Below are 57671 nucleotides of genomic sequence, written 5' to 3'. Positions count from 1 at the left end.
CCCGAATTCTTCCTCGTAAATCCGGCGCAGCAGCTCGCCCGGTGTCTCTATCTCTGTCACAGCGTATACCTCGGAGGATCTCTCCGGACCTGGACCTTGGCGATCACGCTGGTGTCCACGTTGCGGATCTCCAGTTCCGACAACTGCTTCGGATGATGGCGAGTGCGGTTTAGCTCATCGACAAATCGCGTAACCTTACGAGCCACGCTGCGCGACCACGTAGACCTGCCGAGCCCGACCGCCGCCTCCTGGAGTGTCAGAAACATCTCGCGGTCGACTAGCAGACGTGTCGGATGATCTTGATCGGGGTGGACTGTTAACGCAAACTGGTTAACCTGCCGCATTTCCTCCGGAAGCCATGCGGTTACCCATTCAGCGAAAGCTGGCCCTTCCACCATCATGACATCGCTCGTCTCGTGTGCCACGGCGACGAAGGCAGCCGGTGCCTGTACGTCATACCTATGACTCTGCCACAGAGTGAGCCTGGACGCCTCATCATCACTGCTGTCTGGCTGGTAGAAGCGGTTGACGGCCGTAATCATCTGGCGGACCAGTTGCGGATCGCCCTGGAGCCCCCCGTGAAGGACTTTATCGAATTCCTCTTCATCATGAGGGAGTGCGCGCAGTAGTGCTTCCCCGGCTGCATGCTCAAAGAAGAACCGCCGCTTAGCCGCCTTGAAGTACCGTCTGCGCTTCTCCTCGTCCTGGAATGAAGCCGCGGCGTGCGGGCGATCACCCGGGTTCAGCCAGTCTTCCGCTCTCGTTGTGCCGCGCCACAGATCTTCGTCGTACCTTGGATGAGTGACATTGGCAGGGTCGAAAGACTGCCTTAGTAGGTCGAAGATCGGCCCAACGCCCATTTCGAATGCAAGATTCGCGTAGAGGTATCGGCCAGTGTCGCGTTCCGCGATCCTTGCCACGGAGTCCGTACCGCCGGTAATGACGTAGGCAAAGAATCCCATCAATTGGCGCATCGTGACATGCTCGCCCCGCCGTGACGCTTGGGCGAGCAGAGAGGCCATCCGCTCGCTGACTCGGGCGGTGCGGAGCAGCGCGACATTGCCGGCTGCTGGGTCAGCATCGTCGATGCCATCTACGAAGCGGTCAGCGGTAAGCCTGCTGATTGCTGCCCGCGTTACACCGGAAGTGAGGATGTTTCTAAGGTTCAGATCGACCACGCGGACCCGGCCTCTGGCAGGGTCGGGCGGCAGCCGGTAGTAGACCGCCTCCTGAACTTGGCGGATCGCCTCCTCGACCGGCGTGAATCCTTGAACCCGGGCTGACCTTCGGAGTTCGAACAGAGGCCACTCGTTGATGGCGAGGATAAATGACCGACCGTTCTCTTCGCACGAGCGCCAGGCGGAGAGGACTTCCTCATCGGTGCATGCATTGGCATCTGCGATCACCACCGCCCCGAACTCATCCTGAAGACGCTCCCTCAACCGCTGAATGAGGAATGTCTTACCGTCTCCAGGGTTGCCAGTAATGATCAGTTGTCTGCCATCTCGGGCGCACTGGATGATGTAGTCGTCCAAGCCGAGATCGACGTGAACCCACTCCAGTTGTTCACTCGTAAGGCGGTCAGCGTAGCTGTTAGCGTTCCGGTACAGACGCTCTACGAACGAGATCGGCCCTGCGCTGTTGCGTACCTCCAGCGGAAGAGCCGCTACAGTTTCACTCCCATGGTGGCCATCGTGGAGGAAAGTGCTGAGATCGCTGCTTACCTTGCTGAGTAGCATGTCGTCTCTCCGGGCCTGACGTAGGTTGTCGCTGAGCCCTGACTGCTGCAAGCGGTTCTTCAACCATCGCTGTGCCCAGTGCCTGGCGATAGCCCTCGTCGTTTCCTCGCCCGTTCCGGCGAGAGGGAGGACGTAATCCGGCTCGCGGGTAAGGCCGATCAGCAAGTCTTCCGCGTTCCGCACCAAAGGCACTGCGTAGAGCAGCCGCGGCGCATGGTGGCGAAGGTACTCGTCTGGCCGGAGCCCGAGTGCCTCCAGGCCGAGGCGAAGGGACCGCAGCTTGGGGCTTATCCCTTCCCCGAAGAGGTGGTTTACCATGCGGCGATTGCTGTTGGCGACCCTGGCGGCAGCAGTAAGGTTCTCCGTGGTGTCCGATGCAAACTGGACAGTACCGAAGCTGTCAGTGGACCCCACTCGCTGGTACCGTATTTCGCCTTGCCTTCCGAGCATCTCGCCCGGTATCCGCACGCGGTTATATTGCGCGCTTCCGATCGCGTACAAGCTCGAGGTGGTAAGCACGGACAGCGCTGCCGCGCGGGTTACAGGAGCGCCTGCCATACCCGACGCGATGAGGCTGACCCGTCCCTCGTAGCGGTTCTTGACGTCAACAACCACTTGCGGGCTCGTCATGAGCATCGCCACCAGCTTGCCGCCGAGCAACTGGTTGTACGGGGCCACCGCACCGCACGTGATGAGTTCCATGACGTTCTCAGTGAGCGCCTGCTGCTTGATCCGGCGCAAGGCAGTTTCGACTGCCCGACGGCCCTGCTCGGTCTCAAGTAGTGCGACCATGCGCTGCGGATCTTGCTCCACGCCAGCATCCGCAAACGTCGCCAGGGTCCGATAGGCATCTGCGAGGCTCGCTGCGCGCTTGCGCCGGTACAGATGTGTGCGAGCGACGGCAATCCAGTCGACTTCTTCAGCGCGCCCAGCCTCGGTCAGGTCGTGCGCCCTGCGAGTCAGCCAATACTCTTCCGTGCGCTCATCGCCAGCTGCCTCCAGGTCGGCCCGCCGTGCGGCCATCGCATCAGCCTTAACCCGGTCAAGATAACGAACCGCATCGTGCATGGACATGCCGGAGAGTTCGAAGTCCTGGGCGTAGATGCGGGACACCTCATCTCGCATGAAACCAATGAGGTGGTGGACGAGGGTCCGCCTTTCCCCATCAGATGATGCGTTTAGCCGCCTGGCGAACGCCTGGACAGACCAGCCCAGCGCGTCATCACGCTTCGACAGGCCCAGGATGGCATTGCCCAGAGCGGCGATGCCGATCACCGGCCGGTTGGGGCCGGCGGCGTCTCGAATAAGGTAGTGAACGTTGCGTCCTGGCGTCTGCTGGTATGGGATGGACCACTGGAGTCGGGAGTACCGCCAGATGTCTTGCAGCTTGATCTTGGTGAAGGGGTCCTTGGCTTCGGGCGCCACGAGTTCGAGCACGGGGCGGATTGCATCTTCTTCAGCGCCTCCCGCCATGTCGGCGACTCGGGTAGCTAGTTCGGGCCCATCCGCGAATACCTGGCCAATGCCATTACGTTCCATGCGTGAGATGAATGACGCGACCGACGGCGACAGGAGTTGATCTGCAATTGCGAAGCGGAATGAGTTGCGTACTTCTGACTTGATCTCCGACGTGTCGCCACCGTCTGCCGACAGGTCCGGGGGAAGGATGTAAATGCCGTTATCGTCGCATCCGGGGGTCCAGCCTTGTGAGATCAGATCACGGAGGACCCGCAGAGTGGCCAGATATACGACGGTCGGTTGGACGCCTTCGTCGTTCACGGCCATGCCCTTGAGCTGCATCTTGTGCGCTTCTCCGACGTCAATGGATGCACGCACTCGTTTGATGCTGACCTCGCGGTGGCAACCTTCCAGATCTTGGACCAAGGCCTGCAAAGCCTGGTAGTAACCGAGCGTCAACTGCGGCCGGAAGCGCCGCGGCTCAAGGCCGGACTTACGCGTCTTGGCAGGGTTCGCGTGTGCCGCTTCGATACCGGTCATGCCCGTGGCACCGACATCCGACTGACATGATCGACGACACGCGTCACTCCATCAGTCGCCGAACATTGAGCATACCCGCCCGATGCCTGCAAGCTCTCCTCCTTGCCCTTCCTGCCGCTACCACACAAAATAGCCACTATTATAGTCAGTCTAGAACCAAACCGGCAGATTAATCTAGCACTTTTCCCGGTAAAATGCAGTCGTGACGCGCCAAATTTATAGGGCTGTTACGGGCAAAGGCCGACAGTTGGCTGACGCACAAATAGCTGCGTGATGTGGCCCGTAACCGCCCGAAGGCCTGCCCGCTCAAGCCCGCAAGCCTCGCTAGCCCCGCCCGACCGGATCGATCCGGAACCCAGCCGCCAGCAGGTGCCCCCGATCTGCGCCCAAAGACCGATCACCATGGCCCCGAACACGACGTCCGGCACGCCCAAAACCCACCCCTTCCGCGTGCCCGACTGAGCAGCCGCCTACTTCAGGCTCCGTAGCCCCAGCGAGGGCACCCGCGCCTTCGTCACGGACCCCGCCACTGAAACGATCGAACAACCCGGCATCCGGCAACCCCGGCAGTTCCGGGTCAGTCTGGCCGCCGCGACATTGTAGGAGAGTCCGTCGGGGAAGGTTGTACCCAGTGACCCCGCTCTGTTCAGATTCCTCGTGGAGACCCTGAAGGAGCGGGCCAGGCATTCGGGCCGGTCGCGCTCCACCTGCCCGCGGCCGAACTCGCCGCTTGCGCGCGCGTCACCATCGCACCAGCTCAACCCGTCACTTCCACTTGGCTTGCGATGGTCCAGGATGCTGCTTCGGCGTCTCGCGCCGAAGCAGGAACGCGGCCATGTCTTGGCCGGGCGGGCTCGATGGAGAAGTTTGCGTTCAGGTGTCCGGAATCGTCTGTCGGTTCTCATAGAGCACACCCTTGCAGACGGGGGCGACAAAAACAGGTATAAGTATCTGTGGTTGAGCGGTCGGCTTCTCTCAGTAGAGAGCCCTCTTTAGCTCGTTCGTCGAGACACCAGAGCTGGAGCGAAACGCTTTGCGGGTGTCCCCGAGTGGGCGCGGTGTGATCAACTGAGGGCCGATCTGCTCCGACAGCCGCTGAGCGTGGCCACGGTCTCGCTGCCAGGCCGGCGAGTAGCGCCCGCTGGGTCCCAGAGTGCAGCCGCCTCCCGGTCGGGGACCCGCTGAAGCCTAACCGCGCTTGGATTACTTTACGCAGCGCGGTTGCCCTCGCGACCGAGGCCAGGGATATGCGTGGGATGATCTTGCGCAATCCACACGCCGCGTCGCCTATTTGCCCAGCTCAAGTCGCCTAAGCAGGCAGATCAACCTCCGCTCTCCTAAAGCGGGTGCCGCAGGTTCGAATCCTGCCGGGGGCACTCACCTAGATCGGCATTTCAGGCCCCTGACCTGCGGTTTCACAGCCGCAGGTCTTTTGTTTTGTGGACCATGCTAGGCAGCCGACGGTGCCCGCATGCAGCCGAGAGACCATGATCAGGGGACATACACGGGATGATCTTGGAAGCGTTTCCCCAGCTCAGGGGCTAATTCCCTGCCATCCGGCCACCGGTATCCGCCACGATCATCTAGACATTGGACGAACGCCACAGGTGATCATGCCAGATGCGTGTGTCTACCAAGTACGCGTCCCAGCGCCAAGGACAGCCGTGGCTACCAAGCAGGCTGCGACCAGACCGCAGGAGCCCCGCTGAGCGACTCCCTCAAATCGAACACCAGCGCTCCTTTCTCTCCCGATGCTGACGCCGCCCCGGCATCCGGCTCTCCCTTCAGTTCCGAGTCAGCCGAAGGGCACGTCAACCGGGATCACCCATCTGGATGCCAATAACCGGGTGGGGCGGGCCATACGGCCTGTCGGAAAATTTCGTTGGCTGGTTCCGCGATGAACCTGGACGATCGCCTATCGTGATGGGGATCTCCGGATTTGAGCCGATCTTTTCGTCGGCCTTGAAGCCGCATGAGAGGAACATGGACCGGCCCTGGCCGCGCTTGCTGGCCGGCGGCTGACGGGTTCGCGATCCTAGGTTTCGTCGAGGACGGGTACCGGTTCGCCGACCGCCCCATCGTCTTGGACTTCGACGGCATTCAGATGAAGATCTGCCACTGGAAGTTCGATGAGCTGTCGATCGGCTGGCACACCATCGACACGACGGCCGCGATGAGCGGCTGGGAGTACGTCGAGCAGACGCCGGCGTGGTCCGACGCCGACGAGCGCCGTGAGCCGTTCATCGATCAGGAACTCCGCGAGGTCGCTCTGCTTGAGTGGGCCATCATCACGTCATGACCTGGCGGACGGCACCCTCGCTGAGGAGGTCGTCTTCGATACCGGTAGGTGGCCAGGCCGCAACCCGCATAAGCGACTGGAAATGTCCCGTGCTCTCGGCCGCCCGGCTCATGCCGCGGGTATAGGACCGACGGTCACCCCCAGGTGAGTACGCCCGGGCCACGCCGAATCGAAGCGCACCGAGGTGATCTTCTCGGCCAGCGTCAGCGTTGCTGCAAACCAGTCCTGAGCCCAGGCGTCGAGGCCCACACCATGATCGACGACCCAGCCCACCTCTGCCTCATCAGGGTTCACGGAATCGAGGGCCACCGGGTCAAAGGAATAAAGGACATGGCCGCGCTCGGCCCACTTGACGTAGGCATCCCCGTTGACGGTCCAGTAGACACTCAAGGCGGCTCCGTCCGAGGAGAGCCGCCGCAGCAACGCGGACGAGATTCCGCGATGGCTCGTCGGCTCCACCACCACGACCCAGTCGCCCTGCTGATCGAGCAGGATGGCGCCGTCGCGCGGGTCGTTAGGGTCGAGGTCATACCCTTCCTCGTATATGTCCTCGAAATCGGCCTCACGTGTCTGGAGCGGATCTCCGCCGAAACGGCGGACGCATTCTGATAAGGATAGGCCACCGATCCACGTGATGCAGGTTGGTTCTTCGAAGAGCAGCTGCGCCGTCGCTTCATAGACATCGAATATTTCGCTCATCATGACTCCACAAGGAGGGTGCGGCACGATCAGGCATACGCGATCGTGCCGCAACCGGATCCAAATCAGCCAGATGATCCTAACCGTCTACGGTACAGCCGTCCAGGTGGAAGAGCTCCTCCGGAGTCGGGTTGGTCGCCACATATCCGGGGGCGCCGCTCCTCGGACTGGACGTGTTTCTAGCGATCGTGTCAACCCAGAACTCGTCGGTCTCCAGCAGTCGAACCCGGTTATACCAGTGACCCAGCCTGCTGCCCGCCAGACAGTTGTCTTCTCCTTCGATCACCGCTACCGAGAAATGGTAATCTGTTTGGCTCGCGCCCTGCAGAGTCGATGCGAATGGATATTCATCGCAGCTGTCCGGATCCCAGTACTGGCGAATGAACAGCTTGCAGGTGGAGATTGCCTTCTTCCGGTTGTTGTAGGGGATCGTCCCCTTCACCTTCGCACTAGCTCTGGTCACCTTCAGACAGCCACCGTAGGTGCACCCCGGTGCCCACCATTGAAACGCACCGGGTATCTTCTTCGGTACTCCGTTCCCGGCCTTGGGAATGGTGGTCTGCGGATTGTAGAGTGCCGCCGCGATGTGCGAAGCCGATTTGGTGACGAGATCGTCATTCTCGTCGAGCATGAAGATCGGCCGGATGTGCCAGACGATGCAGCCACCTTTGTATGACTTGATCACCCGCGACGTGTCGCAGCGGAAGAGCGCGGGATTCTTCGTGGGGTGCAGGTGATAGTGACGGGACTCGAGATCGGCCTGCTGGTAATTGACCCACGGGCTGATCTTGCAGTACCTGATCTGATCTCCTGTGCCTGAGCCTGGAGCGTCGATCGTCATCTCGAAGCCATTCTCCGGGCTCGACTTCGATTCATTGATCCACTGCTCGAGAGTGGCGGTCCGGCCGTTCGGGAAGTTGGTCGTGCACCCGCTTCCACCGACTCCCAGCCCGACCGCCACCGAGCGTTCCAGGTAGTCGTCGTCCAGGGCGTCCCAGTTGTCGATCCGGACCCAGGCCTTGATCTGCCTGCTGTTGACGCCGGCCGCAGCGTCCCTGGCCGGCATTCCGCTTCCGGCAGCCTTCCAGCCGATTCCCACATAGGAGTGCATGACGACGGTGAGCTTGGCCGTGTACATGAAGACATCGCCGAGTTCGTTGTCGTCACTGTTGTCCTTCACCTCACCGATGCGCATCACCCAGCACATGTTGAAGGCGTTCTTGTAGATGGCGGCGGGGCGATTGGGGCGCTTGGCGATCTCGTCCTGACATTCCTTGTGAGACAGCCGCTGGTAGGGGAACGCCGAGCTGGCTGCCGCTGCGGTACGTGGGGCGGCGGTCGCGGACTCCCCAGCACGTGGCGCGGCGGTCGCCGTCTCTTCGGCGGGCGCGGCGAGCGTGGGGAGCGTGGACACCTCTGCAGCGGTCAGCGCCTGCTGAAAGACTACGACCTCGTCGAGGTTACCGTCCATCCGAGTACCCAGCGACAGCGCGGTTGCGGCGTTCCATGCCGCTTGCGTGACCGGCTCGGACAGGAGTGGAGCGCCGTTGAGGTAGAGCGTGGCCAAGCCGGCGGTGGCGTCGTAGACGCCGGCCAGATGGAACCACTCGTTCACTGGAGGTTCGGTCCCGGAGACGACCCCTTCAGAAGCCGCATCAGTGCTGTCGGCGCCTCTAAGGGTGAACACGAGACCGTGCTCGGGGTCGTTGCCGAAACGGAACGGCGCGACATTGTCCCCCTTCTGCTCCAGTACGGTGAAGTCGCCGTCCTTGTCACTCCATCGAAGCCAGGCAGCGATGGTGAAGCTGTCGTTCGTACGCAGCACCGGACCGGAGGTCATCGCCATGGGCCCCGAATCGCTCGATTCGGTCTCGATGCTGAAGGACTGCCATTCGGACCAGTCCGATGTGGCGGAGGTGGCGCCGTTCACCGCTCGTACGCGCCAGCGTGCCTTCCATCCGTCCACCAGCTTGCCTGCCGGGACGACAACAGTCGCCCGACCTCCGGAGGCGGTGGCAACCGAGGTCCCGGCCCAGATCTGGCCCGTTCCCTGGCTGGTCGCCGAAGGATCGTGCTCGACCTCGAACTCAGCCGTCAGGCTGGCTTCCCCGATGTCGGAGACGGTCGCCGCCAGTTGCGGAGTCACGGAACTGGTGACGATGGCACCGTTGACGTTCTGCGCGGGTGACATGGCAAGCTCTGTGGCGGTCGGCGGCTGTGCCGACCCGCTGGTGATGATGGTAAGCGTCGGCGGCGCGTTGAAGTCGGTGTCCTCCGAAGAGGTGAACGCCCGGTAGTTGTTGACGTCCGCCTCGCCGGGCGACTTGAGCACCAGCCCATGGTTGGCGGCGCCGGCGGCCCAGTCCTGGGCGATGCCGGTGACATCCCAATCCATCCTGTCCGGATAGACGGCGCAGTCGGAGTTGACGCCCTTGAAGTTGGTGGAGGCGTCCTCCGCGGTGAAGGCGGGCATGCCGTCCCAGTACAGGTTCTCCGGATCCCAGCCACCGGTAAGCCGGGCGACCTGGATGCCGCGGGCCAGCGCCGTGCCGCAGTTATGGCTGTCGACGGTGTTCATCGACAGCGTGGCGTTGGTCACCGTGCTGCCTTGCAGGCTGGGAGTGTCAAACTTCAGATGCGTCCGGGACTTGATCCAGCCGACCATGGTGCCGGCCATGATGATCGAGGTGTCCGGCAAGGCGGGTGAGTCGACCGTGTCGTGCGTGGTGACCTCCATGTCGGCGCTGACAGGCAGGGTGACCGCCGCGGCCACCCGCACCGGGTACGTGGTGCTGGCGTCGGCCAGGAACGCCTGGTCCGGCTTGACCACCAGCTCCGTACGACCGTCTTCGCTGAACACCTCTGTGCCGACCTTGCCAAGCTTGGGCAGCGGGAGCCGTCCTTCGCCGCTGCCGTCCGACACGACCGGCCGTGTCCCCGTGGCGATCAGCTTGTCGTCCTTGCCCTTGAGTAGCAGGCGGCCGTCCTTGCCCTCCGATAGGGCCAGGCCCTCGTCTTCGACTTCGATCCGCAACTCTACCGGCTTAGCGGGCCGCTGACGCAGCACCACTTCATGCCGGAACCCGGTTGACAACGCCGTCACGACCAGGTCGGCACCGGTTCCCCCAGCGTCGGCATAGGTTGCGGTATTGCGATGGATCCTCGGCTTGGGCAGCGGCGTCGGCCAACGGAGGGCGTAGCTGTGCCCGCCAGCACTCATCCTCGCGAACGGGGCATCTCCACCGGCAGAAATCTTCACCTCTACGCCTTGGGCGATTGCGCGGGGCCGCCAGGTCCCGCCGTCGTCGACCAAAGTGGTGTCGATGGGAACCCACGAGCCCTTCTTCTTCGTCCGTACTGGGCCTGTGGCGTATTCGGTTGTGAACGTCTTTCCGTCAGGAGCTGCGTAGGTGATGGACGAGTCTGTTGTTTCCTCAAGCACCGTCACGCGTTGTCCGGAACTCGCCGCCTCTCGCGCGGCTGCCGCGCGACCATCCAGGGGAGCCGGTTGATGAAGTGCAGCTACGCCCTGCTCGGCAGTCGAGTTCGACAGAGCGGTCCCGGTTTTGCCGGGCACCCACCTCGTCGTGGCACCGAGTGTGGCATCGTGTCCGCTTCCCGCGGAATCAGCGGCGGTCTGCCCGGTCCCCTCTTCGAACGACCACCGGCCCGCTGGCGTAGGCAGCGGAGTGGGAGTTGGGACGGGGGAAGGGCTCGGGTTGGGAGTGACCGGCTCCACATCGAGTGATTCCAGCCACTCTTCACGGGTCATGTCCGTTGGAACGTTGAACCCGACGGAAGAATCCTCCAGCGCGTACTCCACGGAGTTTTCGCGCACAGCGCGCGCATCCTCCTCCGTGACCTCCGGGAATGCCGGAACAGTGTCGGTGTAGTACGTTTCGGCCTTGATCTCGCTGAGCGTCGGATTGTCGTAGTACGGCAGGACGTAGCCACGAGATTTCACAACGGCAGGCTCGTACTTGATGATGAGGACGGGCCCGCGAGGCGTGAAGGGGTAGGTGTCGTAGCCGCCGTATTCGTCGGATCGGTACCAACGCCAGTTGGTGGGCACACTTTCGCTGGCAGAGGACAGTTGGACGCCGTAGTCATCGGCGCCGTCCATCCATTCCTGTGTGATGTCCTCCAGGGTGTGCCAAATCTCGCCCTCGCCTTCGGGGCAGTCCACCCCGTAGGCGCCCTTCTCACCACTCTGGCCGTTGGGAGTGACGTTGGGCTGTCCGCTGCCCCAGGTCATCGTGTTGATGTCCCAGTCGCTGGTGATGCGGCGCGCGACGATGCCGGCAGTGGCGGTATCGCTGCAGTCGTTGGTGTCGTAGTTCCACAGCCGCAGGTCGGCGTTGTCGACCGTGCCGCCCTCCAGCGGGGTGCCCTTGATGTTAAAGCGTATGTAGCCGCGCCAGGTCACCGTGCCGCTGTTTGACCGGCCCACGATGATCCGGTTGAGACCCTTGTTGCTGGCACTGCTGGGATAGCTGTGACTGACGAACGTGTCGCCGGCAATACCCGTTCCGACCCAGTCCTCCAGCGGCGCGGCCAGCGTGACCGGATAGGTGACGGCCGGATCGGCCAGGAACTCAGCGTCTGGCTTGAGCACCAGAGTGCTGTCGCCTTCTAGGCTGGTCTCGGCCTGGCTCATGTGACCGGTGGCGGGTTCGCGCATCTCGGTGGCATCCAGCACGAGCGCGGAGGCCAGGTCGGCGATCTCCTTGCCCTTACTGTCCAGCACTCCCGGCGTCTTGTCGCTGCCCTTGCCCAGTTTGAGCCCCTTGGGCAGGGTGAGCGGGACGCGGAGGTTCAGCTCCTTGGCAGGGCGTTGCCGGAGTACGATCTCGTGCCGAAATCCTGTCGAGTGAGTGCGGATGACGAGGTCAGCGCCAGCTCCATAGGCGTCGGGGTAGGTGGCAGTGTTGCCCTTGACCACCGGCTTCGGCAACATAGCCGGGACGGAGACGCTCCCCTCACCCTTGTCGCCCTTGTAGGCAACGGCGGTCTTGTCGCCGCCGAGCGATAGCGTGATGTCGCCCTTAGCGACTTTAGGCCGCAGAACGCCGTTCTCTTCGATCAGGGTCGGGTCAAGCGGCTGCCAGTCGCCATTCTTCTTCACCCGAACGGGGGCGCTGGACACCTCAGCAGTAAGCGTTTTGCCGTCGGGGTTGGCATAGTATGTACCCGTCTCAGAGCGCAGTGCCTCGATCTCGACACGCTTGTTGTCTTTCTTCGCCTGGGCGAGCTTCGCACTCGTGGGCGTGTTGGCGGCAGCCTGCTGGGGAGCGGGAGTGGGAGTAGGAGACGACATGGGCCCCTGGGCTGTCGCCGGTGCTGTCATAAGCGAGATGGGCAGTGTCAGTGCGGTGATCAGGGCAGCACGGCGGCGCGTCCGGGCAGATAAGCCGGACGCCGGTTGGCGTGGGTTCACTCACAGCCTTTCGAACAGATGTGGCAAATCTGAGCGATCATCACATGAGGTCAGACTAAAGTAAAGATCGTTTTTGTAACCGGAAAGAGCCAATCCGCGATGAATCGGCAAGGCGACCTATAGTCACTGCCATGCCGCCACTGCCAGCGAGGGGGATGCCTTGCCGCCCAGGCCTTGCACCGCGATGCCTCTGGCAGCGATCGAGGCCGGGGCGTCAGCGAGTCGAATGACCAGCGACGAGCATAATCGGCCACGCCCGCGCGCCACCCCGAAGAAGCACCAGATGGGGCACGTGCGCCCGTCATCGTAGGCAACCGAATGGTCGCCTCCAGGTAAGCGCAGCCGAGAGCACAGCACGAGTGCCCCTGAGCGGACTGCTTGGAATACCACTTCCGCGAAGACGCCCGCACGTGAAGAGCGGGACCGCCCTACAAGGTTCCGGCGGGAGTATCGCTTCCACCAGGGCAAACACCCGCCCAGCGATGGACAGTGGGGAGGTCCTTACTGAGGAGCCAATGCACGCCGAGCAACAACCACATATGGCCCATTAGTAGATAAATCGAACTCCGTTCGACTCGAGCTCTCCTAAAGCGGGTGCCGCAGGTTCGAATCCTGCCGGGGGCACTCACCTAGATCGGCTTTCCAGACCCCTGACCTGCGGTTTCTCAGCCGCAGGTCTTTTATTTTGCACCCTTGATAGGCAGCGGACGGTGCCCGCATGCAGCCGTAAGACCATGATCAGGGGACATGCGCGGGATGATCTTGATGACGTTTCCCCAGGTCAGGCCGCATTTTAGGCCGCCACGTTCCGCCGGCGCCCGCTTCCGGTCGCACGGCATGGGCATGGAGCGAACACAGCCAGCCTTGGCATCGGCATGTGACCACGGTCACACTCGCGCCGGCCTTCCTCACCATCACCCGCTCCCGCCTGCCCGACGGCGATCATCCCGGCTAGCACGACGCACCACACCGCGGCCCCGACTCCCAAATCATCCCAATCCGCCCGCCCATCAGCAAAAGTCACCCGCCTGGCGAGGCTGTTCATCCCCGCCGCCAACGCTGCCGACCACGACCTCGTATGGTCCCAGTTCCGACACCTCCACCAAACTCGAGCCCCGCTCGGCAACTACCGAAGTCGCGGCCACACCATCCCAACGAATCTACGAATGCAGCACCTGGTACAACTGAGACGCTCTACAAATTCGCCCTCTCATATCGAGAATCGTAATTTCCACATCGCGAAGCGTGATGCGCGCCTCGCTAGGCACATAGCGATACACCACATCGACCCAGAGTTGCATGATCTTCGCCGGAATGCATTAAGAGCGCTCCAATAGCACGTGCCACGATCGCATCGGGCAGGGAGAGCCTGCACGCGTGAGCTGCTGCGATACGCAGCGCAATGGACAAGGAACTCACTCAAGACATTTTCCTACCTTGACTCGGTTTGAAAACTGGCCCATGATCCTCCTGGCCGATTTCATTGACCATGTGAGGTGTGAGTGAACTACTTATCCAGCCGGGCGCGTCACGCCGGCCGTTCCATTCGCCCCCTCGCCGCCATTCTGGCAATCACATCGGCGGCTTCGATCCTCGCGACGAGCAATCCTGGACCGGCACGGGCCGACATCAGCCCGCCCACCCTGCAGCAAACCCAGTTATCCCCCAGGGCCGTCACTTTCCCCAAGCCGAATGACCCTGACGCCCCGCTCCGCGAGGCGGTCACGGAAGCCAGACGGCGTGGCAGCGCCGTCGAAGTCCTGGCGCGGGCTTCGGAGACCAGCAAAACGTGGGCACACCCGAATGGTCAGGTGACCGTCGACACGTACGCGGGGCCCGCACGCGCCGAACAAGCTGACGGCACCTGGAAGTGGGTCGATCCCTCACTCGTGGAGCGCGACGGTGTACTGGAGGCGAAGGTTCCCGCGCCCCGGGTGTCAGTCCGGTTCTCAGCGGGAGGCGAAGACAGTCCGCTGGTCTCCCTGGACGTCCCCGGCAAGGGGAAGCTGGCCCTGACCTGGCCCACCGCGCTGCCACGGCCGGTCATCAAGGGAAATTCCGCCGAATACACTGAAGCCGCAGGGCCCGGGGCCGACCTGGTGGTTGAGTCGTTCGCATCGGGATTCCGCTTCAACATACGGCTTCGCCAGCGACCGCAGTCGCCACCAACCTTCAAGCTGGCCATACAGGCAGAAGGGCTGGATCTGCGGACCGACGCAAGCGGCGCCCTGGTACTGCAGGACGCCAACGGCAAGCGCCTGGGCGTCGGCGGCAAGCCACGCATGTGGAGCGGCGATTCCCTCCATCGGCCGGCGGCCGCCCGCCAGGCCCCCGTACAGGTCGACGTCGAAGGTCGTGACGGCAAGGCGGAACTCGTCCTCAAGCCCAGCACCTCGTTCCTGGCCGCCCCCCAGACGCGGTTCCCGGTAACCGTCGACCCCAGTGTCACGCTGGGACTGCAGGCTGACACCTGGGTCGAGAACAGCGACGTCTACGGAGACTCCCAGTTCGGGGACATCCAGCTATGGGCCGGCGGCTACGCGGACCCCTTCGGAGGCGGCTATGTGGTCGACAGGACCTTCCTCACCTTCGGCACCTCCGCGATCACCGGGCGGGTGATCTCCAGCGCCACCCTGCAACTCCATCAGAACTTCCTGTCGGGATGCGGTAACGCACAGTCCGGGATCAAGGCTCAGCGGGTCACCTCGGGCTGGGACCAGTACAGCCTGAACTGGAACGCACAACCTGCCACCACGAGCACCGGAGAGGCCGTGGCCAGGGACGCCGCCGGATGCGTCGAAGGCCAGAACATGAGCTGGGCGATCCGGGACATCGCGCAAGCGTGGGCCGACGGCGCGGTCAACCATGGCCTCATGCTCCGGGGCGTGGACGAGGTGGCTTCGCGTCCCGACTACAGCCGGGTCTTCGAGTCCGCAGAGTGGGGAGGTACTGGAGCGCCCAAGTTGTCGGTGACCTACTGGCTGGCTCCGGCGCCGCCCACCGTCTCGCTCGGCAAGGTGGACGTCCTGCGCGGGAACGACGCCGTGATACACGACAGCACGGTCGGGTTGACGTATACCTCCAGCTCCGCCGGCGGCGAAGATCTCGAGTACTCCATGACGGTCGGCGAGTACGTCAACCCCATCTCCCCGCCCGCCCCCCATGTCGGCGGGTCCGGCCAGCAGGTCACCCGCGACATCGCTCTCGGCAACGCGAACAGCGTCAAACTTGCCGTCAAGGCCTGCCTTTCCGGCGTCTCGCCGCCTGTGTGTAACGCCACCCCGGCGTACCGGATCACCTCCGACGCGCCCGACAGCCCGTTGACGGCCGGGACCGATCTCAGCGATCCGGCCAATCCTGTGCTCATGGCACTGATCGCCAGGCCCTCCGGCAAGCAGGTCACCGGCAGGTTCTTCCTCTTTGACAGCACCGGTACGCCCGTGGGACCGAGTCCGATCGGGGAAGGCACGGTGGCCGATGCCTACCAGATCGCCCTGCGCCTGCCTGACGGCGTAGTGCAGGCGGGACGGACGTACACCTGGAAGATTCAGGCATGCGTGAGTGAGACCTGCAGCCCGCAGAGCGCAGGACGAAGCTTCACGGTGCCCCGCCCAGCCGTCACCACCCACGGGAACCCATCGGATCACCATCGGCAAGGACGCTCTCACGATCAGTACAGCGAAGATCGCCGCGGACGCCTGCGCAGGACAGGCCTGCCCGCTGCAGCAGAGTTCCACCATCGTCGTAGGCGGGGACGCCGGCGAACGGCGCATCGCCTGGCTGTCCGCCGACGTCGGCGCGCTTCCCGACGGAGCTCAGATCACCTCCGCGACCTTGAACCTGGGTACGCCCACCTGCGATCCCACTCCCTGCGTCAACGGCAGCAAGATATCCGCGACCACCACGGCCGAGGATGTGACCGGCACGACGACGGGCGCGGGCCTGGCTGAGATCGTCAATGGGCAGCCGCCGGTCCAGGCCACCGTCGGGCAGCCCGCGATCGATGTCACGGAAATGGCCAAGGTGTGGGACCAGCAGCCCGGGGCCGGCCAGGGGATAGCACTGCAGGCCGACCCGGGAAGCCCGATCGCGACGTTCGGTGCGCCGGGCATGGCCGCTCCGGTGCAACTGGTCATCGACTACCTGCCTGCCGTCGCCCCGGGCACCATCGGACCGGTCACCGCGAGGGGCGGAGACGGAGGCGCGTACCTATCGTGGTCGGCCCCCGCCGACGAGGGTTCCTCGGCCGGAATCTCCCAGTACGACGTCCAGGTGATCAACGGTAGCGGCGGTGTCGTCCGTACCCTGAACACAAAGGAAACCCACGCGACCGTCACCGGCCTGACCAACGGGACGGTGTACCGAGCCCAGATCCGGGCGGTGAACAGCACGGCGGCCGGCGCCTGGACGACGTCAGCCACCTTCACGCCGAGCTCCGTCCCTGGCGGCAGCCAGCAGTACATCGAGGCGGTTCGCCAGTACCAGCAGGCCAGGAACGAACTGGCGCAAGGCGACAGCACGACGGTGGAGCACGCTCTCGCCAGCAAGACGCGGGCGACACTGATCCGCGCGAGTCTCCACGCGGAGGGCGCCGACCTGATCGACCTGGCCGTCCAGTCCTCCCAGCAGGGATTCAACCGGACCAGCGTGGCTCTTACACAGGACGACGTGCTCGTCTCCTTCAACGCCGGCACCAATCAGGTCACCGTCCATGCGAACGTCAAGGAAACCGTCCGCACCACCATCGAGGCCGGCACCGCGAACGAGGAGACCAGCGACGACTCCAGCGTGCTGGCACGGGCCTTCGTGTTCGACGCGGCCACGGGCAGGACTGGGCTGCTACGTTCGCAGGCGGCGGGCGCTGACCGGCCCGAGGGCCGGGCTGGAGAGGTGAACGCCCTGCCCACGGGCACCTCGGTGCCGTCGCTGCCCGACGACGCGGTGCCCTTGCCCGTCGACCAGAACGGCTATCCGGTCGAGACGGCCGGTGCCCGGCAGAGCGAAACCGTCACGGCGGCGGTGAATCGTTCGGCCATCGCGACCTGGGCAGTCAACAACGCCCACAGCGAGCCGTACGACTTCGACAACGACTGTGCGAACTTCGCCTCCAAGGCCCTCTACCGCGGAGGTGGGGTGAAGATGGCTGTGCCGCCGGGCGCTCTCGGCGCGCTCACCAAACGTCAGGATCCCCGCTGGTGGTACCAGTCGTGGCCTCGGCGGTACTTGAGTTCCTACTCCTGGTCCGCCGCGCACAACTTCTACCTGCACTTCGTCAAGACGCGAGGGCGGGCGAGCTGGGTCAGCTCGTGGGCGAACGTCCAAGTCGGTGACCTCCTCCTGATCGACTGGCACGGCAACAACGTTTTCGGCCACGTGTCCGTAGTCAGCAAGAAATCATCGAAATCATGGAAGGGTGTGTATTACGCCCAGCATCAGCCCACGTACCAGTGGCGATCACTCGTTGATGGAATGACCGCAGGAAAGAAGAAGTACCCCAAGATGAAGGTCTACGCGATTCGCGTCAACTGGTGAGCAGGTGCGCGAGGGCGCCTGTGCCCTCGCGCACCCCTCCCTTCTGCGAGGAAAGGACACTCCCGTGAGCGCAAATCCGACCCGACGCAGGATCGGTGCCGTCCTGGGCGCCGTAGTGCTGGTGTCCGCGCTCGGAGTCTCCGTGACCTTGGTCTGCGCCACCTGCCAGGTGTACGCGTGCCGACTGTTCGCCGGGCCGGACCGGCAGGTCGCTTTGCCCGATCCGGGCGCCGCACCGGAGGCGGTCGTACATGCGTACCTGGAGGCGCTGGTCGCTCGCGATGTCGACACGATGCAGGAGTTGGCCGCCCCAGCATTCACCGAACGCGAACGATCCGTGATCGGGGCGCCGTACTGCAATTGGCAGCGCATCGAGGGACTGGTTCTTCAGCGGGCCGATGCCGGACGCGTGGAACGTCGCGAGTTTCGCGAGGTCGCTGCTGTATGGGGGAAGTTCCGGCTTTCGTCCCGCGAGCACAGCGGCCTGCCCAGAGACTCGGAAGGGAATGTGGACTGGGGTTATCTGCTGGGCAGGAATGACCCAGGCGAAAGGTGGCGCATCTTCGACTCCGGAGCCGCCCTTTGAATTCCACCCCGAAGGCCAGGACACCCCCCGGGCTACGGCTACAACTGGATGATGTTGTAGTGGTCGAGCCGGTCGACGGTCGATTTCAACTGGCCGTGCCGGCCGAGCCCCGAGCACTGCACAGTGTCCAGGCAGACAACGACGGCAAGCAGGCACAGGCGACGCAGGCGCTCGACGGCTCCGAGTAGGCGGTGGTGATGGTCGGGTCGGTCCTTGTCATCAAGGATGCGGGCCGCTTGGTAGTACGGACGCTCACTCAGCGTCAGCTGATGTTCCTGGAGCGCAGCGCCGACATGACGCAGCCGAGCAATGTGCTCGAAGCGCTGGAGCTGTGTGGGTACGGCTGATGACCCGCCGCCGACGCCAGAGCGCTCCCTGCCATCCGGCGAAGCTGACGACTGATCTGAACGGTGTCGTGTCCGGCAACGCTGTTCCAAGCCGGACAGGCAAGCCCACGCGGCCTGAGCCGCTGGCGTCTGGACCATTCGCTACCTCCCAGATATTCCACAACGCCAAGGCCACCGCCTGCTGAGCCAACTGCAGCAGCACTAGCTTGGTGGAGACACCCGCATTTGATGAGCGGGAACGCCTTGCGAGGCTCCAGTCCCGGAGGCCCTTCTGACCAGCCCAAATAGCAGCCAGGTGGCGAGTGATGCGAACTGCTTATCGAGCAACGAACACACGTCGAGGGACAGTTCATATCACCCATCAATGGATGAACTGGACTCCGAACGACTCGAGCTCTCCTAAAGCGGGTGCCGCAGGTTCGAATCCTGCCGGGGGCACTCACCTAGATCGGCATTTCAGGCCTCTGACCTGCGGTTTCACAGCCGCAGGTCTTTTGTTGTGCGCCCTTGATAGGCAGCAGGCGGTGCCAGCATGCAGCCGGACGACCATGATCAAAGGATATTCACGGGATGATCTTGATAGCGTTTCCCCAGCTCAGGCCCTAGATTCCCACCATCCCGGCCTCCGGCAACCACTACGGCCGCACCAAATATTGGACGACCGCCACGAGGAATCGTGCCAAATACGTGCGCAAACCCCCACCGGAGGTGCCGTTCATCGCCGCGCTACCGCCGCCATGCCGGCCAGTTCCCCACCCCCGACATGGACGCGTCGGCTGTGCCCGATCGCGCGATGCCATTGACCGCCTCCTCCGGCACCAACCGGCGTAGTACACGAGCGAAGAGCCGGAAGCGGCGCGGATGCCGTCCGGCGAGGACATGGATGCATGGTCCAGCGCAAGGCTCGGTCGTCCAGCTTGCCACGCGTGCCGGTGTACATGGCGACGGTGAGGGCGCGGGCGACGCTTGGCGGCGACTGATGGGCGGCGCGCTGGATCACGGGCCGGACGCAGCCACGACCCTCACAACGGCTCAGGCCAGAGACGTGGAGATCGTCATGATGGCGCTGATCACCGTGATCGTCGTCGGGCCCACCAACCTCAGCCAGTACAGATCCGGCAGGCCGTCGAAGCGGGTGACCAGGCCATCGGCTTCCACGGGCCACGTCGTGGCCGAGCGCAGCAACGGTATGAGGGTGATCTCGTCGATGAACGACGATTCGATGTCGGGGCCCTTGTCGACGGTAACGTGCCGTACATCCTCCAGCAGCAAGCTCACCATCGGCCATTTTCCGGTCTGCACGATCTTGATGTCGAGTTGGTCGCGCTCGCCGAGCGCTGCGAAGGCCACTATGTCGAGGAAACCGCCGACGCAGTGCGGAAGCACTGCGCCGGCTCGCTCACACGTCATCGCGACCGTGCTGTCTACCACGGGTCGCTCAACATTGCAGGTTCTCGCCGGTGTCGTGCGACAGGGTCTTGTTCCCGTTCTGGTCCCAACGCTGCGTGCCGTTCTTCTCGTTGGGGCCCCGTGACGATCACACTGGTCCGGGTGACCCGTCCATCGGAGAGTCTGACCGTCACTTTACTGCCGTCTGCTGCCTTATAGGTGGCATAGGCGCCGCTCTGGGAGATCGCCTGAAGCTTGAATCCGTGCCGTTCCAGCACCGCGTCAGCGCGGGTCTGGGTCATGCCGGTGAGGTTGGGTACGCGGCTCGCCGCCGGTTTCGGCGGATCGTCATTGTGGACCAGGACATCGGCCACACCGGCCTGCACGTGGTACGTGTGGCTGCCGGCCACCGTCAGGTTGTGCACCTGCTGAGACCCGCTGGTCCACCTCGCGACGGTGGCGACCTGGACATAGGTACCCGCGCTCGTGCGCAGCCACATGCCCGGCTCCAGTCGGGTTGCGGCCGTCCACGCCCGCCGATCCGCGACCCAGAAGGGGTGCTCGTCGGTGGCGACGAGCACGCCGGTCGCCGCACCGGCGGCGCCGTCTGTGTCGACCGTGATGCGAACGAGGTTCTTGACGCCTGATCCGGCGATGACGGCGATCACGGGTTGCGCTTCGCGGCGGCCAGCGGAATCCGCCATCACGGCGCACGACGATCTGCAGGGTGACGCCGGACTCCTCCAGGAGCCAACCGATGAAATCGTGTCCGCGATAGCCCTGATCAACCCAGACATGCTTCAGCCGCCACAAGAGTCCGCGAGCACGGGACAGCAGCACGACGGCGCCGTCGCGATCGTTGACGCTGGCCGGGCTGACGCAGGCGGTGACCACAGTGCCGAGCGTGTCGACCAGCAGGTGCCGCTTCACTCCCGGAACCTTCTTACCTCCGTCATAGCCGTGCAAGCCGCCGCGGTCGGTGGCCCGCACACTCTGACTGTCGATGATGCCCGCGCTGGGCGTGGGGTCACGACCGCCGCCGGCACGGTCCCGCTCGCGTAATCGCGCCAGGATCTGTTCCCATCAACCCTCGATCCGCCAGATGCGCCAGTAGTGGTAGACCGTCTGCCACGGCGGCAGATCGTGCGGCAACAGCCGCCAGGCGCACCCTGCCCGCACCCAGTACGCCAGCGCATTCACGATCTCCCGACGCTCATGCACGGCAGGCCGGCCGCCCGGCTTGGGATCGGGAATCAGCGGATCGAGCAGCTCCCACTCAGCATCGGACAAATCGGTCGGGTATGGACGCCGAGGAACCATCGCACGCCTCCAGGCTCACGCCCCCCGACACCTGTCAGCATGACTCGCCCGACCCTTTTCAGACACCCTCTACCCGTATGAGCATCGCTGACAACTCACACCACCCGTACTCATGCATTGCTATTTGGAGACCTGCGGCACGACAACAAGTCCCTCAGTGTCGGTGAGCTTCTTGGCTGGACATCCGGCTTGTGATGGCAGCACTACCACCGGAGCATCCAATGTCCCACCAACGGCAACCCCATCCAATAGCCTCCCCGCGCACGGATCGTTCTTCGCGGGCGGAGTGACCACTCGAACACTTGTTGGATTCTTTACGGCTATACGAGCGGGCTGCAGCGACGGCAGCCCCAAGAGGAGCAATACACTGAAAACGAAGGGGACGCCAGACCATCTCATAGCTCTAACGAGACGCTCATATCTCCGTCGCGTCTCGAAGGAAGCGGCAGCATCCATGACGCGCTGGATGCGAACTTCGAGGTCGAGCACGAGGTTTCTTAACGCGTCCCGATCAGAAGAGTCGTTAATGTTGTACTCGTACGTCCCGATTCGCACCTTATCGTCAGGGGTGCCCGGCTTGGCTAGAACCTTCTGCGCCGAGGCCCGATCCGAGATCAGTTGCCAGATGGCGTCCCTTGACGCCCCCAGTAAGTCGATGCGGCGTTCAACCGCGATGTAGGTGATGAGCGGCGACGTTGGCGGTTCAAGACGGCGGTAAGGGAAGTTGCCGCTGTCAGCGCGGTCCAGCCCAGCAAGCTCATCGATGCTTCGGCGGGGAGTTGCCAGTACGGCGGCTGCATTGTAAAGAGTCCAGCCAACACTACCCAGGGCGACCAAAACCCCCAGCACGGTCAGCCCAACAGCCCAGACTCCGGCATCAGTGACGACTGTGAGGTTGCGTAATTGGATGCTGCTGCCGAGTATGACGGCTACGACCGTGCCACTTGCCCCCGCCAACCACTTCGTAGCCGACCGCAGGTCAGAGGCGTGTGACACGTCATTCGCTGTCGCTGCTAGGGGTTCCGACTCGAGGCTGCTCATGACCAGTTCCTTGTCCGCATTGATGGGTCGGGTCGCATACCAAGGGGTAGATGTAGTACAAAGGTAGTACGCAGATTTGCAAGGATGGCCCATGAGCGTTGAGAAGCCACCAGCAGGTCCAGGAGATGTCCGTATTTACAAGATGCGAGATCTCAACCAGAGGACTGCTGAAGTGATCCAAGAGATCAATGACTCAGGCAAGCCTGCGATCATTACCCGTCATGGACGTTTTGTTGCCCTTATATCTCCGCTGCTCAATCGAGGCCTTGAAGGTGAACTTATCGCGCGCCTTTTGGAGCGAGAGGGTATTGAGACTCCGCGTGGCGGCCATTCCCCTGAAGGCAAAGTGGAGACCAAAGCGCGACTGACCGAAGATCTGGCACGCCGACTGGGCATAGACTGGCCGTGACTAATCCCTGACTGAAGCCAATTCGGAAAGGGGCAGCACGCGCTCCACCAAGGCGATGACATGCCTATCCGCTTCGCGATACTCACGGTCACTGGGTGCCCGATAGACAAAATAGCGGTTAGCCGCCGCCTCGTCACAATCATCTGCTGCTCCGGTGAGAGGAATGGCGCGGCGCCAGGCAAGGCTTCCCTCGCGGCCCCTGACGTACCCTTCGTCAGGAGAATCTCTACGTGGAGGGAAAACGAGGGCGCCTTCCGCTGCCTTCAGGATCCTGCTGATGACGGGAGCTTCTCCGATTTCTATGAGATCAGCCTCCGCCATTTTGCTCCACAGGACTCTGGACACATTCCCTCCCGAACCGGCACAACCTTCGTCGTAGCTACCCAGAGGGTGTAACGCAGCGCATCTTCAGTTGCGGCGACCTCCTCTAGCCTCTGGTGCTCGCCCGTGAGACGCACTCAACCGTCTCCCAAACACCCACATCAGGCACTCAGCCGTGCATCACGCTCCGTCAGCTCATCTCCACATGCAAGGTAGCAATCTGCTATCTTGCATCGCATATCCTAGCAGAAGGTAAAGAAGCGCTGTCCGATCCTGCGATCGAGTGGCCTCGCGTACCGCATCTGCCTGCTTCCGCAGGTCACCCACACCACAGGGCCCGCTGGCTGACGGCGGCGGCCCTGCCCGAATGAGGTAGCGTGAGGCGCCCCGCATAGCACCGCAAGGATGGCGCTTGAGGTGCGACCGGGTTACGGAAAGTGAGGTGTAGTGCTGTGAATCAGCATGGTCCTGTTGTCCAGGGGGCGCTTCTCCGCAGGAGGCTCATAGAGCTCCGAAGGCTCGCGAGATTAACGCAGGAAGAGGTCGCCAGGGATTTGGAGTGGCATACCTCGAAGCTGATCCGCATAGAAGGAGGGCGGACAGGAGTATCTCGCGTCGACCTTGACGCGCTGGGGCATCTCTACGGAGTTTCAGATCCTGCCGTCATGGAAGAGCTTCGCCACTTGAACAGGGAGGCGCGCTCAAAAGCGTGGTGGAGCAGTTTCAAGAATGACGTTTCGGATGCCTATCTGACGTATATCGGGTTCGAGGCGGGCGCTTCCGCTATCAGGCAGTTTCAGCCCTTGGCCATACCTGGACTGCTGCAGACGGAGGCCTACGCCGAGACCCTGGTAGACGCTGCCACAGATATGGCCATACTGAAGCAACTCGTACAACTTCGCAAGCTACGCCAGGAGACCTTGAGGCACCGTCCAGTACCGCCATGTGAGTTGTTTGTACTCGATGAAGCAGTTATTCGCCGACGAGTAGGAGTGCGGCGTGATCGCACTATAATGCCGACTCAGCTCCGGCACATGGTAGAAGTGGCTGAGGGTAACGAGCACATCAGTATCAGAATCGTGCCATTCGAGTCAGGCTCCCATGTCGGCATGGTGCGTGGCGCTTTTACTCTACTCGAGTTCGATAATGGCCTGGGAGAGCTTCTCCATCGCGAAAACGGGGATCTTCACGAGACACTAGTCGGCGAGGACCCTCGCATCAGGCATGTTCGTGCAGACTTCGAAGCCATTCTCGATGAAGCATTGGATCCGACCGAGTCGCTGGCGCTCATCCTCGAGACAGCTGCGAGTATGGAGTGAAGGCTGCCGGCTAGTCGGCAACGTACCCCTCCATTCGCGAAGCGTCATCCGCGTGCGGTCTGTACGATCTTGATCCGCCAGGCTATTCTCTTACCGACATGGGGAGGACGGCTTGATGACTCAGGGGCCCGGCGATCCGCCTGAGCTGATCTGGCGAAAGAGCTCTGCGAGTACGACAGGTGAGTGCGTGGAGGTAGCGTTCGGCCTAGATTCAGCTTACGTCCGCGACTCCAACTCGCCTGACGGAGCGGTTCTTGAGTTCAGCCGCTCGGACTGGACGGCTTTTGTGGCTGGTGTGCGCAGGGGTGAGTTCGACTGGGCCTAAGGCATGCTGATACTCACAGAATATGGAACGTCACCCTCCGGAATGCGAGAAGCGGTGCTCGCTACTCGCTCGGAGGATTATGTTCGGTCGCCACGGCCGCAAGGTAGCCGGACGTCTTACCCGCCGATCTTTAGTGTCTGCCTATCAAAATGGCCAGTTAGACAGATCGCGAAGCAAGAGCACGCGGCAGCCAGTCTACGATCCAGCGTGCAGGTTCGCGAGAATTGCGCCTTTCACGGAAGAGGATCACTCAAGGGCAAGATTGCATGCTTTGAGGCCGTCAGAAGCCAATCCCTATTGCCGTTCCCCGGCATCACGAAGGTCACCCCGTACGACTCCGCCTTTAGCACCTACAGCAATCTCATGACCAGCAGCACGACCGAGAGATCAACAGGTGATGCATCGGGGACAGCTAATTTGAGCAGCTACGGCTGCCTACCGTACAACCGCCCGAACATGCGACCAGCACAGCTGTTGATCATGCCAAGATACGTCCGCGCACTCCCCGCCGCGGCGCGTTTCTCAGAGCCGGGTGATGATCGGGCCCACATTCCATCCGCCGGGCCCACCCCAGTAGTGCCGTCATCTGCTGTCTCAGCGTTCAGCGAGGACCTTGAGGTTTGTGCCGTAGGTGCTTGCAGCAGGCCGAGCACCCCTCCGGACGTCGGCGCCGAAGACGGCAATCGATCCCAGGGGCGGGGACGGCGTGTAGCGCCACCAGTGTTCGATCTACCTGCCCACGACCACGCAGCGTTTTCAAGTTTCCGGCACCCATCTCTTCGCTCGTGAAACGGCCCGCTCTGGCACCTTGACTCAGCGGTGCCAGATGGCGGCGTCGAAGGCGTCGATCAGGTGCTGCCACTTCTCTGAGAGCCTGCGCTGCCCGGTGCCACGCATGACCTGACCGCGGCACGCGCCACCGGCCTGATCGACGCGTTGACTGCGGCAGGGGTGAAGACTGAACCGCTCCGACTTTCTTGGAGACCCTGGTGTGCCCCGAGGACCTGTTGGAGGCCGCGGACGAGCTGCTGGGTATCGCCAAAGACCGGGACGCAGGTGGGCAGCTGCGCTTCCACCGCGGCCAGCGTGACGCTCAGGACCACTGCTGGTGGGTGCCTCCGTGGCACTTTTGAGGCACCCACCCAACGTGACGCTCCCGTCGAGGTACAGATCGCTCTGCACGTGCTTCGTTTCGGGAAACCGACCATAGCGGCCTGCGGGCAACGAGAGACGAGGGTGACGATTCTCGGAAATCGTCACCCTCGTCGTCAACCCGCTCGGCGATGCGATGCGATGGGATGCGACGTGGCCAGGATCAGGACACGGTCCCGTCCCCGGCCCGTCTGTGCAAGTCGGACCACGCCGGGCTGGAGGCGACCTTCTCCGTCGCTTCCGCCAGCGAGCAGCCCAGCAGGTCAATGACCCCGCGGATGCAATCGACCGGCGTGAACCCGTTCCTTCTCATGGACCCGATCAGCACGTTGACATCGACGCCCGCCTCCAATTCCTTCTTCGCGTTCGCGAGGAATTCGGCATGCTGTTCCTTGGAGAGCATTCTCTTCGCCTAGCTGCCTGCGCCCGGCACCTTGAATTCGAGATCCGGCCGGTGCCCGACCGGGCCCGTGACACGTACTCCGCGAACGCGCAGGGACTTGAATCCCTGAGCGCCCAGCGCCGGAAGAAGGACCTTGCGTACTTCACGGAGCAAGAGACCCGCGCCTCCCGTTCCGAGCGATCCACGTGCCATGTCACCCGTCGTGCCGAAGATCGCGATGTCCGACAAGGTCACCTGCCCATTTTCGATACTTACCGTAGCCAATATCTCGATCTTGCCTTGAGGCGTGTCGATGGTGTGGTAAAGCATCTTGCCATGGGCGAGGTTGTCGATACCGCAAAGATCGTCGTTGTGGACGAGTGCGTCGGCGCCTCCGACGGCCACGTGGTAGGTGGAGGAGCCGGCGACATCCAGGTTGTAGACACGCTGATCGCTGCTGGAACTCTTGGCGATGGCGCTAACCTGCACGTACGTACCGGCGCTGGTACGCAGCCACGAGCCGGCCGACAGATCCCCCGCCTCGACCCATGCGCGCTGGTCCGGTGACCAGAAGGGGTGCTCGCTGGTGGCGACGACCACACCCACGCCGTCACCGCGCTCGCCGTCCGTGTCGACCGTGACCTGGACGAGGTTCTTGGCGCCCTTGCCGGCGATCACCGCGATGACCCGCTCCGCCCGCGTCTGACTGGACTTGGGATCGGTGGCGAGGACCATGTCGCCAGTGGCTACCTCTTCGATCGGTTTCCGGGATCCGTCGGCCATCACCACCAGGGTTCCGGGCGTGAAGCTGTTCTTCCGGCCTATCGGGCAGGACCTGCCCACCCCCAGCGCCTCGGTCGCGCTCTGCACCTTTCTCGCGGCGAGCTTGAGCCGGTCCTTCGCCGCGAGCCAGTTCTTGAAGGCGCTGATGGCGTCGCCGGCGTGTTTCCAGACTCTCTTGCCGAGCTCGTACGCCTTCTTCCACTTCCATGGCAGGGCGTACTTCGCAGCGAGCTTGCCTGCGAGACCGCCCGCGAGCGAACCCAGGATGTTGAGCGCGGTCTCGCCACAGGCGCCCAGGTCCCCGCTGGCGAAGCACTTGATGCCAGCGGTGATGCCGAGCTCGTCGGCCGCGATCTTCGCCAGGGCCATCACAGAGTCGATCAGTGCCTTGAGCTGACGGTCCACCTCGCCCTGGGCCGCTCTGGCCTCGGCTTCGGCCTGACGTTTGCGCTGCACTTTGCAGGCCGCGCTCTTGGGCTTGGCGCACGCGTCGACCGGCCCGACATCGTCGATGACCTTCAGCCCCGAGGGGTCGGAGGCGCCGATCGGGTTGTTCCCGGCGTAGGAGTAAGGGTTGCTCCATTGCGGTTTGGACAGGTCGAGCAAGGGATCGGTGGAGACGAACTTGCCGATTCTCGGGTCGTAGTATCGGGCCGACAGGTAGTCGAGGCCGGTTGATTCGTCCTCGGTCTTGCCGAGGAAGCCGCGGTCGGTGAACAGCAGATCGTCCTGGCCGCGGCGCTGCCCGTACGGGCGATACCTCTCCCGGGCGACCTGACCGGTGGCGTCGTCGATGGCGAGTTGGGTCGAACCGTGCAACCCGGAGGCCATCCACTTCACACCTGCGGCGGTCCGCATCGCGACCACCGTGCCGTCGGGACCCGAGTAGTAGCGGGTGGCCTGGGCGACTCCGCCAACGGCGCGGATCTCCATCGTCCCTAGGTACAGGGTGGACGAGCCGTCAGGGTCACGCCGAATCAGCCGCTCACCTTCAGCGTCGTAGACCATGGACGTCTCAGCGCCATCGACTGTGGCCTTTTCCATCTGGCCGAGGGAGTCCCAGGTGAAGGTGGCCTGCTTGTTGTCCACGGTGCGGGTGACGAGCTGGCCGGCGTCGTCGTAGCCGTACGTGTCGGTCCCGCCGGGATCGGTGATCGAAGTGACGGCGTTGGGCCGTACGGACGATGCTCCGGCGGGCGGGTAGCCATAGGTGGAGGTCACGCCGTTGTCGCTGGCGGAGGTCATGTTCCCGACGGCGTCGTAGGCGAAGGACTGGCTGTAGGGGTCAGGCCCCTGGTTGTCGGCGGACGCGGCGCAGGAGGCACCGGTCGTGGTGTAGGCGGAGGTCAGCCGGTTCAGGCCGTCATAGCCGAAGCACTCCGCCTGCCCGGAAGTCGCGTCCTTGATCGTGCTTATCTGGCCACCCTTGCTGTAGGTGAAGTTGTCGTCCTGGGCGACCTGCGAGCCGGAGGTGGTGGTAAGGCGGTTGAGCCAGCCGGTACTTTCATCCCAGGTGAACGTGCGCCTGACCTGGGAGTTGGCGCCGTATTCGCGCTCGTTGAGCCGAGCGGTCGCCGAGTAAACGCTCTCCTTGACGTAGGTGGTCCCGCTCGCGTAGTCGGACGTCAGGCTGCTGGGCAGACCCAGATCGGTGTAACCGAGGGCGAGCTTCTCAGCCGGGAGATCGCCCTTGCCAGGTGCCCCTTGCTCTACCAGGTGCCCCGCCACGTCATATTTGGCGGTGAACTCATAGTCGCCCGCGAGGGCTCCTTCAGAGGCAGGGATGGTGACCTTGGTGGCAGTGGCCCGGTAGGAGCTGTCCAGGGCCAGGACCCTCTCCGTGTACGCGTTGCCACCGACGTATCGCGTCGAGGATGACGGGTACCCCTTGGCGACCTCGTCGTAGGTCCACTCGGTGAGCTTCGTCCCGTTCTGCGGATCTCCCTGCCATTGGCTGGTACGCCTTCCGAGGTCGTCATAGACGTTCGAGACCTTGGTGCCGTTACCGTCGATGCTCCACGCGAGCCTTCCTACGGCGTCGTAGCCGTAGGAAGCACTGCCCGAGTCACGGTCGCTCGCGGCTGTGCGGCGGCCAAGCCAGTCGTAGCTCGCCGTACGGGAGTTGCCGTTGGCATCGGTGATCGTGGAGAGGTTACCGGCGGCGTTGTAGGTGTAGGTGGTGTCGTGGTGGGTGGCGGCGTCCTTCCACTCCTCGGTCTTGATCGTGCGGTCGAAGACGTCGGAGACGGTGGCCGTCTTGCCGCCGACCGGTGGCGTGACCTCGACCCGGTCCAGGCCCGGGTAGGCGGTTACAGTCCGGCGGAACTCGGCGGCAAGGTGATACTCGATGGCCGCGGTAGGCCGTTCCATGCTGTCGTAGACCTTCTTGGTCCACGAAGGCAGCGTGGTCAGCGCCGGGTTGAGCAGACCGCTGCCCGGATCGGCGGCGTTGTGCACGGGCTGGGAGGTCGCCGCCGCCAGGCCGCGGGCATCGTACGTGGTCAGCAAGACCACACGGCCACCGGCGGGTGAGCTCATCTGCGTCTCGCGAGGTCGGCCGAAACCGTCGTCGTAGCTGTATGTCGAGATGTACGTGGTGCCGCGCAGGAGCTTGCGCATGGTGGTCCTGGCCGGGGCGGTGGGCTGGCCCAGGTTGCCGTTGAACGGGATGTCGTAGGCCACCGTCGCGGTCGGGGTTCCCGCGCTCCTGGGCTGGTCCGGCTCCCACAGGGTGGACGTCCGGCCGAGGGCGTCATAGTCGATCTCCATGGTCTTGCCGTTGGCGTCCACCACCTTGGTGGGAAGACCGTTGCGGTGGGAGGAGAACGTTGTGACGACGTGATTCTTGGGATTGGTAACCGTCACACCCTGGTGCGGCCAGCCCACCACCGGGCTGTAGGCCGTCGTGGTGACCTTGTTCAGGGCGTCAGTGGCGGTCAGCGGGCGGCCGTAGTCGTCGTAGGTGTTCTTGGTGGTGGAGATGGTGGTGGCGTTCGCGTAGGAGCGGGTCTCGGTGATGTTGCCGTCGCTGGGGGTGTTGGTGGCGGGGTCGGTGCCGCCGTCGTACAGGGTGATGGTCCTGCCGATCAGCGTCCCTGAGGTGCAGCTGTCGCCGGAGCGTTTCTCCACCGTGGAGGGCAGGCCGGTGATGCCGTTGGCCGGGTTGCGGGCGTAGGTGGTGCTGGTGCAGGTGTTATCGGTGGTGAGGGCGGTGTCGCCGTAGTCGTTGACGGTGGTGGGCTGGCCGTCGCTGTTGTAGGCGGTGCGCTGGTCGCTCCAGCGCCAGGTGCCGCCGGTGATCTGTTCGCGGGTGCGTTCGCGGGTGCGGTGCACGAAGGCGGGGTCCAGGACGCCGGGTCCGGTGCCGGTGGCGGCGACCTGGTATTCGTAGCGGGTGGATTCGGCTTCGGTGTAGGCGCGCGGGTCGGTGGCGGTCAGTTTCCAGGTCTGCTCTTGGAGGAGCTGGCCTTGCAGGGCGCGGGAGTCGGTGGCCGTGGTGCCTTCGAAGGTGGTGATGGTGGCGCCGTCGATGCCGCGGTAGAAGGTGTCGGAGGTGACGGTGTAACCGTTCGGGTCGCTGCCAGAGCCGCGGGTGGTGCGGACGGTGCTGTAGCCGCGCCAGTCGCTGCCCGTGGGGGCGAGGTCGGGCTGGGCGAAGGCGACAGGGTTGGTCCAGCGCGGGGCGCCGAGGTAGTCGTAGCTGGTGACCATGTCGGGCGAGCCGCCGACCAGGTCGCGTTCGGTCACCTTCATGGCCAGTTGTTTGAAGAAGCGGCCCCAGCTCTCGTAGCCGGTCTCCTCGTTGTAGTCGTAGTCGACGCGGTAGCAGTCGCCGGTGGCGTCGGGTAAGTAGTTGGTGCCGTCACGGCCCTTGCCGCCGCCGCACGGGTCGGCCTGGCCGTAGGTGACCTCGATCCGGCCGCCCATGCCGTTGCCGATGCCGGCCACGCGGGGCACCATCCGCCAGGACAGGAAGTCGGTCCAGTCCGACCAGTTGTCGTAGTCCATCCGGCCCGCGACCATGGCGGCGTCGAAGCTGACCGGCGGCAGCTTCTGCGTGGTTGTGCCGGCCAGGCCGGTCTGCTGCACGCTGTCCAGCCACAGCACCGGGTCATAGGCGGGGCCGAAGTCGGTGCGGGTGTAGATCCACCGGTAGCGGAAGTCGGTGCGGGTGTCCGGCTCCCACACCCCCGAGGCAGGGTTCTTGGACTCGGTGAGAACCGAGTCCAGCTTGCGGGTGGAGTAGAACGCGACCGCGTCGTTGGTCGTGCAAGACGAGCCGCAGGTCAGGTCAGTCGGAACGTCCAGGCCCCCGCGGTCGGAGGTGGTGAACGTCATCCGCGACGTCGGCGTGCTGCCGGACACCTGGGTGTTGTGGCCGTAGCTGATCTGCTTGAGGAAACCGCCCCGATCGTACGGCAGCGGCACGTAGACCTCGGAGACACAGTCGGGCATGCAGAAGTAGTTGGTCTCGCGCTCATAGGTGTAGTCGATGACGTTCTCGTTGGCGTCGATCGACTGGTCCAGGTTCCACCGCCACACGCCGGTGCAGGTCGGCGGGATCATGTCGTTGAAGTACCGGTCGGCGCACGGCTCGGCGCGCTGGTTGCCGACGTACTGCAACTGCCACTGCGCGTCCTTGTTGTAGCCGAAGCGGTGCACCTGCCCGTCGCTGGAGGTGACCTTCCAGTACTCCAGGCCGTCCGCACCGCCGGCCTGCTGCTCGATCTTCCAGCCGAAGTCCGGCACCGTCTTCCACAACCCGCTGGTGCGGTCCTTGACGATCGAGGCCGACCGGCCGGCCAGGTTCAGCACCAGCTCCGACTGGGTGTAGTCCTTGGTGACGTCGGTGGCCAGTTCGTCTGGTGACTCCCAGCAGACGGCCGAACCGTAGGGGCCGTTCTCGTCGGCATGCCAGATCAGCGCGGCGGTGTCCGGGTCGTACTCGGTCCAGGCCGTGCAACGGCGGTACTTGCGCTCGATGAACCCGGCCGACACATTCCAGCCGACACCGACCACACCGGACTGGTTGTTGGTCCAGTGACCCTCGCCGTCCACCGACGAGGCGTCGTACTGCAAGGACAGGTTCGGCCCGGTGCCCACCGGCGACGGCGCCTCCGGCAGCGGATAGTCATAGGAGAAGCCGCCACCGGACGTGCCGGCCTGCCAGGTTCCCGACGGCTTCAGATCGGTGGCGCCGAAGTTCCCGTCCGGGCCGGTCATCCCGGCCGCCAGCACGTACACCGACCCAGAGGTGAACGCCTGCGCCGCGTTGGACGTGGCGTCCTTGCCCGTCTGGCTCTTGGGCAGCGTCAGCGGGGCCGCCTTGCCGGTGGCGGGGTCGACATCGACGTCGGCGGTCAGCGTGCCGGTCTTCATGTCGTTGTGCGCCTTGACCGGCTGCGGGCGTACCACGCAATCGCGCGGGTGCGGCGTCGTCAGCGCACACGCCGGCACCCGTAACACCTGCAGACGGGTGGCGAAGTTGCCGCCGTAGGCGTCGCGGAAACTCGCGTACGAGAACTCCGCCCGTACTTTGCCCGCCTTGTCGCCAGTCAGCCGGGCCGCGATGCCCACACCGCCCAGCTTCCTGACTGTGTCGGCCGGCAGCGTTTCCACCTTCACCGCGCCGACGTCGGCGACGCCCTTGACCTCGGAGAGCCGTATCGGCAGTTGTTCCGCCGCAACCGCCTCTTCGCCGGGATCCACCTGTGCCGTCCCAGGCTTCGGCCACACCGGATCCTTGCGTTCGACCTTCGGCTGGGACTCCTCAGCCCCCTCGGCCACCTTCGCCTTCGCCACCGGCCGGCCCTCCACCGAGGTCTCGGGATCCGGCCCGGACACCGACGCAGCCGCGGGGACCACAAGATTGTCCGGCACCCCCAACCCGGAGATCACCACCGTCATCGCCACCGCGATGACCAGCACCATCGTCCGTAACCGCCGCCAGACCTGCATGTCGCCACCTCTTCAAGGCACGCTGACGCAGGCCCCGGGAACAGGGGCCACACCGCGCCGTAAGGATTTGATAAAGACGATCAGCCTGGATCGTGATCGACAATCACCGCATGGTCAACACGTGCAAGTTGGCTGCAAATGTTACGGAATGTCGCTTATGCGATTCATAGCGAGGCGCACTCCACGTCAACCGGCCTGTAAAAACCGCCCTTACCAGATGGACAATGACCTGTGACATGAGTCACATTGACGAGCCGAGTCAGACATTGCACGAGCTGTCATCCCGGAAATGCCTTCGTCGCCGCCGCAGGCGAACCCGTCCCCCCGTTGCACCTCTCACACGATGTCGCGTCACTCAGTACAGAATCCGAGCGACAGGTGAGCCGAGCGCTCGGATGGACAGCTGGATCTGGGCAGTGCGACTGATCAAGTGCGCTCGATCGTGAACCGCCCCGGGTTGGTTGGAAGCTCCCAGGACTGGAAGGCTGGGAGTCGTGCCCGCACCGAGGAAGTACCCGCAAGAGCTGCGTGATCGCGCCATCAAGATGGTGTTCGACCTGCGTCAGGAAACCGGAGGCAAGGCCGGGGCGATCGCCCGTGTGGCCGATCGGCTGGGCGTGTGCGGGCGCCGGGTTCCACGAGCCCGGATGAGGCTCCTTCCTAGATCGTCGCGGTCGGGTTCGGCTCTCAGGTGAGAGCGGGCAGGTCGGTGCGGCGCTGCCAGGCCAGGACGAACGCCCCGGCCCAGGGCCAGGTCCGCTCGATACGATCGCCGAGGTCGGCGCGGAGAGCAGGGTCGCCGGCGCGAGCACGGAACTCGGCGACTCCCACGTCGCCGCCGTCTCAGGCAAGTGGTACATCAGGGCGGCGGCCGACCAGCGCACCTTCGACCAGGCGCTACCCCTCGTCTTCGCGGCGCTGAACCGGCATCTCGGCACCCGGTTCACCTAACCGGGGGCTGTATCCCGGCACCGCGCCCTGCAACCTCATGGAACCGTCGGCACCCGGCGGCCTCACCGCACGGCAGGCCCAGAACCTGCTCGTCCTGCACGACGCCGCCTACCGCCGCGACTACCGGACGCTGCGCCGCCACATGGCCCACGACTTCACGCACAACGGCGTCACGGTCCGTCCGGAAGGCTGGTCTATGAGTGGGAACGCACTCCGGCGACGGCGAAACCCCTGCGCGGGAAGGGGACCGAAGCCGGTCCCGGGGTCGTCGCGTACCGGGCGAAGGACGTGACCGTGCGCTTCGACACCACGTCCCTGGCCTGGATCGCCCTGGACGGCGCCCCGGCCCCGCGGCGTCCCCTCGGCGAGCGTCACTGGATGAAGGCCGCTTCCTCGCACCTCGACTGCGGATCCCCGCGGCCCGAGTGCCTCTACGACGTCGAACCGGTCGTCGAGGACGTCACAGGCGACGGGCTGCCGGACCCGATCGCGGTCGTCGCCTGCAAGACGGGCAACAACTCCTACTCCCACCAGGTGGAGGCGTTCGACGGCGCCTCGGACCCGGCCGCGCCGCGCAGCCTCGGCGTCCTGCACCCCGCCGGCTCCGGCGTGCACGTACGCACGATCACCTCCACCGGCACGCGGGTGAAGCACCGGGGAGCCAAGGCCGCCCCCGGCGATCCCACGACGCACGACGACCTGGAAGGGGCGGGACCTTCACGTTCGGACGCCTGTCGATCACCCGGGCTCCATAGGCCACCTGCGCCTGACGTTCCCACCCTGACGGCCCGAAGAAAAAGGGGGCCACCTCCCACCAGGAAGTGGCCCCATTGCTCACGGCCGCGCGAGCGCGTACAGCTTCGTGCCGCCGATCGTGACCACCGTGCAGTAGTACTCGGGGCCGGCGGCGTTGGCGGCGGAGTTGCACGCCTTCGCACCTGCGGTGTTGTACGAGTACCACTGGACGATCACCTGCGCGGAGGCCGGTGCCGGAGCGAGGGTGGCGGCCATCGCGGCGGCGGCGATGGCGGTCGACACGCCCAGCGAGATACGCCTCATGGCAGTCTTCATAGGGCGATCCTTTCGATTCACGGAGCCTTTCCGGAGATGAAGGCGCCGATTCCGGCGGCTCCATTCACGGAATTTCGGTCCGATCCTATGAAGGGCGTGCCTTATTTCCGCATGTTTTCCGCACGCCCCCAACGGGGCTGGGTGATCTTCTGGTGCCGGGGCTCCAGCCGTAGACTTGTCCGGTGTCAGGAGGTGGGATGGGCCGGAAGCCGCCGGCGGGACAGCAGGACGGCAAGGCGCCGGCGTTCCTGTTCCGCCTCCTCGGCCCCGTCGAGCTGGAGGCCGACACCGGACGGGTCACCTTCCGCGGCAAACAGGCGGCCCTGCTCGCGGCGCTGCTGCTGCAGGCCGACCGGATGATCTCGACACAGCGCCTGGCGGAGGCGGTCTGGGGCCAGGCGCTGCCCAGCGACCCGGCCTCCCGGATCAGGATGTTGATCTCCGAGGTCCGCCGCGCCTGCGCCGCCCTGGACGCCGACGTGATCGGCACCCAGCGGCCCGGCTACGTGCTGCGGCTCGGCCCCGGCCGGCTCGACCTCGCCTGCTTCCAGTCACAGGTGTCACTGGCCCGGGAGGCGATGGCCGAGGGCCGGTGCGAGGAGGCGCTCGCCCGTTACGACGAGGCGCTGGCCTGGTGGCGGGGCCCGCCGCTGGGCGGCGTCACCGGCCTGTTCACCGAGGCGCAGACCGAATGGCTGGACGGGCTGCGGCTCGACGCCCTGGAAGAGCGGCAGTCGGTGCTGCTGGAGCTGGGCCGGGACACCGAGGTCGTCACGCGGGCACGCGCCCTGGCCGCCGAGGCTCCGCTCAGGGAGCGCCTGCACGGACAGCTCATGCGGGCGCTGCACCGCAGCGGACGCCGCGGCGAGGCATTGGAGGTCTACCGGCAGTTCCGAACCCGGTTGGTCAAGGAGCTGGGCCTGGAGCCCACCAACGAGCTCCAGGAGGTGCAGCGGCAGATCCTGCGGTCCGACACGGCCCCGACACGGCGGCAGGACGAGCCGGCGCCGGAGACGTCCCTGCCCATGCCCGGCCAGCTTCCGGCCGCGCCGGCCGCGTTCACCAACAGGAGCCGCGAGCTGCGCGAGCTGGACCTGCACCTGGCCTGCGACGCCGGCAGCGTGGGCGTGGCCGTGATCAGCGGGCCCGGCGGCATCGGCAAGACCTGGCTGGCGCTGCACTGGGCGCATACCCGCCGCGACCGCTACCCCGACGGTCAGCTGTACGTGAACCTGCGCGGCTTCGACAACATCGAGGAGCCGCTGTCCCCGAGCGCCGTGCTGCGCCATTTCTTGACGGCGCTGGGCGTGCCGCCCACGGTGATCCCCGCGGACCAGGAGCCGCAGGCCGCGCTGTACCGGTCGGTGCTGGCTGAGCGCCGGCTGCTGATCGTCCTGGACAACGCCAGGAACAGCGCCCAGGTGACGCCGCTCGTCCCGGGCCGGCCGGGTTGCACGGTGCTGGTGACCAGCCGCAACCGGCTCGTGAGCCTGCACGCCACGCACTCGGCCCAGCTGCTGGAGGTGGGAGCCTTCTCCGACGAGGAGTCCTACCGGATGCTCTCCCACCACATCGGTCCGCGGACGCTGGCCGACGATCCCGCCTCCGTCGCCGTGCTGCTGGAGCACAGCGGCGGCCTGCCGCTGGCGCTGGGAGTGCTGGCCGCCCGCGCCAGCGCGCAGCCCGGCTTTCCGCTGTCCGTGCTCGCCCAGGAGCTGCGTGATCCAGCCACCAGGCTCGACGCGCTGCAGACCGGCGACCTGGGCGCGGGCCTGCGCGCGGTGTTCGCCTCCTCCTACGCGGCGCTGGACGCGCGGGCGTCCCGGCTGTTCCTGCTGCTGGGGACGGCCCCAGGCCCGGACATCGGCCTGCCGGGCGCAGCCGCGCTGTCCGGGCTGCCGAGCGCCGAGACCCGCGCGCTGCTGTCCACGCTGGAGACCGCCAACCTGGTCAGGCAGCTCTCCCCCGGCCGATACTGGATGCACGACCTCGTCCGGCTCTACGCCGCCGAGCGGATCGAGGCCGACCTGCCGCCGGAGACGCGGAACCAGGCTCTGGCGCGCCTGGTCGAGACCTACACGGCCATGGCCTGTGCCGCGGACCGGGTGCTGTCGCCGCACCGTCCGGCGATCGCGGCTCCTCCTCTGACCGCGTACGTACCGGCCGTCGAGGACGCCGCCGCCGCACTGTCCTGGTTCGAGACCGAGCTGCCATGCCTGCTGGCCGCCCAGCTCCTGGCCCCGGAGCTGGGCCTGGACGTCACGGCCTGGCAGCTCGCCTGGGGCATGAGCACCTTCCTGCTGCGCCGCTTCCACATCCGCGAGCGACTGGCAACCTGGCGACTCGCGCTGGCGGCGGCGGAACGCCTGGACGATCCGCACACCACCGCCGTCGTCCTCTGGCACACCGGGTACGCCCACGCCACGCGCGACCCGGTCGACGAGGCGGCCGGCCACCTGGAGCGGGCGCTGAAGCTGTTCGAGCAGGCCGGGGACCGTCCCCTACTGGCCCAGGTGCACCACACGATGGGCTGGATGTGGAGCATACGGGGGCAACCGCGGCGCGGACTCGACCACGCGCAGACCGCGCTGCGGCTCCAGCGCGAGGGCGGCGACCCCATCTGGGAGGCCAGCGCCCTCGGCGCCGTGGGCTGGATCCGCCTGCAGCTCGGCGAGCACGAGGCGGCCCGCGACGCCTGCGAGCAGGCTCTGACGATCTTCCGCCGGCACCGGTACCTCGACGGCGAGGCCGCCACCCTCGACAGCCTCGGCAAGCTCGCCTTCCACCGGGGCGACCACAAGCGTGCGCTGGAGTACTACGGGCAGTGCCTCGACCTGCGCAGGGGCACCGGCAACGCCTTCCAGAGCGCCGACACCCTGGTGGCCCTGGGCGACGCGCACCACGCTCTCGGCAACGCCGCCGAGGCGCGGGCGGCCTGGCGGGACGCGCTGGCCCTGTACGAGTCCCAGCATCGCCGGGCCAATGGGGAGCGGGTTCGGAAGAAGCTGGTGAACGCGGGGAACTCGGACTCACGTGGTCGGGACGGGATCGGGTGAGCCTGCGAGCGTGATCGTGGAGGACCGGATAACCCCTCTCTCGACCTGTTCGGGCAGGTACGGCACGTGGACGAAGCCTCCGCGTACCCCCGGCCGGCCGGACGCGATGAGGTGCATCAGGCCGTAGAAGACGTGGTTGCAGACGTACGTGCCCGCCGTGTGCGAGACGGACGCCGGCAGGCCGGCCTCGCGGACGGCGGCCACGCAGGCCTTGACCGGGAGGGTGGAGAAGTACGCCGCCGGGCCGTCCGCGACGACGGGCTCGTCCACGGGCTGGGTGCCCTTGTTGTCGGGGATGCGGGCGTCGTCGAGGTTGATGGCGATGCGTTCGACCGAGATGCCCGGCCTTCCGCCCGCCTGGCCGACGCAGATGACGACGTCGGCGCCGAACTCCTCGACGGCCGCGCGCAATCGTGCGATGGCGTCGTGGAAGACCACCGGCAGCATCGCCGTCGTCAGCGATGATCCGTCCGGCGGCGTGGTCGCGACGCGCTGCACCGCCTGCCACGACGGGTTGACGCCGGCGCCGTCGAAGGGCTCGAATCCGGTGAGCAGGACGTGGGTCATGGGTTTCCTCTCGTACGCCTGTGTCATGGTCGGGCGCGGGTTACGAGGATGCCGTCGTCGTCGCTGAACAGTTCGGCTCCGGGGTGGAAGGTGGCGCCGCCGAAAGTGACCGGGACGTCGCGTTCGCCGGCTCCCGTTTTGGCGCTCTTGCGGGGGTTGGAGCCCAGTGCCTTGATGCCCAGGTCCAGTTCACGCAGGGCGGCGACGTCCCGTACCGCGCCGTTGATGATCACACCCGACCAGCCGTTGGTGACGGCGAGGCCGGCGATGATGTCGCCCATGAGGGCGGTGTGCAGGGAGCCGCCGCCGTCGACCACCAGGACGCGTCCCCCGCCGGGCTGCTCCAGAGCCGACCTGAGGGGTGTCGCCCACGACGCGGCCCGGTCGTAGGCGGTGCGTGCGTCGGCGATGGCGGCACGGTGCCGCTCCGCCCATGTGGTGAGCGACGTCAGGGATTCGTAGAGTTCCAGGGCGATCTCGGTGGCGGTGTACTCGACCTTGGGCGGCACCGTCGGATAGATGGTCCTGACGAGCAGGCCGTCGCGTTCCAGCTGGCGCAGGGTGAGCGTCAGCATGCGCCGGCTGATGCCCTTGACCGCCCGCTCCAGCTCCGTGAAGCGGATGGGCCCGCGCGCGGCCCGCGAGGTTCATTGTGCCCTGTGCGCAGCACGCGGTGGCGGGCGATCCCTGCTGCCTGAAAATGTTCATCCCCCAAATGGCCGAACTCCTCGTCGAGGAGGTGACCGACCATGCGGACTATGTACTGGTCACGGCGCATACCGGGGGCGGGCCGGCGGCCTGCCGGGCGTGCGGCACAATCTCCTCGCGGGTACATGGCCGCTACCGGCGGCTGCTGCATGATTTGCCCGTTTCGGGCCGCCCGGTCCTGATCGCGCTCACGATCCGCGGCCTGACCTGCCAGAACCCAGCATGCCCGGTCCGGACGTTCGCCGAGCCCGTGCCCGGTCTCATCCAACGCTACGCCCGCCGCACGCAGCTGTTGTGCCGGCTCCTGGAGCTGATGGCCCTGGCACTGGCCGGGCGTGCCGCCTCCCGGCTGCTGGAGCTACTCGGCGTACGCGTGGGAGGGGACACGCTGATCGGTCTGGTCCGCGCCCTGCCCGACCCCGAGATCGGCCAGGTCACCGTGCTCGGCGTCGACGATTTCTCCAAGAAGCGCGGACACTCCTACGCCACCGTGCTGATCGACATGGACACCCACCAGCCCATCGACGTGCTGGACGACCGGACCGCCGACGCCCTGGAGCAGTGGTTACGCGACCATCCCGGCGTTCACGTGATCTGCAGAGACCGGGCCGGCGCCTATGCGGCAGGCGCCAAGGCCGGGGCCCCCCGAGGCGACTCAAATTCGCGGTGCAGGAACTGGCCGCCAAGGGCTGGACGATCTCGGCGATCGCACGCAAGCTGCGGTTCTCCCGGCCCACCGTCCGCAAGTTCGCCGGCGCGGCGTCGGCGGAGGACCTGCTGACCAAGGCGACCGGACGATCCGACCTGCTCACGCCCTACCTGCCCTACCTGATCCAGCGGTTCAACGACGGCTGCACCGACGCCTCCCGCCTCACCCGCGAGATCCAAGCGCAGGGCTACCGGGGCAGCCCCACAGACTGTCCGCCGGCGGTCTTGAACCCGCTGAACCCGTCCATCGCCACGACCTCGATCGCCTCACGCCAGGTGTCGGGGCGGGCGGCGAGCCAGGTCGTGAACACCTGTTTGGAGTGGCCCTCGACCATGTCGAGCAGCCGCGCCGGACCGGTCTTGTCGCGGATCGGGGTGCGGTCGATGATCACGGTGACGTACTTATCGCCCGTCCTGGTGTGGCACCAAACGTGCTCATCGACGCCAACTACCTTCACGCCGTCGAAGCGGGCTGGATCATCGATCAGGATTCGCTTGCGCTCGGCCAGGACGGCGTCGTTGGCGGTGTTCCACGCGACCCCGAGCCCTTCCGCGACGCGGGCGATGGCGAAGTGCTGACACACGATCCCTTCCAGGGCCCACCGCAACCCGCGACGCGAGAGCTTCGCCCGCGGCTCGGCCGCCAGGCTGCTGTCTTGGTGCCAGACGTGACCGCAGCCGCTGCACCGGTAGTGGCGGATCGTGACCAGCAGCGTCGTAGGTCGCCAGCCGAGCGGTTCGTGGGCCGGCTGCCGGGTCACCGTGTCGCGTGGAGACCCTTCGCAACCACACCGGCAGCACCACTGGTCCGGTTTAAGGACCCGGCACGAGAGGACCTCGAGGCGCTGGCCGGTGACGACGAGGCCAAGCTCGTCGAGTCGGCAGAACGTGGACAGGTCGGGGCGGGCAAAGGCGTCTGGGCGCTCGCCGACGGTGGCGTCGGGCTCGTCGAGGTCTTTCAGGATGAGCGTGTAGGAGCCCTTTTGGATCGGGAGACCTCGACGCCTATCGGCTCATCGACGCGCCGGCTCCAGCTACACCTTCATCTGGTGAGGAATCGTTCTAGGCCGCAACTAAACCTCCAGTTCCTGGGAATGGTCATCTGTCGAGGGATCCCGCGATCATGGCCGCTAGCGGAAGCTGATGCGCATCAGCCGGCTGCCGGCCCAATCTTCGAGCCGTGTCGGCCGGATGGTGCCGGGGTCGTGAAGCTGATTGAGATCCGCGACGATCTCCGCCAGCACGGCCTGACGTTCGGCTGGGTCGGTGACCGGCGTCGCCCGTGCGGGCAGATCTGCACGGATCCCGTTCTTGAGGTGGAAGGTGAAGTTGGGATTGGCGAGCAGGTTTGCATGCCAGTCGGTCGCGGCACCGCCGGCGCCGCTACACAGGTAGGTTGTGCCCGCAGCTCGGTAGAAGAAGATCTCGATGCGGCGTGGTTGGCCGGTGCGGCGTCCCAGCGTCGTGATGTCGATGATCCGTTCTCTGGTGCCCGCGGCGGGTGTGATCTCGATGGCTCGCCGGATGGGATCGGGCAGGTGCGACAAAGACGCGTCCCGTACGGAGCCGTTCGATCCGGTCGTGTCTGGAGTGTTCATGCGGTCTCGGTCTGAAGGGCGGGGCCGAGGAGGAGTCCACCGTCAATGACGTACTCCGAACCCGTGATGAACGACGCGTCTGATGACGCGAGGAACAGGAGAAGCCGGGTGACGTCGGTCGGCTCGCCAAGCCGGGGGATGGCGAACGGCTCGGGTGAGTAGAAGTCTGCGATTGCCGCGGTGGCACCAACTGCTGGTTCGCGGATGAACGAGGTCGCGATCACGCCGGGGTGGATGGTGTTCACACGGATGTGGTCGCGGCCGAGCTCGAGCGCTGCCGTTTGGGTGAGACCTCGCACGGCCCACTTGCTGGCGACGTACGGCGCGTAGTGAGCCGTGCCGCCCAAGCCCATGGTCGAGGCGACGTTGACGATGGCTCCCCCTGCTGCGCGGCGCAGAGCGGGGGCAGCGGCCTTGACGCCGAGGAAGGTCCCTGTGAGATTGATGTCAAGGATGCGCGACCACGTGGCCTGCTCCGTGTTTTCGATCGTTGCAGGCGGGTTCTGGACGCCCGCGTTGTTGACGAGCACGTTCAGGGCGCCGAAGGCGCTCTCGGCGGCTAGCACAGCGGCGTACCAAGAGCTCTCGTCGGTGACGTCGAGGCGGGTGAAGCGAGCACGGGTCCCGAGCTCGGCGGCGAGAGCAGCGCCGCGTTCGGCGTCGATGTCGCCGATGACCACGTTCGCTCCCTCCGCGTGAAAGGCGCGTACGTGGCTCGAGCCCTGGCCGCCGGTCCCACCGGTCACGAGCACGGTCTGGTTGTCGAAGCGGGGCATCAGATGTTCCTTCGGTACGTGGATGAATGACCGGATCACCAGTGACGAACGGCGGCCGGTGGTGAGCCGGGCGACTCACCACCCCCTGACACTAGGTCGGCGGCAGTGGCGAGTCAAGCCACTCACCTCGTATACTCGGCCCATGAGCAGGGTCGTGACGACGTATCACCAGCGCATCGCCCAGGAGAAGCGCGCCCTGATCGTGACGGCCGCGACCGCACTGTTCCTCGAGTTGGGCTACGACCGGACGTCGCTGGCGCGGATCGCAGAGCGCTCGGGCGTTTCGCGGGCCACCTTGTTCAAGCAGTTTCCGAGCAAGGCTGCCCTGTTCGACGCCATCGTCACCGAGTCCTGGTCAACCGCTGACGAGGAGGATCCTCCACCGGCAGGCAACGTCGTTGAGGGACTCAGCACCATCGGTCGCCGCTACGCCGAGCTGTTGAGTCGGCCCCAGATGACCGACCTGTTCAGGATCGTCATCGCCGAGCTGCCGCGGTTCCCCGAACTGGCCCATGCGCAGTTCTCGCACGGGAAGATGCCCTACTTCGAGTCCGTACGCGGCTACCTCCTAGCCGAGCACGAGGCGGGAACGGTGCAGGTCGAAGACGTGGACCTCGCAGCCACCCAGTTCCTGGGCATGATCTCCAACTACGTCTTCTGGCCGACACTCCTAGTGCCGGGCTGGGAGGTGAGCGCCGAACGCGTCGCGCAAGTGGTCGACGAGGCCGTCCACACCATCGCCGCCCGGTACGCCGCGACCAGACCATGGGCGTGCACAAACAAATGATCGCCGCCTACCGCGAGTGAGTCTCGGCGCCAAAGAAGCGGCTGCCTAACCAACCGAGGGTGTCGTGAGGACGCCCGCGAGGCTATCCCGCCCGCAGACACCGAAGAAGGAAGCGCCGATGTGTTGACCCACCTCGACCAGCCTGGCACCAGCACGGCCCGACAAGAGTCTTGCTGGCACGCCTCAAGAAGCCCTCGATCGCGCCGGCGACCTCTGCCTCAGTCACTGGCCCGGAAGGACTCACGGGCAGGACCGTTCAGCGAGGTGCCGCGAGGACATCCTGGAGTACGTCCTCCAGCGTGACGCGGGCCAGCTCACGCCGGAGGGCCTCCTCGACGCCGTCGTAGATACGCTGCATCGCCGGCTGGATGCCGTGACCCACCACGCATCCCGGGTCCGGGGTCGCGCGGTGCAGCGCGAACAGCGGACCGGGTTCCACCGCTTCGTACACGTCGAGCAGCGTCATCGACTCCAGGTCGCGCGCCAGCGACCAGCCCGCACCCACCCCGCGCCTCGGGTTCGACGAGCCGCGCTACCGGCGGCTCGCCGCCCAGAGGTCGATCGAACCCGGGACATGGCCGCCTCGATGACCAACCATTTCGTCCTCGACGACGACACCCCGACCGGCTCCCGGCTCGACCAGATCACCGCCCCCACCCTGGTCCTGCACGGCACCACCGACCCGATGTTCCCCCTGGAGCATGGCCGAGCCCTCGCCGCCGAGATCCCCGGCGCGCGGTTGATCCCCCTCCCCGGCGCCGGGCATCAACAACCGCCACGAGACCTCTGGGACCTGGCCATCGCGGCAATCGTCGACCACACCGAAAAAGCTGACACCCGATAACAGGCGACACGACTGGCAGCGATCACGTTTTCGAGCCCCCAAGGCATGACCGACTTCGCCGATTTGACCCGGGCGATAGCGCCTTGATCATGGAGTTGAGCCGGGTATGCAGGCCTTTCCGGTCAGAGGGATCGCCAACAACCTGGGCGTGGCGCGTAACACCCTGGCCAGGTGCATGGTGCCCTGAGCGCCGTGATACACAACCGAGGTGCGAAACATCTTGGAGTTCCCCGAGGTCCTGCGGCTGATCGAGGACCGCTCGGCCGCGTTCCGCGCCGCGATCGCGTCCGCCTCCGACCTTGACGTCCAGGTCCCGACCTGCCCGGGTTGGACGCTCCGCGAGCTGGCGCAGCACCTCGGTGACGGGCGCCGCCGCCAGGCCGCCATCGTCGCGGCGGGCCCGGGCGCTCAACCCCCGGCGAAGACTGACCCGAAGGGGGCCCCGACCGCGCCCCGCGATCACGAAGCCCTGGACGCCTGGCTCGCCGAGTCGACCGAGCTCATGCTCGACGCGATGCGCGAGGCCGGCCCGGACCGCGGCTGCTGGACCTGGTGGGGCCGCTCGCAGGCCCCGGAGACCAGCGGAGCCGTGGCCCGGCACCAGATGCAGGAGATCGCCGTCCACACGTATGACGCCCAGCTCGCTCAGGGGACCGAGCAGCCGCTGCCGGCGGACGTCGCGGTCGAGGGCGTCGACGAGTTCCTGACGACCGTCGCGGCGACGACCGTCCCCTGGCCGTTCAAGCCGGCGACCATCGACCTGCACGCGACCGAGGGCCGCTCCTGGCGCCTGACCCTGAACGCCGACGGCGTCCGCTGTGACGACCTCACCGCCGACGCGGAGCCGGGCGACATGGTGATGCGAGGTGCGGCGAGCGAACTGGTCCTCTACTTCTACGAGCGTGTCCCGCTCGACGATCTGGAGACCATCGGCGACCCCGAGCCGATGAAACTGCTCGCAGAGTGGGACCCGAACGCGTAAACGCGCACTCGGTTCTGCGGGTGCCGCTGGGCCCGGCGTTGCGGACATCGCAGCGGGCCGGCTTGCTCCACGTCGCACGGAATCTTTTGGACGATCATGACCGAGATCATCGCCGAATTGCTCGACCAGCAAGAGATCTTGAAATACCTCACCGGGATCGCGGACGTGGAGGAGGAGTCTGGCATCTACGACATCGACCCCGGAGGGTGGATCAACGCGGGCGAGAACGCGATCGCGATCAACGAGCGGCGAAGCGAGCGATGTCTGATCAAGTACGAGCTCTGGAACGGGCAGCCGCCACCACTCGGCTCCTGGGACCGTACCTGGTCCGGAGACGTACGTTTCGCGTCCGGAAGAGTGTTCGCCCTGAGCGACTACGACGGCGACACGACCTACGGCGAAGCATTCGACCTGGGCCGGCGGGACACGCTCTGGCGGGTGAGCATCCATCGCAAGGCGCTGGCCCACGAGGACTTCACTCCGGACATCGTCGGCGTCACCCTGCTGAAAGCCCGGTTCTGGCCTGCGGCCTAGAAGATCGGGAGGGCCCCACGCCCGGCCGAGCACGCTTCAGCGCTTGCGCTTCTTTCGGCGGCCTTGGGCTCCCGGCGGCCGGGTGGGGACGAGGCGGAGGGGATGGCGGGCGGTCCTGCGGAGCGGCTCGGCCACCAGCTCGCGTAGCTCCCGCAATCCCACGACATCAGGGTGCCCCGAGGCCAGGATCGCCTCAACGAACTCGGACGGGTCCCCGCCCCCCATCCTCTTGAGCTGCTCGATCAGCCCCTCAGGCCCCGCGAGCTCCAGCACCGACAGGAAACTCTCCGCCCCCATCAGCAGGTTCTCCCGCTCACTCGACGACCCGGGCTCCAGCTCCCCGGCGTCGATGAGCTGCGTCCACACAACGGGCCCGAGGACCGGGTCGTGACGCAGGTCGTGCAGCAGCCGCCGTTCGGGGGGAAGGGCGTCGGCCAGCACGCGCAGCATCGCCCCGGCCCGCGTACGGAACGGGCAGTCCCGCACGGCCTGCAGCAGCCTCTCGAGGTCCTGCCCCGGCCGGGCCAGCCACCCCTGGAGCTCCGCGACGGCGTCCTCCGGCGGATAGTGCTGGGCGAGCACCCCCAGCAGCTCGGCCGGCGGGGCGGTGGCCAGTTCGCCGAGGAGGGGAGCGTCGCGGCCTTCAGCGAGGAGGCGCTCGCGGACGCCGCGCACGCCGAGCGGGGTGAGGCGGACCAGCGGGAGGTCGGGCTCGGCGAGGGCGGTGCGCAGGCGTTCGACCGCGTCCGGCGGCAAGAGCTGGTCGTCGTGGTCGAGGTCGCTCGTGTAGAGGGGGTCGGCGGGGCCGCGGGTGAGCTCCACGGCTCCGAGGTCGGACAGGACCTCGAACATGCGCCCCAGGTCCCGGGCGGCCTCGCGACGCCAGAGATCGCGCAGGCGGTCGTCCTCCTGGTCGAGGACGAAGTACTCCTGGCAGGCCAGCCACACCGTCTCTTCGAGCCGGATCACCGGCATCTCGTCCAGCCCGTACATGGTGTTGAGCACGTCCGGCAGGATCTCGTCGAAGACCTCGGCCAGAACGGGCTCGGGTCGCCACGTCGCGACGGGCATGGTAACCACCTGGCCCAGCTCCGGCAGCACCTCGAACGCGCGCCGCCACAGCGCCTCCGGGTCGCGCAGCAACGGCGCCGCTTTGGCCACGCGGAGGAGCCGGCCCTTGCTGATGCGGGTCAGGCGCAGCTTCCTGGCCCAGGCGAGCAGCAGGTTGAGCTGCGGCAGATCGGTGGCGCTGCGGACGGTCAGGCGGTCCTCGCCAGTGCCCAGCAGGGCCGACACCTCAAGGGCGTCGGCGACGCGGAGGTTGCCCGCGTCGGTGAGGGCACGTCCGTCCTTGCCCACCCAATCGGTCAGCGTGATGAGACGCTGGACGGTCCGGCTGCGCGCGGCGGCCTCCGCCAGCTCGGACGCCGGCGGCAGGGAGACAGGCGGCTGGGGGAAGGCGCGTTCCTCGCCGATGCCGCCGTGCACGATGCGGTCCTGCATGATCTTCTCGAGCACCTGCTCGTCGTACGGCACCCGCCCGGCGTCGAGATCGCGCTTGAACCGTTCGAACGCCCCCTGAACGGTGAGATCGACGCCGTGGTCGAGAGCCGTGTGCGCCCAGAACGTGGCCAGCCCGCGCAGCGTGGGATCGTCGAGCGCCGCCGCGTACGAGGCTCGCAACCCGGCGATGATCTCCTCCGCCTCCACGAGCGTCGCGCCGCGCGGGTCGCGCAGGCCCGTGACGTCGAGATAACGCAGGTACGTGCGCAGCACTTCCGGTGCGAGGTCGAGCTCTTCCCGCGAAGCCGTCACCGCGTACGGCACGTACCGCAGCAAAAAGAAGCTGATACCCGCATCGTCCCAATACGCCAGCCGCCCGTCACGGCTCTCGTGCCGCGCGTCGACGGCGGCGGACAGCAGCAGTCCATCGACCGGCTGCCCGCGCTCCTCCGCCCAGGCGACACACCGCCGAACCAGCAGATCCTTGGCGGCCTCGAACTCCTCGGCCTCATCGGGCCCGAACCAGGTACGCACGCCTCAAGCCTCCCATCCCTCCAGGGTCACCGTCTCACCCTCAGGCCGTCAGCGCCGTCGGGCACCTGCTCGATCTATCAACCGGACCTCTTGGTACGGCCGGCCCTACCGCCGGTGGGAGGGCTGGCCATCCCCTGGTTGGGGGGTCGTCGGGGTGGGGCCGAAGCAGGTCGATTTCTAGCGTTGGGGCTGTTCCTCCGTGGCGGCTTTCGCTGGAAAGGGCGTGCCGATGTCCGAGGTTCTCGAGCCCGTGCGTACGCCGGTCCGGCGCCTGCACCGCCCGCTCCTGCTGATGGTCGCGTCTATGGTGCTGCTGCTGGTCGTCTCGGCCGTGGGCATGGTGGTCGACGACCGGGTGCTGCTCGGCGCGCCGGTCTGGGGGAAGCCGCTGAAGTTCGCGGTGTCGTTCATCGTGTACGGCCTCACCCTGGCCTGGATGCTGACGCTGCCGCACCGGGCGAGTCGCTGGACCTGGTGGATGGCGACGTTGCTGGCCGTCACCGGGATGGTCGACGTCGGCGTCGTCGTGGTGCAGGCGGCGCGCGGCACGTTCAGCCATTTCAACCAGGCGGACGACCCGTTCACCGACGGCATCTCGTTGATCTTCGGCGTGGGTGTGCAACTGCTCATGCTGGCGAACTTCGTTCTCGCCGGGCTGCTGATCTTCCAGCGGGTCGGCGATCGGGTGCTCACGTGGGCGATTCGCGCGGGGCTGGCTTTCGTCGTCGCGGGGATCGGACTCGGGTTCTGGATACCGGCGCGGTCCAGCGAGGTGTGGACGGCGGTGGACGCGGCCGGGCATGCGATCCCCCTGGGCGCTCAGCACAACGTGGGCGTCCCGGACGGCGGTCCCGGGCTGCCGCTCACCGGCTGGAGCACGGTCGGCGGCGACCTGCGCATCCCGCACTTCGTCGGCCTGCACGGGCTGCAGGTCATGCTGGTCGTGGCGCTGGTACTCGGGCTCCTGGCCGGCCGGGTCGCCCGGCTGCGTGACGAGCGGATCCGGGCGGGTTTGATGATCGTGGCCGCTGCGGCGTACGCGGGGCTGATCGTGCTGGTGACGTGGCAGGCGGTGCGTGGTCAGGCGCTGATTCACCCTGACGGACAGACGCTGGGCGCACTGGCTCTGCTCATCGCCGCCACGACGGCGGCAGGCTGGGCGGTTGTCGTCGCGGGCGGTTCGCCTGGCCGCACCGGGTGATTCGCTCGGTGACCCGATCGCGGTCATGCCTTGCTGACGGCACGGGTCCTTGGTGAAGCCATTGCTCATCTTCCGTACGCGAGTCCAGAGCGGGGGGTGGACTGTCCTGGACGGCGGTGTCACCACATCGCGACGGCGCTCTCGGACTCTTCGTTTTCAGGGTTGGGTGCCCGGCCCGCCGGAGTCGTTCCTGCGGCCGGGTACGTGGATGAGTTGCACCCGTTCCCCTCGTTGCAGGTCATCAGGGGCCTGGCCCGGCCTGCTCATGTGATGGAAGGATCTAAGCCCAGGGGCGGGGAAAGGTGTCACCGTCCAGCCGATCACCCACGGCGAGCCCGAGCGGATCGGTCACGACATGCCGGGTCCCGCCATAGCGGGTCGCCTCGTCCATGTAGATGACGACGTGCGCGAACCGGGCCTGGTCGGTGCGGTTGGGCAGCGCCATGTGGCCGGTGTAGCCGCTGTGGAAGGTGCAGTCGCCGGCCCGGAGCGGCACGGTGACGCGCGGGATCCAGCGCAGCGACGGGTCCGTCTCGAACAGGTCCTCCTCGTGGTGGAGGTCCTGCGGGCGCAGGCCGGTGCGATCCTGGGTGCCGGGCAGGAAGGTCATGCAGCCCCGCTCCGGCGGCACGTCGACCAGCGCGATCCACGCCGACAGCGGCAGCCGGTCATCCGCGTGCGGCCAGTACGGGCGGTCCTGGTGAAACTCCGTGGCGGCGTTGTTGTGCGGCTCCTTGACCAGCATCTGGTCGTGCCAGAGCCGGAGCGGGAACCCGGCGAGCTGTTCGGCGATCCGGCCGAGCCGGCGGTCGAACGTGAGCTCGCGCAGCGTCCGGTCGCGTTGCCAGACGTTGACGAGCTGGCTGAAGACGCCCTGCCGCTCCAGGCTCTCCGCGCGATGCGCCGCCAGGAACGCCGCCGCGCCGGCTCGGAAGCGCTCGATCCGGCCGGGTTCGAGGACGCCGCGTACTCGGACGAAACCGTGCTCACGGTAGGCCGCCACCAACTCCTCCGGCAGCCGGCCGTCCGCGTCGACGTCGCTGACGGAGTGCTCGATCGTCATCACTGACCTCCAAGGTTGTCGCCGTCGAACACTCCAAGCGTCGTCGTGGCAGGCCGTTCAGGGCTAGCCCGATCTCGACGCGTAGTCGTACGATCCCGACATGCCCGCCACCCTGCACGAGCACGCGCTGTTCGCCGGAAGCCCTGTCCTGGCCGGCGTCCACCACCTGGACCTCGGCATCGAGCCGCACGCGCACGACTTCCTCGAGATCGCCGTGATCGGACCCGGCGACGGGCGGCACCTGACCAGCCAGGGCGAACGCCCGCTGCGGCTCGGGCAGGTCATCGTGCTGCGCCCCGGCGCCTGGCACGGGTTCCGGGACTGCGCCGGCCTGACCGTCGCCAACTGCTGCCTGTCCGCCCAGGCCTTGCGGGCCGAACTGGCGCTCCTGTACGACATCCCGATGCCGCGCGCGATGTTGTGGACCGATCCGGTGGCATCCGGTAGGCACGGCGTCGCGGTCACGACCGTCGGCCCCGCTGCCGCCGAGGAGGCCATCGCCGAGATCGCCCTGCTCGAACGGGACCTCGGCGCCGATCGGGGCCGCCCTGGCCGGGTACTGGGCCGGCTGGTCACCGTCCTCGGCATCCTGGCCGACGGCCGCGACCTCGTACCGGAGGCGCCAGAACCCACCGCCTCCCCCGCGGTCACCGCCACCATAGCCCGCTTCGAGGCGGAACCCGCCCATCCGTGGCGGTTGGACGATCTCGCCAGCGCGGTCAACCTGGACCCCGACCACCTCGGCCGGCTGTTCGTCCGGCACGTGGGCCTGACACCACTGCGCTACCTGGCCCGCCTGCGAGCCGAACGCGCCGCCACACTCCTGGCCCACACGACCTTGCCGGCCTCCCGGGTGGGCGCCGCCGTCGGCTGGCCCGACCCGACGTACTTCGCCCGCCGCTTCCGTACCCTGGTCGGCCTGACCCCCACCGAATACCGGCGACGCACCCGATCAGCGACCCACCGGAGCGGAATCGGCCGGCCAGAAACCCGTTGATCGCCCAGGCAGCGTGCCACCGCCGGCTCGGCACTGATACCCAGGACACGTGACCAGCAGAAAAGAGCGCACCCGTGATTGACGCGACGTCCTTCTTGCTCGAACGCCTGCACGCGATCGGTCTGACCGACATCGCCGCAGTCGAACCAGTCACTGGAGGCCTCGCCGCGACCGCAGGGCTCGCGCGCCGCGGCGACGGCACGTCGGTGTTCGTCAAGGCGTTCGGCGAGCCGCCGTCGGACGATGTCTTCGCCGCGGAGGCCGAAGGGCTCACCGTACTGCGCGAGGCGGGCGGCGTCGTCACGCCCGAAGTCATCCTCGCCGACCGCGACCTGCTCGTGCTGTCCACGCTGCAGCCCCGGCCGACGACCGAGGTCTTCTGGGAGCAGTTCGCTCACGCGCTCGCCCACCTGCACACCAGCACGCGGCACCCCCGATTCGGATGGCACCGCGACAACTGGCTCGGCCGTCGCCGGCAGGTCAACACCTGGAACGGCGACGGATACGAGTTCTTCGCCCAGCGTCGCCTCTTGCGCTGGCTCAGCGAGCCGCGCGTCTGGGAAACGCTCGACGCCGCGGACCGAGCGGCACTCGAACGGCTGTGCAACCGGCTGCCCGAGCTCCTGCCGGTCAGGGCCGCGTGCCTGACGCACGGCGACCTGTGGGCGCAGAATGTCATGGCCACCCCCGGCGGGCGGCCCGCGCTGATCGATCCGGCCGTTTCGTACACATGGGCCGAGGTCGACCTGGCCCACTTGTGGACGACGGCACCGCCGCCCGAGGCGCACGTGCTCTTCGAGCTGTACGCCGAACTGACCGGACTCGACCGCGGCTGGCGCGAACGCATGCCAATCCTCCAACTGCGCCAGCACCTGGCAGTGATCGCCCAGTTCGACCCCGACTGGGGAGCCGCCGACATCGTGCGCGCCACGCTCGCCCCATTCCGGCAGCGGCCCAAAGACCAGCCGAGCAGACGCCGCACGACACCACCTGCGGAATCAGCGCCCGAAGGGCTTCACAAACCGGCAACTTAGCTATCTGGCGTCGAGCGTGGCCGGCTTGGGGGCCTGTCGTCGCGATTCGGTCACGGATAGTGTGTTGGCGCTCTTCGGAACGGTGTCACGCCTTGTTCACCTCTACCCGGAGAATCCGGTCGTCGCCCGGGCGCGGGTCCGTGCCGCCCCAGGTCGCGCGGTCGGTGTTCGACGTGATCAGCCACAGGGCCCCGTCGGGGGCCACTTCGACGGTACGGATCCGGCCGTACGCGCCGGTGAAGTGGTCGATGGGGGCGCCCGTCGCGGTGCCGCGCTCGACCGGAAGTTGCCAGAGCCGCCGGCCGCCCAGGGCGCCGATCCACAGCGACCCCTCGGCGTACGCGAGGCCGGACGGGCTGGCCTCGTCCGGGTGGATGGTGGCGATCGGCGGCTCGCCCGTCGAGCCGGCGGTGCCCTCGGTGGCCGGCCAGCCGTAGTCGGCGCCCGCGCGCAGGACATTGACCTCGTCCCACGTCCGGTGGCCGAGCTCGGACGCGTAGGGGGTGCCGTCGGGGCCGAACGTGATGCCCTGGACGTTGCGGTGACCGCTGGAGTAGATGGCCGACGATCCCGGATTGTCCTCGGGGACGGAGCCGTCCACCGCGATGCGCAGGATCTTGCCGTTGAGCGAGTCGGGGGTGGCGGCGTTCTCGGGCTCGAAGGCGTCGCCCGTGCCGATCCACAGGTGCCCGTCCGGCCCGACGGCGATGCGGCCGCCGTGGTGCCGGTCGGCGGTCTGGATGCCGTCGAGCAGCACCCGGCCGACGGCGAGGGAGCCGAAGTCGGCGGCGATGGTGAGCGCGACGATGCGGTTGCCGTTCTGTCCGGAGACGGAGGCGAAGACCGTACGGTCGGCGGCGAATGTCGGGGAGGCGGCGATGCCGAGCAGCCCGCCCTCCGAGCTCACGTGCACGCCGGGGACGACGCCGACCGTCCGCGGGGTGCCGCCCTGAGCAGGGACGCGTACGATCTCGCCGGAGATCCGCTCGGAGACGAGCGCCGATCCGTCAGGGAGGAAGGTGAGCCCCCAGGGCGCCTCCAGTTCGGTGGCCAGCTCGACCGGCCGGCCGAGAGTCGCGACCGCGCCGGCGCTCGGGGTGGCTGTCCGTGACGGCGCCGCCTGCGGCTCGGCCGCCGGGGCCGAACATCCGCTGAGCGCGAGGGCGACCCCTATCAACGCCGCCCGCCGTAACGCGCGGCCGCTCATCGCTTGAGCTCCAGCGTCTCGGCGAAGCCCAGGCGCCGTACGAACGCCTCCCGCGTCAGATCGCTGAAAGCCATGACGTGGTCGGCCCCGGCACGGGCGGCGTCCACCACGGAACGGAACGGTTTGTCCCCGGCCGGGAGGGACAGGATGCGCCGGATCTCCTCCGCCACGTCCCGCGGGTCGGCGGCCGTCCCCGGCGCGAAGAGCTGCTCGTGCGCGTCGTGGGTCCGTTCGACGAGCGGGTCGAGTACGGCGTACTGCGCGGCCACGCGCTCGTCCGTGGCCTTCGAGGCGTTCGCGAAGTGCTGCGTGCCCTGCGTGATCGCGCCGGGCATCACGATCGAGGTCTCGATGCCGAACTGCGACACCTCGTACGACGTCACCACGGCGAGCGCGTCGAACGCCGCCTTCGAGGCCACGTAGGGGCCGAGGAAGGGTGGTGTGGTGACGAGGATGGTGCTGCCGACGTAGAGGAGGGTGCCGGAACGGTTCTGACGCAGGTACGGCAGCACCGCCCGGTTGACCCGGTGCGCCCCGACCGTGTTGACGTCGAGGAGCCGGGCGAGGTCGTCGTCGGTGAACGCCTCGACGTAGCCGAGGTACAGGTGCCCGGCGTTGTGCACGACGGCGTCCAGGCCGCCCGCGTCCGCGAGGATGTGCCGTACGGCATCATCGGCCGAAGCCTGCGACGTCACGTCGAGCGCGGCGACCCGCAGGTCCCGGCCGGTGTCGCGGGCGAGGGCCGCGAGCTCGGACGCGGCGGCGGCGTCGCGGCCCTGGGGGTCGCGCATCGTCGCGTAGACGGTGTGCCCCGCCGCGGCGAGGGTTTCGGCCGTCAGGCGCCCGATGCCGGTGGCCGCGCCGGTGATCAGCACGATGGGCATGTCAGGCTCCCCTCTCACGCCGCTCCGCCGTTGGCGTACAGGACCTGGCCGTTGACCCAGCGTCCGGGCCCGGCGAGGAAGGCGACGACCTCGGCGATGTCCTCCGGGGTGCCGAGCCGTTCCATCGGGTTCATCGCGGCGGTACGGTCGATGACCTCCTGGCTCTTGCCCTCGAAGAACAGCGGCGTCGCGGTCGGACCGGGCGCCACGGCGTTGACTGTGATGTCCCGGCCGCGCAGCTCGCGGGCGAGGATCAGCGTGAGCGCCTCCGCGGCGCCCTTGGACGCGGCGTAGGCGCCGTAGCTCGGCAGCTGCAGCCGGGTGACCGAGGTGGAGAAGTTGATGATCGCTCCCCCGGCGCGCAGGCGCCGGGCCGCGAGCTGGTCGACGACGAACGTCCCGCGGACGTTGGTGCGCTGGACGCGGTCGAAGGTGTCGAGGTCCATCTGCGCGACGGGCGCGAGCGGCATGATGCCCGCGGTGTGAACGAGCACGTCGAGCCCGCCGAACTCCTGCTCCGCGACGTCGAACACGGCGGCCATCGCCGTCTCGTCCGCCACGTCCCCGCCCGCGACGACGGCGCGGCCCCCGGCGCGCGTGACCGCCTTCGCCGTCTCCTCGGCGCGGTCCCTGCTGCCCGCGTAGTGCACGACGACGGCGAAACCGTCGGCGGCCAGCCGTTCCGCGCTCGCCCTGCCGATGCCGCCGGACCCGCCGGTGACCAGCGCGACGCGTTCTTTGTTGTTCGCCATGTCAGAGTCTCCTCCGATAAGATATGAACAAGTCGTCCACATACGACGATAGCACCGAAATGAACAAGTCGTCCATAAAAGGGGTGGGGATGTCCGAGGAGACTGCCGCTCGGCGCGGCCGGGGCCGCCGGCCGGCCGCAGAGGTACGCGCCGCTGTGCTCGCGGCGGCCGGGCGCATCCTGCTGCAGGACGGCATGCAGGCGGTGACGTTCGACCGGGTCGCGGTGGAGGCCGGTTCGAGCAAGACGACCCTGTACAAGTGGTGGCCGTCGCCGGGCGTGCTCGCGGCCGAGGCGTACTTCGCTCTGAGCCGGCGGACGCTGGAGTTCCCCGACACCGGTGACATACGTGCCGATCTGATCGCCCAGCTCAAGGCGTTCGTCCGCTATCTGAAGGAGGAAGGCGCGGAGAAGCCCGTCAGCGAACTGCTCGGCGCGGCCCAGCTCGACCCGGGCCTGGCCCGGGCCTGGTCGGAGAGTTACGCCCTGCCGCGGCGCGCACTCGCCCGGGAACGGCTGCGCGTGGCTGTGCGGCAGGGGCAGGTGCGGGAGGACGCGGACCTGGACATCATCGTGGATCAGCTCTGGGGGGCCTGTTATCACCGGTTACTGGTGTTGCGGGTGCCTTTCGACGAGTCGCTCGTCGAGCGCCTGGTCGATCAGGCCCTGTACGGCTCGGCACCTCACGGGGACCGCCCCTGACAGCTCGGCTCCGCCGCCGACCGTTCCGCGATACTTGGAAGATCTTTTGGGCTTCTGCTGACCGCTCCTTTGCCGCCCCTGTCACGCTGAGGGCCGTGACCAACGATCTCATCGACGTCCGGACCCGCCTGGTTTCGCCCAACCGGCTGCACCAGGTGGCGGCCCTGCTCAACATGCCGTACCTCGACGAGACCACAACGCACGAGGACGACGCTCCGCCGACCCAGCAGGCGCTGTACACCAGAATCGCCGACTGGACCCGGCTGTCGGCGCAGACGGCCGGCCTATCCGGCGTATCGGACGGGCATCAGATCACCGAGCGATTCGCGTACCTCATCGAGTACACCGACCAGCACGCCAAAGGCTGGCACCAGCCTCCCGGCGAGTACACCGACGGCGTCGTCCAGGCCGAAACGGCCGAGACGGTCGCCCAGAGCGTCCTTCCTCGCTACATCACTCACCTGGCCCAACACCGTGACGAATACCACCTGTGGTTGACGGCCACGTTCACCCTGCGCGCGAGCGTGTGGCACATCGACGACGCGGAGAGGGAGCGTCGCGGCCGCCGCGCCGGCTGGGCCTCGGCAGCGTCCACCTACAACCAGGTCGGAATCCCTCCTCACGCCATCGAAGTCCGCACACCCAGCCAAATCCGCCACGTCATTGACGACGTGATCGAGGGGTGGTGACGTTGCCGGCGGTCAGTCTGCCAGTCGGGAGAGGGCCAGTTCGTGGGCGTGGTCGAGGGTGGCTGCAGACGAAGGCGACGGTGTCCGGGTCGCCGCCCCGGTTGTCGCGAAGGTCCACGATCAGCGCCCGGGCGCGGGAGGCCAGGGTGAGCGCGGCGGTCAGCGGTTCGGCGGCCCGATCGAGCGGGAACAGCATCGGCGCCGGCTTCACCACGGCGACCCTCCGTCGAGCAGTTCCACCCGAGGTGCGCCGCCCAGCAAGGTGTCGAAGTCCCGGCGGATGGACTCCAAGGTCGCCGCGCCCTCTCCGGGGGACACCGGGTCGGCGTGGAACTTCAACCTCAGGTGCTTGTCGTCGTTGACGGACTGCAGGTCCGCGGTGACCAGCCGGGCGAGCTCCTCGGCGCCGTCAACGTCGTAGGCGCCCTCGGCGAGGCGTCGTCGCAGCAGGTCGGCGAGCTGCTCGGCTGTCTCGGGGAACACGTAGTACTCGGTGAGCAGCCGGGCTGCGGCATTTGTGCCACGATGATCGCAACGTTCCGGCGGGGGAGGTTGCTTGGTCGTTTTCGCCTGTGCGGGGTGCGGGGCCGTGGTGACCGCGAAGGTGGCGCGGGTGGTGCTGCCCGATCACGCTGACCAGAAGTACGGGCATGGCCTGCTCTCCGGCCTGTTGGAGCCGGGGACGTACGCGGCGGACCCCGGAGACGGCCGGCCTTGGCGACCCTTGCAGCCGCCCGAGCCGGAAGAGCATGGCGTCCGGCTGCAGACGTACTGCATCACGGGCCCTCCGGACCGGATCGGGATCGCGCCGGGTGACGTCCGTGGGACCGTCTTCATCCCGGATCGGCTGGGCGGCTGCTGTTGCGGCTGGGACGGCCAGGACGGACCCAACCTCGCCTGCGCGGAATGCGGCCGTCCGGTGGCGACCCGCGTGGACGACTGCGGGTTCTGGCAGGCGGTGTGGCTGGAGGCGGACGCCGTACGTCCCGTCGCCGTCGCCGGCCCCGTCCAGCGGGTGATGGGCTGGGAGGAACTGCCGAGGACGCCGCCCGTCGGCCAGCGTGGGTACTGGAGCCCTCAGTGGGAGGCCGCCGTCGCGGTGGCACTGGCACACCTGGTGGTGGTTTCAGGTGGTGAGCGGGTGGTTGTCCCGGACGGGCCTGTCGCCGTGGCGTTACGCCGGGCGATCGACATCCTGCTCCCTCCAGGGCTTCCCGAACGACACCTCGGCCTCGCCGGGCCCGGCCTGCCCGCCACCTCGGAGATCGCCTTGGTGCCACGGCATCCGCAGACCGGTGAGCTGTGGCCGTGCGAGGCGGGCGCGGTGGTGCCGCTGGCCGCGGACGTGTGGACGTACCTGGCCTTCCACGACGAACGGCGGCTCGTGCCCGCGGCATACGGAATGCCCGCCGGCGTTCGCCGCGACGATCCGCCCCCGCTACTGCCGAACTCTCTGTTCCGCCCTGGTGGGCAGGTGTTTCTCAACAC

The 57671-nt window shown here is 66.6% G+C and carries 43 protein-coding genes, 1 tRNA gene and 4 pseudogenes (2 of these 48 running past the window's edge); 21 read left to right on the top strand and 27 right to left on the bottom strand.

Features of this window, described 5'->3' with window-relative positions; genetic code table 11:
• Positions 1-60 carry the start of a hypothetical protein gene (locus tag OIE67_RS53245; protein ID WP_326634822.1) on the bottom strand. 1470 nt of this gene lie to the left of the window's left edge, so 60 of the gene's 1530 nt are visible here — the first part of the coding sequence; the start codon lies at positions 58-60; its stop codon lies off the left edge, out of view.
• Complete coding sequence (locus tag OIE67_RS53240; RefSeq protein ID WP_326634821.1) at positions 57-3737, bottom strand: Druantia anti-phage system protein DruA; 3681 nt, start codon at positions 3735-3737, stop codon at positions 57-59. The genes OIE67_RS53245 and OIE67_RS53240 overlap by 4 nt, the downstream gene beginning before the upstream one ends.
• Before the next feature lie 1307 nt (positions 3738-5044).
• Here OIE67_RS53240 and OIE67_RS53235 point away from each other — a divergent pair.
• Together OIE67_RS53235 and OIE67_RS53230 are read left to right on the top strand one after the other, a co-directional pair.
• Positions 5045-5113 (top strand) — tRNA-Ser (locus OIE67_RS53235).
• Between the two features lie 707 nt (positions 5114-5820).
• Positions 5821-6036, top strand: a complete 216-nt coding sequence (locus OIE67_RS53230) for a hypothetical protein (protein WP_326634820.1) — start codon at positions 5821-5823, stop codon at positions 6034-6036.
• 108 nt (positions 6037-6144) lie between these two features.
• Here the strand turns inward: OIE67_RS53230 and OIE67_RS53225 are convergent, their stop codons facing one another.
• Entirely contained in the window at positions 6145-6738 is a 594-nt protein-coding gene (locus OIE67_RS53225) for a DUF6461 domain-containing protein (protein ID WP_326634819.1), read from the bottom strand.
• 76 nt (positions 6739-6814) lie between these two features.
• Positions 6815-12052: a DNRLRE domain-containing protein gene (locus tag OIE67_RS53220; RefSeq protein WP_326634818.1), complete on the bottom strand. Its 5238-nt coding sequence runs from the start codon at positions 12050-12052 to the stop codon at positions 6815-6817.
• A gap of 1622 nt (positions 12053-13674) precedes the next feature.
• On the opposite strand from OIE67_RS53220, the gene OIE67_RS53215 reads away from it, so the two are divergent.
• The 3 genes from OIE67_RS53215 to OIE67_RS53205 all read left to right on the top strand — a co-directional run bounded on the left by OIE67_RS53215 (position 13675) and on the right by OIE67_RS53205 (position 18290).
• The gene (locus OIE67_RS53215) at positions 13675-16122 is read left to right on the top strand and encodes a DNRLRE domain-containing protein (RefSeq protein WP_326634817.1); all 2448 of its coding nucleotides are present in this window, start codon (positions 13675-13677) and stop codon (positions 16120-16122) included.
• Entirely contained in the window at positions 16088-17704 is a 1617-nt protein-coding gene (locus OIE67_RS53210) for an amidase domain-containing protein (RefSeq protein WP_326634816.1), read from the top strand. Before OIE67_RS53215 ends, OIE67_RS53210 begins: the two co-directional genes overlap by 35 nt.
• A gap of 64 nt (positions 17705-17768) precedes the next feature.
• Positions 17769-18290 carry a hypothetical protein gene (locus tag OIE67_RS53205; protein ID WP_326634815.1) on the top strand — a complete coding sequence of 174 codons (522 nt, stop codon included), beginning with the start codon at positions 17769-17771 and terminating at the stop codon, positions 18288-18290.
• A gap of 38 nt (positions 18291-18328) precedes the next feature.
• On the opposite strand, the gene OIE67_RS53200 is transcribed toward OIE67_RS53205, so the two are convergent.
• From OIE67_RS53200 to OIE67_RS53180, 6 genes and pseudogenes are all read right to left on the bottom strand, one after another.
• On the bottom strand, positions 18329-18775 hold the full coding sequence (locus OIE67_RS53200; RefSeq protein WP_326634814.1) for a hypothetical protein: 447 nt from the start codon (positions 18773-18775) through the stop codon (positions 18329-18331).
• A gap of 894 nt (positions 18776-19669) precedes the next feature.
• On the bottom strand, positions 19670-20068 hold the full coding sequence (locus OIE67_RS53195) for a hypothetical protein (protein WP_326634813.1): 399 nt from the start codon (positions 20066-20068) through the stop codon (positions 19670-19672).
• The gene (locus tag OIE67_RS53190; RefSeq protein ID WP_326645772.1) at positions 20062-20730 is read right to left on the bottom strand and encodes a polymorphic toxin-type HINT domain-containing protein; all 669 of its coding nucleotides are present in this window, start codon (positions 20728-20730) and stop codon (positions 20062-20064) included. Before OIE67_RS53190 ends, OIE67_RS53195 begins: the two co-directional genes overlap by 7 nt.
• Positions 20690-21016, bottom strand: a pseudogene (locus tag OIE67_RS55705) (transposase); the annotation flags it as partial. The gene OIE67_RS53190 and the pseudogene OIE67_RS55705, both read right to left, overlap by 41 nt.
• A 93-nt stretch (positions 21017-21109) precedes the next feature.
• Positions 21110-21316 carry a transposase gene (locus OIE67_RS53185; RefSeq protein ID WP_326634812.1) on the bottom strand — a complete coding sequence of 69 codons (207 nt, stop codon included), beginning with the start codon at positions 21314-21316 and terminating at the stop codon, positions 21110-21112.
• 150 nt (positions 21317-21466) lie between these two features.
• On the bottom strand, positions 21467-22387 hold the full coding sequence (locus tag OIE67_RS53180) for a hypothetical protein (RefSeq protein ID WP_326634811.1): 921 nt from the start codon (positions 22385-22387) through the stop codon (positions 21467-21469).
• 91 nt (positions 22388-22478) lie between these two features.
• On the opposite strand from OIE67_RS53180, the gene OIE67_RS53175 reads away from it, so the two are divergent.
• Positions 22479-22796 carry a hypothetical protein gene (locus OIE67_RS53175; protein ID WP_326634810.1) on the top strand — a complete coding sequence of 106 codons (318 nt, stop codon included), beginning with the start codon at positions 22479-22481 and terminating at the stop codon, positions 22794-22796.
• Here the strand turns inward: OIE67_RS53175 and OIE67_RS53170 are convergent, their stop codons facing one another.
• Entirely contained in the window at positions 22797-23141 is a 345-nt protein-coding gene (locus OIE67_RS53170) for a hypothetical protein (protein ID WP_326634809.1), read from the bottom strand.
• A 428-nt stretch (positions 23142-23569) separates the two neighbouring features.
• Between OIE67_RS53170 and OIE67_RS53165 the strand changes: the two genes are divergently transcribed.
• From OIE67_RS53165 to OIE67_RS53155, 3 genes and pseudogenes are all read left to right on the top strand, one after another.
• Positions 23570-24436 carry a helix-turn-helix domain-containing protein gene (locus OIE67_RS53165; RefSeq protein WP_326634808.1) on the top strand — a complete coding sequence of 289 codons (867 nt, stop codon included), beginning with the start codon at positions 23570-23572 and terminating at the stop codon, positions 24434-24436.
• A gap of 115 nt (positions 24437-24551) precedes the next feature.
• A complete protein-coding gene (locus tag OIE67_RS53160; RefSeq protein WP_326634807.1) occupies positions 24552-24761 on the top strand; it encodes a DUF397 domain-containing protein in 210 nt (69 codons plus the stop codon).
• 873 nt (positions 24762-25634) lie between these two features.
• A pseudogene (locus OIE67_RS53155) lies at positions 25635-25721 on the top strand (IS5/IS1182 family transposase); the annotation flags it as partial.
• 355 nt (positions 25722-26076) lie between these two features.
• On the opposite strand, the gene OIE67_RS53150 reads toward OIE67_RS53155, so the two are convergent.
• From OIE67_RS53150 to OIE67_RS53135, 4 genes are all read right to left on the bottom strand, one after another.
• Positions 26077-26316 carry a hypothetical protein gene (locus OIE67_RS53150; RefSeq protein ID WP_237104864.1) on the bottom strand — a complete coding sequence of 80 codons (240 nt, stop codon included), beginning with the start codon at positions 26314-26316 and terminating at the stop codon, positions 26077-26079.
• 9 nt (positions 26317-26325) lie between these two features.
• Positions 26326-33036, bottom strand: a complete 6711-nt coding sequence (locus OIE67_RS53145) for an RHS repeat-associated core domain-containing protein (RefSeq protein WP_326634806.1) — start codon at positions 33034-33036, stop codon at positions 26326-26328.
• Positions 33037-33723: 687 nt separating this feature from the next.
• Positions 33724-33867, bottom strand: a complete 144-nt coding sequence (locus OIE67_RS53140) for a hypothetical protein (protein ID WP_326634805.1) — start codon at positions 33865-33867, stop codon at positions 33724-33726.
• 954 nt (positions 33868-34821) lie between these two features.
• Complete coding sequence (locus OIE67_RS53135) at positions 34822-35046, bottom strand: hypothetical protein (protein ID WP_326634804.1); 225 nt, start codon at positions 35044-35046, stop codon at positions 34822-34824.
• A gap of 209 nt (positions 35047-35255) precedes the next feature.
• Between OIE67_RS53135 and OIE67_RS53130 the strand changes: the two genes are divergently transcribed.
• A complete protein-coding gene (locus OIE67_RS53130) occupies positions 35256-38114 on the top strand; it encodes an AfsR/SARP family transcriptional regulator (protein WP_326634803.1) in 2859 nt (952 codons plus the stop codon).
• Here the strand turns inward: OIE67_RS53130 and pcp are convergent.
• On the bottom strand, positions 38088-38681 hold the full coding sequence (pcp, locus tag OIE67_RS53125; RefSeq protein WP_326634802.1) for a pyroglutamyl-peptidase I: 594 nt from the start codon (positions 38679-38681) through the stop codon (positions 38088-38090). The two genes, OIE67_RS53130 and pcp, sit on opposite strands and share 27 nt — an antisense overlap.
• 23 nt (positions 38682-38704) lie before the next feature.
• On the bottom strand, positions 38705-39256 hold the full coding sequence (rraA, locus tag OIE67_RS53120; protein WP_456094159.1) for a ribonuclease E activity regulator RraA: 552 nt from the start codon (positions 39254-39256) through the stop codon (positions 38705-38707).
• 125 nt (positions 39257-39381) lie between these two features.
• Between rraA and OIE67_RS53115 the strand changes: the two are divergent.
• Positions 39382-40026, top strand: a pseudogene (locus OIE67_RS53115) (transposase); the annotation flags it as partial.
• 274 nt (positions 40027-40300) lie between these two features.
• Here OIE67_RS53115 and OIE67_RS53110 read toward each other — a convergent pair.
• From OIE67_RS53110 to OIE67_RS53100, 3 genes and pseudogenes are all read right to left on the bottom strand, one after another.
• A pseudogene (locus OIE67_RS53110) lies at positions 40301-41059 on the bottom strand (transposase); the annotation flags it as partial.
• A 168-nt stretch (positions 41060-41227) separates the two neighbouring features.
• On the bottom strand, positions 41228-41695 hold the full coding sequence (locus OIE67_RS53105) for a nitroreductase/quinone reductase family protein (protein WP_326634800.1): 468 nt from the start codon (positions 41693-41695) through the stop codon (positions 41228-41230).
• The gene (locus tag OIE67_RS53100) at positions 41692-42471 is read right to left on the bottom strand and encodes a glucose 1-dehydrogenase (RefSeq protein ID WP_326634799.1); all 780 of its coding nucleotides are present in this window, start codon (positions 42469-42471) and stop codon (positions 41692-41694) included. The genes OIE67_RS53105 and OIE67_RS53100 overlap by 4 nt, the downstream gene beginning before the upstream one ends.
• A gap of 142 nt (positions 42472-42613) precedes the next feature.
• Between OIE67_RS53100 and OIE67_RS53095 the strand changes: the two genes are divergently transcribed.
• Positions 42614-43258 (top strand): TetR/AcrR family transcriptional regulator, encoded by a 645-nt coding sequence (locus OIE67_RS53095; protein ID WP_326634798.1) that lies wholly within the window; start codon positions 42614-42616, stop codon positions 43256-43258.
• 256 nt (positions 43259-43514) lie between these two features.
• Here the strand turns inward: OIE67_RS53095 and OIE67_RS53090 are convergent, their stop codons facing one another.
• Positions 43515-43763, bottom strand: a complete 249-nt coding sequence (locus tag OIE67_RS53090) for an Rrf2 family transcriptional regulator (RefSeq protein ID WP_326634797.1) — start codon at positions 43761-43763, stop codon at positions 43515-43517.
• A gap of 81 nt (positions 43764-43844) precedes the next feature.
• Between OIE67_RS53090 and OIE67_RS53085 the strand changes: the two genes are divergently transcribed.
• The 3 genes from OIE67_RS53085 (at position 43845) to OIE67_RS53075 (ending at position 45618) form a co-directional block, all read left to right on the top strand.
• A complete protein-coding gene (locus OIE67_RS53085; RefSeq protein ID WP_326634796.1) occupies positions 43845-44102 on the top strand; it encodes an alpha/beta fold hydrolase in 258 nt (85 codons plus the stop codon).
• A 208-nt stretch (positions 44103-44310) separates the two neighbouring features.
• Positions 44311-45084: a maleylpyruvate isomerase family mycothiol-dependent enzyme gene (locus tag OIE67_RS53080; protein ID WP_326634795.1), complete on the top strand. Its 774-nt coding sequence runs from the start codon at positions 44311-44313 to the stop codon at positions 45082-45084.
• 96 nt (positions 45085-45180) lie between these two features.
• The gene (locus OIE67_RS53075) at positions 45181-45618 is read left to right on the top strand and encodes a hypothetical protein (RefSeq protein ID WP_326634794.1); all 438 of its coding nucleotides are present in this window, start codon (positions 45181-45183) and stop codon (positions 45616-45618) included.
• 36 nt (positions 45619-45654) lie between these two features.
• Here the strand turns inward: OIE67_RS53075 and OIE67_RS53070 are convergent, their stop codons facing one another.
• Positions 45655-47655, bottom strand: coding sequence for a hypothetical protein (locus OIE67_RS53070; RefSeq protein ID WP_326634793.1), 2001 nt, complete (start codon positions 47653-47655; stop codon positions 45655-45657).
• A gap of 229 nt (positions 47656-47884) precedes the next feature.
• Here OIE67_RS53070 and OIE67_RS53065 point away from each other — a divergent pair, with 229 nt between their 5' ends.
• Positions 47885-48856 carry a hypothetical protein gene (locus tag OIE67_RS53065; protein WP_326634792.1) on the top strand — a complete coding sequence of 324 codons (972 nt, stop codon included), beginning with the start codon at positions 47885-47887 and terminating at the stop codon, positions 48854-48856.
• 280 nt (positions 48857-49136) lie between these two features.
• Here OIE67_RS53065 and OIE67_RS53060 read toward each other — a convergent pair whose 3' ends face one another.
• Positions 49137-49919 carry a phytanoyl-CoA dioxygenase family protein gene (locus OIE67_RS53060; RefSeq protein ID WP_326634791.1) on the bottom strand — a complete coding sequence of 261 codons (783 nt, stop codon included), beginning with the start codon at positions 49917-49919 and terminating at the stop codon, positions 49137-49139.
• A 100-nt stretch (positions 49920-50019) separates the two neighbouring features.
• Here OIE67_RS53060 and OIE67_RS53055 point away from each other — a divergent pair, with 100 nt between their 5' ends.
• Together OIE67_RS53055 and OIE67_RS53050 are read left to right on the top strand one after the other, a co-directional pair.
• Positions 50020-50916: a helix-turn-helix domain-containing protein gene (locus OIE67_RS53055; protein WP_326634790.1), complete on the top strand. Its 897-nt coding sequence runs from the start codon at positions 50020-50022 to the stop codon at positions 50914-50916.
• Positions 50917-50990: 74 nt separating this feature from the next.
• Positions 50991-51950 (top strand): fructosamine kinase family protein, encoded by a 960-nt coding sequence (locus tag OIE67_RS53050; RefSeq protein ID WP_326634789.1) that lies wholly within the window; start codon positions 50991-50993, stop codon positions 51948-51950.
• Positions 51951-52035: 85 nt separating this feature from the next.
• On the opposite strand, the gene OIE67_RS53045 is transcribed toward OIE67_RS53050, so the two are convergent.
• From OIE67_RS53045 to OIE67_RS53035, 3 genes are read right to left on the bottom strand one after another with little or no spacing between them, the layout of a single operon-like run.
• Positions 52036-53157, bottom strand: a complete 1122-nt coding sequence (locus OIE67_RS53045; RefSeq protein ID WP_326634788.1) for a PQQ-dependent sugar dehydrogenase — start codon at positions 53155-53157, stop codon at positions 52036-52038.
• Positions 53154-54041, bottom strand: a complete 888-nt coding sequence (locus OIE67_RS53040; RefSeq protein ID WP_326634787.1) for an SDR family NAD(P)-dependent oxidoreductase — start codon at positions 54039-54041, stop codon at positions 53154-53156. Before OIE67_RS53040 ends, OIE67_RS53045 begins: the two co-directional genes overlap by 4 nt.
• A 14-nt stretch (positions 54042-54055) precedes the next feature.
• Positions 54056-54793 carry an SDR family oxidoreductase gene (locus OIE67_RS53035; protein WP_326634786.1) on the bottom strand — a complete coding sequence of 246 codons (738 nt, stop codon included), beginning with the start codon at positions 54791-54793 and terminating at the stop codon, positions 54056-54058.
• Between the two features lie 89 nt (positions 54794-54882).
• Here OIE67_RS53035 and OIE67_RS53030 point away from each other — a divergent pair, with 89 nt between their 5' ends.
• Together OIE67_RS53030 and OIE67_RS53025 are read left to right on the top strand one after the other, a co-directional pair.
• A complete protein-coding gene (locus tag OIE67_RS53030) occupies positions 54883-55494 on the top strand; it encodes a TetR/AcrR family transcriptional regulator (protein ID WP_326634785.1) in 612 nt (203 codons plus the stop codon).
• Positions 55495-55589: 95 nt separating this feature from the next.
• The gene (locus OIE67_RS53025) at positions 55590-56183 is read left to right on the top strand and encodes a hypothetical protein (RefSeq protein ID WP_326634784.1); all 594 of its coding nucleotides are present in this window, start codon (positions 55590-55592) and stop codon (positions 56181-56183) included.
• Between the two features lie 207 nt (positions 56184-56390).
• On the opposite strand, the gene OIE67_RS53020 is transcribed toward OIE67_RS53025, so the two are convergent.
• Positions 56391-56684, bottom strand: a complete 294-nt coding sequence (locus OIE67_RS53020; RefSeq protein ID WP_326645768.1) for a S41 family peptidase — start codon at positions 56682-56684, stop codon at positions 56391-56393.
• Positions 56685-56772: 88 nt separating this feature from the next.
• Here OIE67_RS53020 and OIE67_RS53015 point away from each other — a divergent pair, with 88 nt between their 5' ends.
• Positions 56773-57671, top strand: the 5' portion of a protein-coding gene (locus tag OIE67_RS53015; RefSeq protein ID WP_326634783.1) for a hypothetical protein. The gene runs 91 nt beyond the window's last position; the window shows 899 of its 990 coding nt (coding positions 1-899); it begins with the start codon at positions 56773-56775; the stop codon falls past the right edge of the window.

It is taken from the genome of Nonomuraea fuscirosea, assembly GCF_035917475.1.
Classification (GTDB): Bacteria; Actinomycetota; Actinomycetes; order Streptosporangiales; family Streptosporangiaceae; genus Nonomuraea; species Nonomuraea fuscirosea.
The sequence above is the reverse complement of the archived record's forward strand: the minus strand, read 5'-3'. Positions and strand labels throughout refer to the sequence as shown.

Coding starts and splice junctions, on each gene's coding strand:
- OIE67_RS53085 (WP_326634796.1), top strand. CDS start 43,845: ATGACCAACCATTTCGTCCTCGACGACGACACCCCGACCGGCTCCCGG.
- OIE67_RS53135 (WP_326634804.1), bottom strand. CDS start 35,046: ATGAGGCGTATCTCGCTGGGCGTGTCGACCGCCATCGCCGCCGCCGCG.
- rraA (WP_456094159.1), bottom strand. CDS start 39,256: ATGCTGACGCTCACCCTGCGCCAGCTGGAACGCGACGGCCTGCTCGTC.
- OIE67_RS53180 (WP_326634811.1), bottom strand. CDS start 22,387: ATGAGCAGCCTCGAGTCGGAACCCCTAGCAGCGACAGCGAATGACGTG.
- OIE67_RS53160 (WP_326634807.1), top strand. CDS start 24,552: ATGACTCAGGGGCCCGGCGATCCGCCTGAGCTGATCTGGCGAAAGAGC.
- OIE67_RS53225 (WP_326634819.1), bottom strand. CDS start 6,738: ATGATGAGCGAAATATTCGATGTCTATGAAGCGACGGCGCAGCTGCTC.
- OIE67_RS53100 (WP_326634799.1), bottom strand. CDS start 42,471: ATGCCCCGCTTCGACAACCAGACCGTGCTCGTGACCGGTGGGACCGGC.
- OIE67_RS53175 (WP_326634810.1), top strand. CDS start 22,479: ATGAGCGTTGAGAAGCCACCAGCAGGTCCAGGAGATGTCCGTATTTAC.
- OIE67_RS53145 (WP_326634806.1), bottom strand. CDS start 33,036: ATGCAGGTCTGGCGGCGGTTACGGACGATGGTGCTGGTCATCGCGGTG.
- OIE67_RS53105 (WP_326634800.1), bottom strand. CDS start 41,695: ATGAACACTCCAGACACGACCGGATCGAACGGCTCCGTACGGGACGCG.
- OIE67_RS53055 (WP_326634790.1), top strand. CDS start 50,020: ATGCCCGCCACCCTGCACGAGCACGCGCTGTTCGCCGGAAGCCCTGTC.
- OIE67_RS53130 (WP_326634803.1), top strand. CDS start 35,256: ATGGGCCGGAAGCCGCCGGCGGGACAGCAGGACGGCAAGGCGCCGGCG.
- pcp (WP_326634802.1), bottom strand. CDS start 38,681: ATGACCCACGTCCTGCTCACCGGATTCGAGCCCTTCGACGGCGCCGGC.
- OIE67_RS53060 (WP_326634791.1), bottom strand. CDS start 49,919: ATGACGATCGAGCACTCCGTCAGCGACGTCGACGCGGACGGCCGGCTG.
- OIE67_RS53150 (WP_237104864.1), bottom strand. CDS start 26,316: ATGCTCTCCAAGGAACAGCATGCCGAATTCCTCGCGAACGCGAAGAAG.
- OIE67_RS53190 (WP_326645772.1), bottom strand. CDS start 20,730: ATGGCGGATTCCGCTGGCCGCCGCGAAGCGCAACCCGTGATCGCCGTC.
- OIE67_RS53240 (WP_326634821.1), bottom strand. CDS start 3,737: ATGACCGGTATCGAAGCGGCACACGCGAACCCTGCCAAGACGCGTAAG.
- OIE67_RS53095 (WP_326634798.1), top strand. CDS start 42,614: ATGAGCAGGGTCGTGACGACGTATCACCAGCGCATCGCCCAGGAGAAG.
- OIE67_RS53030 (WP_326634785.1), top strand. CDS start 54,883: ATGTCCGAGGAGACTGCCGCTCGGCGCGGCCGGGGCCGCCGGCCGGCC.
- OIE67_RS53220 (WP_326634818.1), bottom strand. CDS start 12,052: ATGTCGTCTCCTACTCCCACTCCCGCTCCCCAGCAGGCTGCCGCCAAC.
- OIE67_RS53200 (WP_326634814.1), bottom strand. CDS start 18,775: ATGGTCCAGACGCCAGCGGCTCAGGCCGCGTGGGCTTGCCTGTCCGGC.
- OIE67_RS53045 (WP_326634788.1), bottom strand. CDS start 53,157: ATGAGCGGCCGCGCGTTACGGCGGGCGGCGTTGATAGGGGTCGCCCTC.
- OIE67_RS53065 (WP_326634792.1), top strand. CDS start 47,885: ATGTCCGAGGTTCTCGAGCCCGTGCGTACGCCGGTCCGGCGCCTGCAC.
- OIE67_RS53040 (WP_326634787.1), bottom strand. CDS start 54,041: ATGCCCATCGTGCTGATCACCGGCGCGGCCACCGGCATCGGGCGCCTG.
- OIE67_RS53035 (WP_326634786.1), bottom strand. CDS start 54,793: ATGGCGAACAACAAAGAACGCGTCGCGCTGGTCACCGGCGGGTCCGGC.
- OIE67_RS53075 (WP_326634794.1), top strand. CDS start 45,181: ATGACCGAGATCATCGCCGAATTGCTCGACCAGCAAGAGATCTTGAAA.